Raw genomic sequence first — 56,541 nt, 5'->3', positions numbered from 1 at the left:
CGCACACTGCTGCTCGTGGTGTACCGGGATGTCGTGCCCGAGGCAGAGCGCTCGCTCGAGTTCGCCATTATCGGGATGGGGCGCTACGGGGGCGCGGAACTCGGCTTCGGATCCGACGCGGATGTCTTGTTCGTGCATCGGGCAGGTGGACTCGATCAGGAACGGGCGCAGACTCTCGCCCGGGCGATCGTCGCCGGATTGCGTCAGCACTCTGAGGATCACAAGACACCGCTCGACCTCGATGCCGATCTGCGCCCGGAGGGGCGCAACGGGCCCTTGGTGCGGTCGTTGGACGCGTACCGCGAGTACTACCGGCGCTGGTCGTTGTCGTGGGAGGCCCAAGCGCTGCTGCGCGCACGCGCCGTCGCCGGAAGTCCCGCCCTGCTCGACGACTTCATGGCTCTGGCCGACGGCGTGCGCTATCCGGCGCAGGTGGACGTTGCGGGGCTGCGCGAGATCAGGCGGATCAAGGCGCGGGTCGAATCCGAACGACTGCCGCAGGGGGCGGCTCCTGAGCGGCACCTGAAACTCGGCCCTGGCGGGCTCAGCGACGTGGAGTGGCTCGTGCAGCTGGTGCAGCTGCAGCACGCGCACGATGTGCCGGCGCTGCGGACCACCTCGACGCTGGGGGGCCTTGCCGCTGCCACCGACGCCGGGCTGGTTCCGCCACCCTCGGCGGAGCGGCTGATCGCGGCGTGGCGACTGGCCAGCAGGCTGCGCTCTGCGCATACGCTGCTGTCGGGCCAGACAAGTGATGTCTTACCGGCCGATCGCCGAGCCCTTGATGGGATCGGGCGGCTGCTGGAGTATCCGCCGCATTCGGCCACAGCCGTGGAAGAAGCGTGGATGCGGGCCTCACGCCGCGCGCGGCGCGTTTTCGAGCAGCTCTTCTACGGCTGATCCGGGTGCGATCGGATGCGGCATCCTGGTGCCCGCCGCGGCACGCCGCACAGAGGGCGCGGCGTGCAGTCACTGGTGTTCGGGGCCTGCCGCCTCCAACGCGTGGATGAGTGACTGGGCGTCGTAGGGGCCGACGTGTCGACGGCCGTTGACGAACAGCGTCGGCACCGAGATGATCCCCATGGCCTCGGCATCCAGTACGTCGTCCTGTACCCGGCCGGTGACATCCGGTGACGTCAGATCTGCCTCGAACCTGTCGACATCCATCCCCAGCTCGGTGGCGATGCGGACGATATCGGACGGACGCTGATTCTCCTGATCGGCGAACAGCGCCCGCTCGAACTCGAAGAACCGGCCCTGCAGGTCGGCGGCCTCCGATGCCTCGGCGCCGGCGAGCGCGTTCGGGTGATACCGCTGCAGCGGAGCATGTCGCCACACGTATCGGAGTCGGTCACCGAGTTGTTCGTGGACCTGCTGGATCGATCCCGACGCCTTCAGACAGAACTCGCACTGGAAGTCGCCGTATTCGACGATCGTGTAGGGGGCGTCGTCCGGTCCGAAGACGTGGTCCCGCGCCGATGACACCGGGCGTACGAGGATTTGTCCGAACTCGTGCGAGGGATGGATGGCCTCGGCGACACGGAAGATGATCGTCGCGAGGAGGAAGGCGATGAGGGATGCCGCGAGCACACCGACACGCGCGTGGTTCTGCACCTGCGGGTCGGCGATGGCGAGGTCGACGATGAAAAGCGAGATGGTGAAGCCGATGCCGCACAATGCTGCACCGCCGGCGAGGCCGGGAGCGGTCAGCCCCGGTCCGAACTCGCCGACGCGCACGAGGCGCAGCAGTGCGGTCGAGCCGAACACCCCGATGAACTTGCCCAGCACCAGGCCGACGATGATGCCCCAGGTGACGGGGGAGCGGAGGGCGGCGAGAAGGATGTCGCCGGTGACGACGACGCCCGCATTCGCCAGGGCGAACAGCGGCAGGATCACGTAGGCGACATAGGGCGAGGAGGCAGACTGCAGCCGTTCGTTGATCGAGATCGACTCGCGCAGACTGTTCGCGGCCGCTCTCGCATATTCGGTGTTGGGCGACTGCCGGAATGTGCGGGCAAGCTCCAGTGCGTGCTCGACATCGCGGCGATTGGGTCGGTAAACCGGAATGAGAAGCGCTATGGCCACGCCGGCAAGGGTCGGGTGGACCCCCGATGCGAGGAACGCGAGCCAGACGATGACGGCGAGTGTGCCGTAGACCGGCCCCCGGCCGCCGCGCAGGAAGCGCGTGAAATACACGCCCACCAGTCCGATCGCGGCGATGATCAGTGGGAGCGGGGTGAAGTTCTCGGTGTATACGAGCGCGATGATGCTGAGTGCGCCGATGTCGTCGACCACAGCCAATGCCAGCAGGAACACCCGTAAGCGGCCCGGGACGCGCGGTCCGATGAGAGCGAGGGCTCCGACGAGGAAGGCGGTGTCGGTGGAGATGACCAGTCCCCACGCGCTCGTGTAACCGGTGCCGTGGACGATGAGCACGAACAGCACCGCCGGTATCGCGAGACCGGCGACCGCCGCGACGACCGGAACCACAGCTCGGGCCCAACTGGTCAGCTCGCCGATGGCGAATTCGCGTCGCACCTCGAGCCCCACGGTGAAGAAGAAGATCGCCATGAGTGCATCGTTGACCAGTGCGTGCACGGTGAAATCGAGCTGCAGATCAGCGACGCCGACGACCAGGTGCATCCCCCAGAAGTCTTGGTATGACGTGGTGGCCGCGTTCGCCCAGATGATGGCCGCTGCGGTGGCCGACAGAAGGGCCCCGGCGCCGATGCGGGCCTGACCCACCGCCCGCACCTTCTCAGCGATCGACCGGTGCCGGCCCGCGTCCTGCGCGACGGTTTCGGGGTCGGGTGATGTCTGGATCACGGTCAGGTCGCTCATGGAGGCATTCTCCTGTGCCGTCGCGCCGCGCGAAAGAGCCCCCGAGCGTGGGCTCGGAGGGCTCTTGGGCGGTACGACGATCAGACCCCGAAGTAGAGCTCGTACTCGAAGGGGTGCGGACGCTGCGCGAGCGGCTTGATCTCGTTCTCGATCTTGTATTCGATCCAGGTCTCGATGAGCTCCTCGGTGAACACGCCGCCCTCGAGCAGGAAGGCGTGGTCGGCGGCCAGAGCGTCGAGCGAGTCCTGCAGCGAGTTCGGCACCTGAGGAATGCCCTTGGCCTCCTCCGGGGGCAGCTCGTAGAGGTCCTTGTCGATGGGCTCGTGCGGCTCGATGCGGTTCTTGATGCCGTCCAGGCCGGCCATCAGCTGCGCCGCGAACGCGAGGTACGGGTTGCCCGAGGCATCCGGCGCGCGGAACTCGATGCGCTTGGCCTTCGGGTTCGAGCCGGTGATCGGAATGCGGATCGCCGCCGACCGGTTGCCGGCCGAGTACACCAGGTTCACGGGAGCCTCGAAGCCCTTGACCAGCCGGTGGTAGCTGTTCAGCGTGGGGTTGGTGAACGCCAGGACCGAAGCCGCGTGCTTCAGGAGACCGCCGATGTACCAGCGTGCGATGTCGCTGAGCCCGCCGTAGCCCTTCTCGTCGTAGAAGAGCGGCTCGCCGCCCAGCCACAGCGACTGGTGGGTGTGCATGCCCGATCCGTTGTCACCGTACAGTGGCTTGGGCATGAAGGTGGCGACCTTGCCCCATTCCTCAGCCGTGTTCTTGACGATGTACTTGAACTTGAGGATGTCGTCGGCCGCGTGCACCATCGTGTCGAAGCGGTAGTTGATCTCCTGCTGCCCGCCGGTGCCGACCTCGTGGTGGGCACGCTCGAGGATCAGGCCCGACTCGATGAGGTTCAGACTGATGTCGTCGCGCAGATCGGCCGTCTTGTCCACCGGCGAGACGGGAAAGTAGCCGCCCTTGAAGGGCGTCTTGTTGCCCAGGTTGCCGCCCTCTTCGACCCGGCCGGTGTTCCAGGCACCCTCTTCGGAGTCGACGGCATAGAAGCTCGACTGCGACGTCACTTCGTAGCGCACATCGTCGAAGATGTAGAACTCCGCCTCGGGTGCGAAGAACGCGGTGTCGGCGATGCCCGTGGAGGCGAGGTACTTCTCCGCCTTCTTGGCGACCTGACGCGGGTCCTTGCCGTAGATCTCGCCGGTGCGCGGGTTGTAGATGTCGAACAGCATGATCAGCGTCTTGGCCTCGCGGAACGGGTCGACGTACGCAGTGGTGACGTCGGGGATCAGCTGCATGTCCGACTCGTGGATGTTCGCGAAGCCCCGAATCGACGAGCCGTCGAAGAGCTGACCGAGGGTGAAGAACTCCTCGTCGACGGTCGATGCGGGGATGTTGAAGTGCTGCTGCACACCAGGAAGGTCCGTGAAGCGGATGTCGAGGAATTTCACGTCCTCGTCCTTGATGAACGCCAGCACCTCGGAGGGATCGTTGAACATGTGTTCTCCAGTTCGGGTGCGGATGATCGCCCTGCGGGCGCCACTGAAACTACCCGGAAGCCGTTGCCCGGGAGTGTCTGTGATGTTTCCGGCATGTTACACGGGTACCCCGTTTAGGCTGGGTGGGTGCCCGACGCGACCTTGCCCTCCCACCCCGGCGAACGACTTGGACTGCCGGCGACCGGGCCGGGCAGCATCGGGCGCTTCGGACGGCGACTGGGCGCTCTGGCGATCGATCTCGCCTGTGCCGCGCTGATCGGCTACGCCTTCTTCCACCACGTCGATGCGGTGACCGGGATGCCGGTGGCCGACCCGCTGGCGACGAACATCGTGTTCGCCCTCGTGCAGATTGTGTTCATCCCCACCATCGGCGGCAGTCCTGGCCACCGGCTGGTCGGGCTGCGGCTGGTGCGTGTGCAAGGCGGCTGGGTCGGCCTGTGGCGACCCATCGTGCGCACGGCCCTGCTGTTCCTGATCGTTCCTGCGCTGATCTGGGATGCCGATCAGCGCGGGTTGCATGACAAGGCGGCCGGAACCGCCCTCGTGCGCACCTAGGGCGTCAGCGCGGGCGCGGGGCGCGCGCCTTCATCGGGTCGATGCCCTTGGGGATCGGCAACGACGCCAGCGACTGCGAGACCGAGTCGATGCGCTTGATGACGGCGGCCTGGGTAGTGCGGTTGATGGCTTTGGGCAGCTTCTTGATCGTCTTGGCCAGATCGGCGATGGCGACGTCGCCTTCGCCGTGCCCCACGTAGAACACGTTCACCGGAACACCGCTGGCGACGCGCTTGGCCTTGGAGCGCTCTTCATTGACAAGTCGTGTCAGACGGCCCCGCGCGCCCTCGCCGACGACCACGACGCCGCCGCGGCCGACGGCGCGGTAGACGGCATCCTGTGTTTTCGGGTTCACACCCACCGGCGTGTCACTCGCGGTCCAGCTGCGTCCGAGTGAGGTAGACAGCACGTGCCCGGCAGCGCCGGGGCGTCCGTCGATCTTTTCGTACATCGCCTTGGTCGACAGTCGGGTCAGGACCATCAGCCCGGCGAGCACGCCCAGCAGCAGACCGGTGACGCCCCAGAGGATGATGCTCCACAACACGCCGGGTGTGAGGAGGATGCCGATCAGGATGCCGACGCAGATGCCGACGATGAGAATGCCGATCTCGGCCCAGAGCAGCCAGGGGAAGACCTCTTTCGTGAAGACGAAGAGGGACTTGAGCTGTGCGAAGAAGTTCGGCTTCTTCTCGGGCTGGGAACTGCGTGCGGCCATGACACCAAGCCTACCTTTCTCTCGCGACTCCTCCCCAGTCGGGCACCTGCCGGCAGTTGTGCACAGATCGTGGGGGATGGCCACACGCGCATGCGCCCTCCGGAGACACTGGGGAGATGAGCATGACGAATGCGCTTCCGGCCGGACCCCGAGGGATTCGCCGCCTGCAGGTGCCTGATGCGCCCTGGAACGGCGTGCTCGCACACACCGCCGAGGGAGCGCGATGCATGTTGGTCGAGCCGGGCGAACTCGGCGACGATGTGGTCTGGCGGCACTCCCGGTCGGGTCATCTCGCGGTCGCGGAAGACCTCGTGCGCACGCCGGAGGGGCATCTCGTGCAGCTCCCGGTCTGCACGCAGCGGCTGGGGGCCTTCACGGCTCGGCGCCGGGCGGGAGAGATCCCACTGTCGCCGGGAGAGGCGATCACCCTCGCCGTCAGCCTGCTGCGTGGCACAGCAGAGCTCGTGGCCGCCGATGCGAGCACCGCCCGCGGGCAGTGGTGGCTGGCAGAAGACGGGCGTCCGGTTCTGGTCGGCGGGGGAGAGCAGTCAGCAGCGGATGCGGCGGCCGAGCTGATCGCCGATGTGCGCGCCGATCTCAGCGGCGCCGTGGGCGTGGGGTTGGACCACGCTGCTGAGGTGCTCGCAGATCCGCGTCGATTGCAGCGGGAGGCGGTGGTGGTCGAGGCCGAGCTCTTCACCGCTGCCGAGGCCGAACCGCTGGCGACCTCGGTGTTCGCCCCCGTGCGCGCCCGGCAGGCTGCCATCGCCGATGGTGCCGCCACCGACGCGGGAACGCAGCGAGCCCGGCCGTGGGACGCGCTTCTCGCCCGCGTGGACGGCACCGTTCCCGAGATCGCCTCGAATCTGGTCACGGCGCTCTGGCGGCGGCTGCGCGTCGACCGGCCGCGGCCGCAACGGCGCACGAGACCGGTGATCGCCGCCCTGGCGGTCGCGGCCGTGGTGTTGGGCGTCGGCATACTCTGGCCGCAGGCCGGCGAAGAACCCGCCACGGCCCAGCCGCGGCATCCCTCGCCGTCGGCCACGGTGAAAGCCTCGCCGACACCCACGGCGCAGGCGACCGCCGCACCGCTCGCGCAGGTGGCCGTGCGCCTGCTCGATCGCCGTGCGGCATGCGCAGATGCGCGCTGTCGGGCAGCGACTCAGGAAGACGCGGATGCGGTGTTCACCGGCGATGTCTCCGCCGAGGGGAAGCGCCATGTGACACTGCTGGACGATTTCGGCGGCGCCGCCGTGCTGCGGGTGGATACCGTCGGCCAGCCCGAGCGTCTGGCCGTGATGGTGCTGAAGAACGGCGAATGGCTGCTCCGCGACATCACAGAGGTCGCGGAGCAGCCAGAAGGATGAGGCCGGTCAGATGCCGAGATTCGCCTCGAAGTCGCCGCTCTCGAGGCGGGCCTTGACCGCCCCCAGGAAGCGGGCGGCATCGGCGCCGTCGACGATGCGGTGATCGTACGACAGCGCAAGGTACACATACGAGCGGATCGCGATGGCGTCCTTACCGTCGATCGAGACGACGCCGGGGCGCTTGACCACCGTGCCTGTTCCCAGGATCGCCGACTGAGGCAGGAACACGACGGGCGTGTCGAACAGCGCACCGCGCGAGCCGGTGTTGGTGATCGTGAAGGTGCCGCCGGCGAGCTCGTCGGGCTTGAGCTTGTTCTCCCGCGTGCGAACCGCGAGATCGGCGATCTCGTGGGCGATGCCCGCGATGTTCTTGCTGCCCGCGTCGCGCAGAACCGGTGTCAGCAGGCCGCGTTCGGTGTCGACCGCGATCGACAGGTTCTCGGTCGCCGGATAGACGATCTGATCACCGTCGACGGTCGCGTTGACGATCGGGAACGCCTGGAGTGCCTCGGCGGCGGCCAGCGTGAAGAACGGCAGGAACGACAGCTTGTCGCCGGTCTTGGCCTGGAAGTCGCCCTTGACCCGGTCGCGCAGGGTGGCCAGACGGGTGACATCCACCTCGACCACCGTGGTCAGCTGAGCCGTCTGCTGCATCGAGGCGACCGCGCGCTCGGCGAGCACCTTGCGCAGGCGCGACATCGGCTGAGTCGTGCCGCGCAGCGGCGAGACCTCGAGCGGCGCCGGCGCGACGGGAGCGGCAGAAGCGGGCTGCTGGGGCGCCTTGGCGGCCTCTGCGGCCTTCAAGACGTCTTCCTTGCGGATGCGTCCGCCGACCCCGGTGCCGGTGACGGTGGCAAGATCGACGCCCTGCTGCTGTGCGAGGCGGCGCACCAGTGGCGTCACATACGTGAACTCCTCGTCGCCGGCCGCCGGCGCGGCCGGCTGTGCCGGCGTAGCCGGGGGAACGGTGGCAGGGCCGGCAGGTTCGGGCTGCGCGGGTGCCGCAGCGCGCTCGGGAGCCGGCGCGGGCTCAGCAGGTGCCGGAACGGGCTCAGCGGGCGCCGGCGCGGGCTCAGCAGGCGCCGGGGCGCTCTCTGCGGTCGGTGCGGGTTCTGCGGCCGGCGCCGGTGCTGCGGCGGCGCCGGAGCCGATCCGGCCGAGCACCGAACCCACGTCGACGGTCTCGTCCTCCTGGACGAGGATCTCCTGCAGGGTGCCGGCGAACGGCGACGGGATTTCGGTGTCGACCTTGTCGGTGGAGATCTCCAGCAGCGGCTCATCGACCGCGACGTCGTCGCCGACGCTCTTGAGCCAGCGGGTCACGGTGCCCTCGGTGACGCTCTCGCCGAGTTCGGGCAGCACGACGTCTTTGCCGTCACCGTCCGGCGCAGAGCTTGCCGGCGCAGCCTGCTGCGCGGGCGCAGCGGGGGCCTCTTCTGGCGGCGTCGCCGGCGCGGGCTGCTCGGATGTCTCTGCCGGGGCGGGCTCTGCCGGGGCGGGCTCAGCCTCGGCGGCGGCCGCCTCCGGCTGCGCGGCGGTGCCCGAGCCATCTCCGATGTGCGCCAGCACTGCGCCCACCTCGACGGTCTCATCCTCTTGCACGAGGATCTCCTCGAGAACGCCGCTGACGGGCGAGGGAATCTCGGTATCCACCTTGTCTGTGGAGATCTCGAGCAGGCCCTCGTCCTCCTGGACGGTGTCCCCGACGTTCTTGAGCCAGCGGGTGACCGTTCCCTCGGTGACGCTCTCGCCGAGCGCGGGGAGGACCACGGAAGTGCTCATGGGTGTGTCTCCTTCAGAAGCCGATGTCATCTCTAGCTTAGTGATGCGCGTCGCAGGTCACTGTTCACAGCGCGTGCAGCGGTTTGCCCGCCAGCGCCAGGAACGCCTCGCCGAGCGCTTCGCTCTGGGTCGGGTGCGCATGGACCAGGGGCGCGATGTCTTCGGGATGGGCCTCCCATCCCACGGCGAGCTGGCCCTCGGTGATCAACTCGCCGACGCGGTCACCGAGCAGATGCACACCCAGGACCGGACCGTTGGTGGCGCGCACGACCTTGACGAGTCCTGACGTGCCGATAATCTCGCTCTTTCCGTTGCCGGCGAGATTGAACTCGTACGAGTGCACGGCGTCCGCGCCGTGGGCAGTCACAGCCTGCGCCTCGGTGAGACCGACCGACGCGACCTCCGGGCTGCTGTAGGTGACCTTGGGAATCTGCGTCTCGGGCACGGCCACGGGCGAGAGCCCGGCGATCTGCTCGGCCACGAAGATCCCCTGCGCAAATCCGCGGTGCGCGAGCTGCAGTCCGGGCACGATGTCGCCGACCGCCCACACATGCGCGGCGTGCGTGCGCAGCCGGTCATCGACCTGCACGAAGCCGCGCTCGAGGAGCACGCCGGCCTCTTCGAGACCGAGCCCGGCCGTGCTCGGCCCACGACCGACCGCGACGAGAAGGTAGTCGGCGTCGTAGGAGGTCCCGTCTTCCAGCACGACGGACACGCCGTCGTCGGTCTGCGACGCCGAAGCGAATCGCACGCCCAGCGAGAACCCGATTCCGCGCTTGCGGAAAGCACGTTCCAGCCCCTTGCTGAGCGCGACATCCTCATTGGGAACGAGGTGGTCGAGGGCCTCGACGATGGTCACCTCGACGCCGAATGACCGCCACACGCTCGCGAACTCGACACCGATGACGCCGCCGCCCAGCACGATGACACGAGCGGGGATGTGCTCCAGCGCGAGAGCCTGCTCGCTGGTGATGATCCGACCGCCGATCTCGAGCCCCGGCAAACTGCGACTGTATGACCCGGTCGCCAGGATCACATCGGTGCCGCGCAGCACGTCGTCACCGACCTGCACGCCGCGATCGGGCAGCAGATGCCCTTGGCCGTCGACGACCGTGATGCCGCGGGCCTTCACGAGCCCCTGCAGCCCCTTGTACTTCTTTGCGACGATCCCCTCGCGGTACGCACGCAGGGCGTCTGGGTCGATGCCGTCGACATGTGCGCGCACGCCGATGGATGCCGCATCCCGGGCCGCGTCGGCCACCTCGGCCGCATGCAGCAGTGCCTTGGTCGGAATGCACCCGCGGTGCAGGCAGGTGCCGCCGAGCTTGTCTTTCTCGACGAGGGCGACGTTCTTGCCCAGCTCAGCGGCACGCAGCGCGGCGGCGTATCCGCCGCTTCCGCCGCCGAGCACGACGACGTCGAAGCTTCGCTCGCTCATCGCTGCACCCCCTCGAGGAACGCAAGCAAGGCCCGCACCGTGGCGCCGGTGGCCCCCTTGTCGGTGAAGCCGTACCCGCTGCCGCCGTTCTCTCCGGAACCGGCGATGTCCAGATGCACCCACGGGATGCGCTCGGATGTGTCGTCGTCAGAGGTGCGCCCCACGAACCGCTGCAGGAACAGCCCGGCGAAAAGCGAGCCGCCCGCGCGATCACCGATCTTGGCGTTCTGCAGATCGGCGATGGGGGATTCCAGCTCCTTCTCCATGTGCGGGGGAAGGGGAAGCCGCCAGGCGAGCTCGTCGGCCCGGTCAGAGGCGGCCAGGTATTCCTCGACGGCCGCATCGGAGCCCATGACCCCGGTGTGTCGTGTTCCCAGTGCCACGATGATGGCGCCGGTGAGTGTGGCCACGTCGACGAGCACATCGGGATGCTCGCGACTGGCCGCGGCCAGACCATCGGCGAGCACCAACCGGCCCTCGGCGTCGGTGTTGAGCACTTCGACGCTGGTGCCGTCGCAGATGCGCACCACATCGCCGGGCCGGATCGCCGACCCCGACGGCATGTTGTCGGCGATGCACATCCACGCCGTGACCCGCACGGGCAGCTCCCGCGCGGCGGCTGCGCGGATGACGGCGAGAACGGTGGCGGCACCGGTCATGTCGAACTTCATGCCCACCATCGATGCCGGCGGTTTCAGCGACAGCCCGCCGGTGTCGAAGGTGATGCCCTTACCCACCAGGGCGATGTGACGTGTCGCCTGGGCGGGGGAGTAGTCCAGGCGCACCAGGCGCGGCGGGCGCTGGGAGCCCTGTCCGACTCCGAGGATGCCGCCGAAACCACCGTCGGCCAGCGCCGCCTCGTCGTACACCTGCACGTCGATCGGCAGTGACGCGGTGGCCTCGAGCGCGCGGTCCACCAGGTCTTGCGGACCGAGCCACTGGGCCGGCGTGGCGGCGAGATCCTTCACGAGCGCCACGGCAGCGGCTGTGGCATCCACGTCACGGATGTCGGTCTCGGTGAGCTCGGCGCCGTGCACGGTCACCTCGGCAGCGGGGCGCTTTCGATCCGAGGCCGACTTGTAGTCGTCGAACCAGTAGCCGCCCAATGCGGCACCCTCGAGCGCCGCACGCTGGAGGCTGCGTGCAGCGCCGGGCACGGCGACGGCCACGGAATCGAATCCCGTGAGTGTGCGCACCGCGGCTCCCACCGCATCGCGGACGTCGGCATCTGACGGCGTCGCCCCCGTGCCCACGACGGCCAGACGATGTGTCTCGGTACTCGGAACCCGTACTATCTCGCCGGCCGAGCCGGCGAAGGCGACCTGCTCCAACGCGTCGGCCAGGCCCGGCCACGGCGTCAGCTCAGGTGAAGCGTCCAGGGGAGGGAGGGCGAGGATGAGCAATTCGGCTTCGGACTCGACCGGAGGCGTCGTGCGCGCGGCCAGCTTCGGAAACGGCATGCCGTCCATCCTACGAGTGCCGTGTTCGCTGTGAGCGGGATGCGCACCCCGCGCGGAATGCTCCTTCTAGAGTGGAACCATGCCCTCATCCGCACCGCTGTATGAGCGTGTGGCAGCCGCGCCGCCCGTGCCGCCCGGTCTGCCGCTGGTCATCGCGCTCACCGGGTTCACGGATGCCGGTGCCGCCGTCGCGCAGTTGATCGCACACATTCGCGACGAGTTGGATCCATTGCCGCTGGTGCTTTTCGACAATGATGTGCTGCTGGACTACCGCGCTCGTCGGCCTCTCGTGACCTTCGACGGCGAGCGGATCACCGACTACCGTCCTGCCAAGCTCGAACTCTCGCTCGTACGCGACACGCTCGGGCAGCGATTCCTTCTGCTGTCGGGATACGAGCCCGATTTCGTCTGGGAGGAGTTCGCCCGCATCATCGTGCGAATGGCGGCCGAATATGAGGCGTCTTCGGTGACGTGGCTGCATGCGATACCGATGCCGGTGCCGCACACCCGACCCATCGGCACGACCGTCAGCGGCACCCGCACCACGCTGACCGCGGCGCATTCGGTGTGGCGACCCCACACGCAGGTTCCGGGAACGATCGGCCACCTGCTGGAGTACCGCTTCGCCGAGGCCGACATTCCGGTGGCAGGCTTCATCCTGCTCGTTCCCCATTATCTGGGCGACACCGAGTACCCCGCGGCGACGCTTGCTGCTCTCGACAGCATCAGCGCCGCCACCGGGCTGGTTTTCGACGGCGACGAGTTGCGGGCTGCGAACCGTGACTATCTGAAGCGGGTGTCGGAGCAGATCAGCGAGAACGAGGAGCTCGGGCGCATGCTGAAGGGCCTCGAGGAGCGCTACGACTCCTACATGGCAGGCTCCACGCAGGCGACGCCGATGGTGCACACCGGTGATCTTCCCAGCGCCGACGAACTGGCCGCAGAGCTCGAGAGGTTCTTGGCCAGTCGACCCGGCGACGACGACAAACGCGGCGGAACACTCGGCTGACGGAATACTGGCCGCCCACGTGGCGTTTTCTTCAGTGACCGAAATCAGCGTACGTCCGGCATTCTGCGCCGGATGTGCGACAATGGAACACCGACCCGTTGTCAACCACCGCCGACCTGGAGTCGTGCGGGGACTTGACAAGGGTCTTACTAGTGTCCGAGAACGACTGGACCCGCGTGACGGCGGGGGTTCGGTGAAAGGCGAGACGTGACCGCAGGCACGAAGACCACCACCCGCGCACGGGCGAAGGACACCGACGTCGACGAGACCGTCGACGAGGCGGTTCCGGCGACCGGCAAGAGCACCGCGAAGACGGCTCCGGCGAAAAAGGCCTCCGCCAAGAAGCCTGCCGCGAAGAAGACGGCGAAGAAGACGTCGGGCACCGCGACATCGGGCGACGAGTTCGACGAGGAAGAGGTGGAGCCGGCGTCATCCGCTGACCAGGCGGCGCCCGCCTCGAAGGCCGCCGCGTCGAAGAAGAGCGATGCGGTCGATGACGACGAAGACGACGAAGACGAGTCCGGCGCCGCGAAGAAGGCCGAGTTCACCGAGCCGCTGCCCTCGGGTGCCATCGTCATCTCGTCGAAGGACGAAGAAGACGTCCCCGTCTATTCGACGCAGATCACCGGTGCGACCGCCGACCCGGTCAAGGACTACCTGAAGCAGATCGGCAAGGTTCCGCTGCTGAACGCGGCCGAAGAGGTCGAGCTGGCGATGCGCATCGAGGCAGGTCTGTTCGCCGAAGAGAAGCTCTCGCACATGTCAGCGGCCGAGAAGTCGGCGCAGCTGGGGCTTGACCTGCAGTGGGTCGCCCGCGACGGGCAGCGCGCCAAGAGCCACCTGCTGGGTGCGAACCTGCGCCTGGTGGTGTCGCTGGCCAAGCGCTACACCGGTCGTGGCATGCAGTTCCTCGACCTCATCCAGGAGGGCAACCTCGGTCTTATCCGCGCGGTCGAGAAGTTCGACTACACCAAGGGCTTCAAGTTCTCCACGTATGCGACCTGGTGGATCCGGCAGGCGATCACCCGTGCCATGGCAGACCAGGCGCGCACCATCCGCATCCCCGTGCACATGGTCGAGGTCATCAACAAGCTGGCCCGCGTGCAGCGGCAGATGTTGCAGGATCTCGGTCGTGAGCCCACCCCCGAAGAGCTCTCCCGCGAACTCGACATGACCCCCGAGAAGGTCGTCGAGGTGCAGAAGTACGGCCGCGAGCCCATCTCGCTGCACACACCGCTGGGCGAAGACGGCGACAGCGAGTTCGGCGACCTCATCGAAGACACCGAGGCAGTGGTCCCGGCCGACGCGGTGGGTTTCACGATGCTGCAGCGCCAGCTCGAGTCGCTGCTCGACTCGCTGAGCGAGCGTGAGGCGGGCGTCATCCGCATGCGCTTCGGCCTCGGCGACGGCCAGCCCAAGACACTCGACCAGATCGGCGACACGTTCGGTGTGACCCGCGAGCGGATTCGTCAGATCGAGTCGAAGACGATGGCCAAGCTGCGGCATCCGTCCCGCTCGCAGTCCCTGCGGGACTACCTCGAATGAGCGCGGAGGCGAACCAGGGCAAGGCCCTCACCGTCTCGCTGGATGGCACCGAGTTCGCCCGCATCCCGATCCGAACCCGGGTGGTCCTGCCCGGCGATGACCTGGATGCCTTCATCCGCGAGTACGCCGCCGAGCAGGTGCGTGCCGGCGACATCCTCTTCGTCACCGAGAAGATCGTGGCCATCACGCAAGGGCGCTCTTTCCCGGTGAAAGACATCACCGCGCGCAGACTCGCCGTGTTCTTGTCGGGTCATGTGGTCAAGACGCCGTACGGAATCGGCCTGGGCATTCCCGAGACGATGGAGATGGCGTTGCGCGAGTGCGGGACGCCGCGCATCCTGTTCGCCGCCGCGGTGGCCGCGGTCACCAAGACGTTCGGGCGCAAGGGCGACTTCTACCGCATCGCCGGCGACAAGGCGCGCGCGATCGACGGGCCGACCAAGCACACCATCCCGCCTTACAACGAGGCGGTTGTGCTGGCCCCCGAGCGTCCGCGCGAGGTGGCCGCGCACCTGCGGCAGCTGTTGGGCGGGGTGTGCGATGTGGCTGTGGTCGACATCAACGACCTGGGTGGCAACATCCTCGGGTCCACCCTCGACCATGCCGGTGAGCAGCGCCTGGTGGCCATCCTCAAAGACAACCCGCTCGGGCAGGGTCACGAGTCCACGCCGCTGGGGATCGTCAGGCCCGCCTGAGCCTCACAGGTCGAGGCCGGTCGCCGCGCGGTAGCGGGGCAGCAGCCCGGTGCGCACCCCCGAGACGGTCGGCTTCATCTGGAACACGCTGGAGTTGTGGTTCGCCTCGATGACGGCGGGGCCTGCGGGCGTGATGGCAACGTCCCACCCCAGGTAGGGGATCTGCGGCAGCCGCCGCGAGAGTCGCTCGACCATTGCCACTGCGTCGCGGTACATCGGCACCGCGAAACCGGCGATCTGTACGCCGGTGATCGGGTGCCGCTCGAAGACGTGGCTCTGTTTGTCGACCGCGGCGTAAAGGGCGACGCCGTGATCGTCGAGCATCGTGAACATGCCGCCGCCGGCGAAGTTGTCGATGACCCCGCCGTTGCCGATGCGCAGCACGCCGGCGATGACGTGGAAGGTGCCCGCCGCATCGAGATAAGTGACCAGGCGCAGCGTGTTGACGCTGTCAGGGTAGAGGGCGGCCAGATCGGGATGCTGCACCAGCACCTCTTCGAGGAGGGTCTGATCGCGCTCGATCTGGCCGGCACGCCATGCGGCGACTTCGGTGATGCCGGCCGTGTCGATGCGATCGATGCCGGCGCCGCCGAAGCCCTGGTCGGGCTTGGCGATCACGTGCTCGTGCCGCGCGAGAAAGTCTTCGACCTCGGGCAGGGCGGCGGTGCGCAGATCGATCCATTCGCGACGGATGTCGTCGGCGAAGTCGCGGTAGAACCGAGGCTTGTCTTCGACGAGGTCGCGGGCATCGGGACTGTTGCGCAGTTTCGTGATGCGGTACGACTTGGGATGCGTCATCCAGGTCTTGCGCTCGCGACGGTTCAGCAGACGGATGTCCCAGACCGCATAGTCGCGAAAGCCCATGTCATAGCGGAACGCACACCACATCATGTCGGCAATGATCACCGGGGTCGGCGCCTTCGACACGCGCCGCACCTGCTCGGTGAACTCCCTCAGATTCGCGGGGCTGAGACGTCGGGCACGGCCGGCCAGATAGCGCAGCCGGACGGCGAGTTGACCCATGCGCACGAACGTATCACGGTGGGCCGAGGCCGCCGTGATCAGGGGGCGCGCAGGCGGTCGCGGCTATGCTGGAACACGATGAAGATCGACCTTGATGCCCGCGTGAAGTATCTGATGCGCCGGGCCCGCCGCTTCTCTCCGTCCCGCGTCACGGGCTTTGCCCGCCAGATCGCCCGGGAGCAGGGAAAGTGGATGCCGGCGGTGGCAATCGACATGCTTTTCAGCGCCGCGTTCCACGACACCGCGTTCATCGACTACTACGAGGCCGACTTCGCCGCGCTGACGCGCAAAGAGCGCAAGACGTTCATGACCTCGCTCGTGCAGCACCACATCGCCGTCAAGCTCAATGACCGCGGGGCGGCCGAGGTCTTCAACGACAAGCGGCGCTTTCACCGCCGGTTCGCCGACTTCACCGGTCGGGAGTGGCTCGATCTCGGCCAGGCAGGCCCCGACGAGCTCGCCCAGTTCGCCACGCGGCATCCTGTGCTCATCGCCAAAGAGCCGATCAGCCGCGAGGGCCACGGCGTCTTTCGATACGACGCCGCCGATGTGAGCGACTGGCCGGCGTTTCACACCGAACTGGTGGCGAAGGGCCAAGTGCTCGTCGAAGAGGCCATCGTGCAGCATCCCTCCCTCGCGGCATATTGCGCAGGAACCGTCAACACGACGCGCCTGGTGTCGTACTTCGACGGCACCGATGTGCACATCCTCTCGCGGGTGCAGAAGTTCGGGCGCGGCGCCGTCAGCGACCAGTTCACCTGGGGCGGGTTCTTCACGATGCTCGACAAAGACGGCCACTCCGTCGGGCGAGGGCATTCGGGCAAGAACAACACCTTCTACGCCGTGCACCCCGATTCCGGGCTCTCGATCGTGGAGTTCCAGGTGCCGCTGTGGAACGAGGTCGTCGCGCTCATCGACCGCGCCGCACGCGTCGTGCCCGAGGTGCCGTATGTCGGCTGGGATGTGGCCGTGACACCGCAGGGCCCCGTGCTCATCGAGGGCAACTGGGTGCCGGGCCTGTACGAGACCCGGGTCACCGCCACCGGCATCCGCACCGGTTCGCGCCCGGAGCACGAAGCCGTCATGACCTGGTGACGGCGTGCCCGACCCGCAGCCCGTACGGGCGCTGATCTCAGTAGAAGCGCTCACGCGTAACGCCCGAAGCGCCGCAGGTGTCGCAGACGTGCGCCGCGATGCGTTCGGCCACGGCCTCGCCCTGTGCGCACCGGTGCTGACCGCGAGCGGTCTCGGCCTGCTGGGTGACGGTGACTCCTCGGAGGGCGAGGTCGTCGACCCGATTCAGCTGTGGGGATTGCCTGGTGGCAGCGGGGTGCCGGTGATGTCGTTGCACGGCAGTGTGCTCAGCACCAAGATCTTGCGCGCGGGTGAAGGGGTCTCATACGGCTACACATTCCGCGCCGCCGTCGACACTCGGGTGGCGCTTGTCTCGGGCGGGTACGCGCAGGGGATCGTCCGTGAGGTGGGCAACCGCGTGCAGGTCGGCGTCGCCGGGACCACCGCGCCCATCGTGGGCCGCGTGGCGATGGATGCCTGCGTCATCGACATCGGCGACCTTGAGGTCGCGTGCGGTGACGAGGTGGTCTTCTTCGGTGATCCTGCCGCAGGAGAGCCGGGACTGGCCGCCTGGACCGAGGCGACCGGGCTGACCGGCGCCGAGATTGTCAGCCTGGCAGGGGCCCGTTCCCGGCGTCGGGGGGTGCGATGAGCGCCCGCGTCGAGGTCGATCTCGAGAAGTTTGCGGCGAATCTGCGCCGAATCCGCGAGACGGTCGCCCCCGCGTCGCACATGCTGGTCGTCAAAGACGATGCCTACGGCCACGGTCTGCCCGCACTCGTGTCGCGCGCGGTCGCCGAACACGTGGAGTGGTTCGGCGCCTTCGACGTGTCCACCGCCCTCGAGGTGCGTGTGCACGGCGGCGAGGGTCCCCGCGTTCTCGCCTGGACCGTCTACGACGACTCCGACATCGATGCAGCGATGGATGCCTCGCTCGAGCTCGGCATCGGCGACAGCGCTCTGCTGGCCCGTGTCATCGCGCGCGCACGTGCGCGTGGCCTGAGCGCGCGCGTGCACCTGAAGATCGACACCGGGCTGCACCGCAACGGATTTCGCGTCGAGGAATGGACGCAGGCTGTCGCGCAGGCACGGGATGCCGCCGCGGCCGGCCTGCTGCGGATCGTCGGGGTGTGGAGCCACATCGCCGAGGCGTCGGAGTCCGAAGACGACGCGGCGCGCGCGGCGTTCCTCGACGCGGCTGCGGCCTTGCCCGAGGCGCCGGTGATGCGCCACCTTGCGGCCAGCGCAGCGGCGTTCGCACGACCGGAATTCCGCTTCGATCTGGTACGGATCGGCGCGTACGCCTATGGCATCCGCCCCGAGGGCGGCCCGCCCGACGCCGAGCTGGGCATCCGCCCCATCGCCACCCTGTTCGGCACTGTCGTGCAGATCGACGGCGAGCAGGCGGTCCTGGATGTGGGAAGCCTCGACGGTCTTGATTCACGCCTGGCCGGCCGGCTCGAGGTCGGCACACCCGAGGGACCGCGGGCGCTGCTGGCCGTGACCGCGACCGCCGCACGGGTGGCGGGCTGGCCGGGTGCCCGGGTGGGCGACGATGTCGCACTGTTCGGCGGGCGGGCGCCGTCCTCTGCCACCGACGCCGCCGAGCTCGTGGGCACTATCGGCGAGCAACTTGTGCTCCGGATCTCGCCCCGGCTACCGCGGCGGTATTGCTAACGGCTCAGACGGTGGCGGTCAGCCGTGCCGTCTCGTCGTGCCACGACGTGGCCACGCTGCGTAGCTTCTCTTCATACTTGCGGCCGTGGTGCGCGCAGAAGAGCAGTTCGCTGCCATTGACGACAGCGGCGATGTACGCCTGAGCGCCGCACGCATCGCAGCGGTCGGCGGCGGTCAGACGGTACTCGGCGAGTTCCTGCTCCTCCGGAGTGGTGAGAGTGTTCATCGTCTGCCTCCTCGAGTGTGTGCGATGGTCCGTTCCCCACATACAACCACGCGCCTGCCGAGAGGATGCCCGGAACGCCGTGCATTTCGCTCACCGCGTAGCAACCCCGACGCGGGCCGTGTGTCGGCGGTCGGGTGGGGATGGGGCTGGATATCCTTGAGGATTGTGACCGCTGAGTACTCTGCCCATCATCTTCAGGTGCTCGAGGGCCTGGAGGCGGTTCGCAAGCGTCCGGGCATGTACATCGGGTCCACGGATTCCCGCGGCCTGATGCATTGCCTGTGGGAGATCATCGACAACTCCGTCGACGAGGCGCTGGGCGGATACGGGTCGCGCATCGACATCCTGCTGCGCGATGACGGCAGCGTTGAAGTGCAGGACCGCGCCCGCGGCATCCCGGTGGACATCGAGCCACGCACCGGACTGTCGGGGGTCGAGGTCGTGTTCACCAAGCTGCACGCCGGTGGCAAGTTCGGAAGCGGCTCTTACACGGCCTCGGGCGGCCTGCACGGCGTGGGCGCATCGGTCGTGAACGCGCTTTCGGAGCGGCTCGATGTGGAGGTCGACCGCGACGGCAAGACCTGGGCCATGTCGTTCCACCGCGGAGAGCCGGGAGAGTTCGCCGGAGACGGACCCGACGCGCCGTTCACGCCGTTCGCCACGGCGAGCAAGCTGCGTGTGGCCGGAAAGGTCGCCAAGGGCGTCACGGGCACCCGCATCCGCTACTGGGCGGATCGGCAGATCTTCACGAAGGACGCCCGCTTCGGGCTCACCGAGCTCGAGCAGCGCGTGCGGCAGACGGCGTTCCTGGTCCCCGGCCTCGAGCTGGTCATCCGCGACGAGCGCGCGGAGGAACCGGTGGAGTCCTCGTACCACTACGAGGGTGGCATCTCGGAGTTCGCGGAGTTCCTCGCCCTCGACGCGCCGGTGACCGATACCTGGCGACTGACCGGTACGGGCACCTTCACCGAGACGGTGCCGGTGCTGCAGCCTTCGGGGGCACTCGTTCCCACCGAGCTCGAGCGCGAGTGCGCGGTCGATGTCGCGCTGCGCTGGGGCACCGGATACGACACCGTGTTCCGTTCGTTCGTGAACATCATCGCCACGCCCAAGGGCGGCACGCATCAGCAGGGATTCGAGCAGGGCCTGGTCAAGGCGGTGCGCACCCAGGTCGAGCAGAACGCGCGGCGCCTGAAGGTCGGCAACGACAAGCTGGAGAAGGACGACATTCTCGCCGGGCTCACCGCGGTGCTCACCGTGCGACTGCCCGAGCCGCAGTTCGAGGGGCAGACCAAAGAGGTGCTGGGCACCCCGGCAGTGCGCCAGATAGTGTCCAACGTGGTCAACAAGCAGCTGCATGCGCGGCTGACCTCGACCAAGCGCGACGACAAGTCCCAGGCCTCCCAGGTGCTGGACAAGGTGGTCGCCGAGATGAAGGCGCGCATCTCGGCGCGCGCCCACAAAGAGACGCAGCGGCGCAAGAACGCCCTGGAGTCGTCGTCGCTGCCGGTCAAGCTCGTGGACTGCCGTTCGAACGACGTCACGGAGTCGGAGCTGTTCATCGTTGAGGGCGACTCGGCGCTGGGCACCGCCAAGCTCGCGCGCGACAGCGAGCACCAGGCGCTGCTGCCCATCCGCGGCAAGATCCTCAACGTGCAGAAGGCGTCGATCAGCGACATGCTCTCCAACGCCGAGTGCGCAGCGATCATCCAATCGGTCGGAGCCGGCTCGGGCCGCACCTTCGATCTGAGCGGCGCGCGCTACGGCAAGGTCATCATGATGAGCGACGCCGATGTCGACGGCGCGCACATTCGCACACTGCTGCTGACCCTCTTCTTCCGCTACATGCGACCGCTCATCGAAGACGGCCGGGTGTTCGCGGCCGTCCCCCCGCTGCACCGGGTCGTGGTGATCAATCCCGGATCCAAGCCCAATGAGACGATCTACACCTACTCCGAACAGGAACTGCATGCGCTGCTGGCGAAGCTGACCAAATCGGGCAAGCGGTGGCAGGAGCCGGTGCAGCGCTACAAGGGTCTGGGCGAAATGGACGCCGAGCAGTTGGCGACCACGACCATGGACCGCTCAGCGCGCACGCTGCGTCGCGTGCGGATCGAAGACGCCGAGGGTGCGGCGCGGGTGTTCGAGATGCTCATGGGCAGTGACGTGGCGCCACGCCGTGAGTTCATCGTCGAATCCAGCGACGACCTGGCCCGCGAGCGCATCGACGCGTAGCGCCCGGGCGCGGCTCGGTGCCCGAGGGCCTCAGCGCACGGCCGTACCCAGGGCGCCGATCACGCCGTCCAGCGGCACGCCGGAGGCGTCGCGCTTGGCACGATCCTGCGGCAGCTGGCGCACCGCGCCATCGGTGCCCACCGCCCGCGGGTCAACACCCACCCAGGCGAGGGTGAGGGCGTCTTCGCCCTTGAGAAAGCGCTGAGCGCGCACACCGCCGGTGCCTCGCCCCTTGGCGGGGAACTCTGAGAACGACGAGACCTTTCCCGTTCCAGCATCCGCCCCCGCCAGGACCTGGGTGGACCCGGCGATGGTGACCACGACCGCGTCGACGGCATCAGCCGGCAGCACGTCGAAGGAGAGGGCACGTTCTCCCGCTGAAACCCGCATGCCCGCCATTCCGCCTGCCGAACGGCCCTGGGCGCGCACGGCAGACGCGGCGAAATGCAGCAGCTGGGCATCGGAGGTGACGAAGACGAGCTCGGCGTCGTCGGCTGCAGGGGCCGCGCCCACGACGGCATCGCCGGGCTTGAGTGCGATGATCTCGACCTCGGGCTTGTTCGACAGCTCGGTGGCGGCAACGCGCTTGACGACGCCCTGGGCGGTGCCCAGCGCTATCACCGGCTCGGCGGTCAGCGGAACCAGGGCCACCACGTGTTCCCCCTTGGCAAGCGCCAGATACTGGTCGACACGGGTGCCCGCGCCCAGCTGCACGGAGTTGCCGGGCACCGAAGGAAGATCGACCGGTGTGAGGCGCACCAGTCGTCCGGTGTTGGTGACGGCGCCGAGGTCACCCCGCGAGGTCGTGTCGACGCGGGAGCGGATGGCGTCGTGCTTCGACCGGCGGGCAGGCGTGAGGATGCCGCCATCCGGGGCGTCGGGATTCAGATCGGCACGCACCATCCGACCGGTGGCCGAGAGGAACACGCGGCAGGGGGTGTCGGCGATCTCGAGTGCGGGCGCGGCGCGGCCACTGCGCGGCTGCACCGGGCCGCCGTTGAGCAGCAGGGTGCGTCGGGGCGTGCCATAGGCGTCGGCTGCGGCATCCAGCTCGCGGGCCACCTGCTGTCGCAGCAGCACCTCGGATCCGAGCAGCTCGACGAGCGCGGCGATCTCGGTCTTCAGCTGGTCGCGTTCGGCTTCCAGCTCGATGCGTGAGAACTTGGTGAGCCGTCGCAGCCGCAGCTCGAGGATGTACTCGGCCTGCGGCTCGGAGAGATCGAACACCGCGCGCAGACGGGTGCGTGCCTGCTCGCTGTCATCTGAGGCCCGGATCACCTGGATGACCTCGTCGATGTCGAGGATCGCTATCAGCAGGCCCTCGACCAGGTGCAGCCGCTCGCGCCGCCGTGCCAGGCGGTACTCGCTGCGGCGTGTGACGACCTTCAGCCGATGATCGAGGTAGACCTGCAGCAGCTCGCGCAGACCGAGGGTCTGCGGCTGTCCGTCGACCAGGGCGACGTTGTTCATCGAGAACGAGTCCTCGAGCGGAGTCAGCCGGTACAGGTGCTCGAGAACGGCGTGCGGATCGAAGCCGGTCTTGACCGTGATGACCAGGCGCAGGCCGTTCTTGCGGTCGGTGAGGTCGGCGACGTCTGAGATGCCGGTGAGCTTCTTGGCCTGCACGGCGTCTTTGATCTTCTCGATCACCCGCTCGGGGCCGACGAGATAGGGGAGCTCGGTGACGACCAGGCCGGTCTTTCGCGGCCCGAGCTGCTCAACCGACACCTTGGCCCGGGTGCGGAACGCGCCGCGTCCGGTGCGGTAGGCGTCCTTGATACCGTCGACGCCGGTGATGATGCCCCCGCCGGGCAGATCGGGGCCGGGAACGAACTCCATCAGCTCATCGACGGTGGCCTCGGGATGCTCGAGCAGATGGGTGGCGGCGGCGACGACCTCGATCAGATTGTGCGGGGCCATGTTCGTGGCCATGCCGACCGCGATGCCCGACGCCCCGTTGACGAGCAGGTTCGGGAACGCCGCCGGCAGCACGGCGGGCTGCTGGAATTGTCCGTCGTAGTTCGGGATGAAGTCGACGACGTCTTCGTCAAGACTCTCGGTCATGGCCAGAGCCGGGGGAGCCAGGCGTGCCTCGGTGTAGCGGGCCGCCGCGGGGCCGTCGTCGAGCGAGCCGAAGTTGCCGTGCCCGTCGACCAGCGGCACGCGCAGCGTGAACGGCTGAGCAAGGCGCACGAGGGCGTCGTAGATGGCCGAGTCGCCGTGTGGGTGGAGCTTTCCCATCACCTCGCCGACGACGCGCGCGCTCTTGACGTGCCCGCGGTCGGGGCGCAGGCCCATCTCGGCCATCTGGAACAGGATGCGCCGCTGCACCGGCTTGAGCCCGTCGCGGGCGTCGGGCAGTGCGCGGGAGTAGATGACCGAATACGCGTACTCGAGGTACGACCCTTGCATCTCAGCCGAGACGTCGACGTCTTCGATGCGCTCGTGGCTCGGGCTCGATGGCGTAGGGGTCTTGGCAGGCATACGGCTCCGGTTCGGATGGCGGGCGGGGGCGGTGTGCGAGACTGGCCCCGATGACACTCAGCCTACCGGCGGCCACGCCCGGAGCCCGCAGCCTCACCGGTGTCGTGCCGCAGCTGGTGGCCGCACTGTCGGGGGCATCTGACTGGTTCGCGCCGGCACGCAGCGCCATCGTCTTCACCGTCGACGGACTGGGCGCCCACAACCTCGCCGCTCGGCTGGGACACGCCCGGTTCTTGGCCGCCCACCGCACGAAGAAGGATGTCGCCCGCACGGTGTTCCCCTCGACGACGGCCGCGGCGCTGACCAGCCTGCTCACCGGCGCCGATCCGGGCGAGCACGGAATCGTGGGCTACCGGACCCGTGTGCCCGGCACCGATGCGGTGGTCAACCAGCTCAAGGGCTGGGACGACGGGTCGATCGATCCCGACACCTGGCAGCGCGCCGAGCCGCTGATGTCGCGGGAAGCCGCACGAGGACGCCCCTGCTTCGTGGTCACCCGTCCCGAGTTCGGGGCATCCGGATTCACGCGCGCGACCACGCGCGGAGCCCGGATGCACACGGCGGCCGGCGTCGGCGAGCGTGCTCAGCTGGCGGCGGATCTCGCGGCGCGGCATCCTGGATCCCTCGTCTACGTGTACACCCCCGATCTCGACGGCGCCGGACACAAGCACGGCTGGCAGTCCGAGCAGTGGTCGACGGCTCTCGAAGACGTCGACGCGGCCGTGCGCGAGCTCTCGCGCTCGTTGCCGAATGGGGTCGGTGCGGTGGTCACCGCCGATCACGGCATGGTGGACGTACCGCGACACCGGCACGTGCTGCTGGGCGAGGCAGACCCGTTGCTGGACGGGGTGCGGCTGATCGGCGGCGAGCCGCGGATGCTGCACCTGTACGCCGAAGACGGCTTCGCCGCACGCGTGCACACGGCGTGGTCCGCGGCCGAGAGCACGCGCTCCTGGGTTCTCTCGCGCGATGAGGCGATCGAGGCCGGACTTTTCGGCAGGGTGGATGCCGCAGTGCGCCCGCGCATCGGCGACGTCGTGGTGGCCGCGCGCGGCGCCGTCGTGTACTACGACGACCGTCCGGCCGACAAGGCAGGGCAGAAGATGATCGGCCAGCATGGATCGCTCAGTCCCGAAGAGACCACCGTGCCGCTGATCCGTCTGGGCGCGTTCGCCTGAGTCAGCTGTCTTCGGTGCGGGCGCCGAAGACTATCTCATCCCATGACGGCATGGCCGGGCGGCCCTTGCGGCGCACCTCGCCCGACGAGGCGGCCTCGCGCTCGGAGCCGTCTGATGCCGGCTCCGCCTCCGGCGCGGCGCTGCCGTCGTAGCCGGGTTCGAGGGCGTCGAACAGCGCGACGGGGTGTGCAGCCGAGGTCGGCTGCTCATCCTGCGGCTCGGGTAACGGTGCCCGCTGCCCTCGCCTGCGTCGCAGCGCCTCGAGCAGGTCGGCGGTCTCGCTCGAGGTCTGCGACTGCTCGGGCGCGCGTTTGATGGCGGCGTTCTGCACGGCGGCGGGTGCGGCGGCCTGGGCCGCCTCCTCTGCCTCGGCACGCATGCGCCGCGGACCGAACTGCTCGGCGTCGAACCGTGAGTCGTCCTTGGGTGCGGGCGTGTCGAGTGCGCGCAGGCGGGGGATCAGGCCGTCGGGAAGAGAGCCCTGGCGGGACAGCTGGGTCGCATCGGCGTTCAACGGCGAGAGGGTGCCGCGGCGCGGCTCAAAGCTCCAGCGTGCGTCATGATCGACATCGGCCGAAGTGAACTCCAGCTTGATGATCCAGGTGTGATCGTCTTTCCAGCTCGTCCACCGTTCGCCGGTGGCGCCCGCCTCGGCGAGCTTGGCCCGCACGGCGCCGCCGAACGTCTGCGACGCCTCGTCGAGATCGCCGGCGACCAGGACGGGAACGGCCAGCGCCTGCCCCACCACGTGCTCGCGTTCGGCGAGCACGGGTCCCTCATATCGCGCGACGTCGTCGACGGTGATGCCGAGTGCCTCGGCGACCTCGGCGGCGGTCATGCCGGAGCGGATGCGCGACTGGATGTCGCGAGGACTCGGGCGGGGACCGCGGGGCTCGGCATCCTGCTGTCGATGCGACCGCTTGAGCTCGCTGCGCAGCACCTCGTTGACGGGGAGCGTGAAGCGAGTGCCGGACTCGGTCGCCAAGACGAGGGCGTCGTCTTCCGATCCGATGACCCTGAGCTGTTCCATGCGAACGCGCCTTTCCTTCGCTGTTGTGCCATGGTCGCATGCACGCACCCGTGCGGCCGGGAATATCGCGGGCGTGCCGCGGGTTTCATCGCTGGATCGGAGCGCCCGAACACGATCCTGCGACATCCATTTGCGAAATCGCTCGACGTCGTGCAAACTATCGCCGCCCCTTCGGGCAGCGGCACACAATGGGAAAGTAGAGACTTCAGCCAATGGCCACCGATTACGACGCCCCGCGCAAGAACGAGGACGAGAGCGAATCGATCGAGGCTCTCAAGGAGCGCGTGCCGGACAAGATGGCCGGATCGGGTGAGTCCGAGGACTCGGACAACCCGTCCGGCTTCGAGCTTCCGGGCGCGGATCTTTCGGACCTCGAACTCGATGTCGTCGTGCTTCCCCCTCAGGAAGACGAGTTCACCTGTGTGAGCTGCTTCCTGGTCAAGCACCGGTCGCAGCTCGATCACGAAGACGCCGCAGGTCCCATCTGCATCGAGTGCGCGGCCTGACCAGCTAGACGGTCGCGGACGCCGCCCGCTGTGCCCGCCGAATCGCGGCGGCCAGTCGGTCCGGCGTCCGCGACGAGATCACCCACACCGGGGTCGGATCCTGCGGGTCGGTGACCGGCACCTGGATGAGCCCGTCGATGCCGCCGCGGATGAGATGCCATGCGTCGCGCTGCAGACCCGGTCCGCGCAGCTGGCGGGCGTCCTCACCCGCGAAGGGCTCGGCTTCACCCAGCGCGGCGACGGGGATGTGCGCACGCCCCGCACGCAGTTCTGCGCCGCGCACCTCGACCCGGGGAGCGGCGGCGATCAACAGGGCTATCACCAGGACGGCGACGACCACTCCGGCCGCGAGGGCGACGGTCTTGTCGAAGGGCACGAACACCATTGCCGCCATCGGAGCGACCACGGCCGCGCTGACGAAGGCCCACAGCGACGGGGTGAGGCGCTCCCGATACGCAGAGTGCGCCGTACTCGTGGCATCCGTTGATGTCATCTGCATTACCCTCGTTGAGTGACCGAAACCGTGGACGTCCCCATTATCGCCCCCGAGCTTCCGGCCTACGCGCACCCCGGCGACGCCGGCGCCGATCTCGTGTCGGCCGAGGCACTGCGGCTCGAGCCCGGCCAGCGTGCGCTGGTGGGCACCGGCGTGCGCATCGCGCTGCCCGACGGCTACGTCGCGTTCGTGGTCCCGCGCAGCGGACTGGCGACCAAGCACGGCATCACCATCGTGAATGCCCCGGGCACCGTCGACGCCGGATACCGCGGTGAGCTGAAGGTGACGCTGCTGAACACCGACGCGCGCGAGGCGTACGAGATCGCCGTCGGCGATCGCATCGCGCAGCTGGTCATCATGCCGGTGAGCCGGGCCCGCTTCATTCCCGTCGACGCGCTCGATGAGAGCGCCCGCGGCGAAGGCGGATTCGGTTCCACCGGCTACACGAACGAGACGAGGAGAACCTCATGACCGACCAGACCGAGCCCGACGGTCCGCGCAAGTCCGCCCCGGCGGACCGCGCGGAATCCGGTCCGTTCGACGACTCCGAAGCCAATCCGGTCCGTCCCTACATCGACCTCGGCGGCATCAAGATCCTGCCGCGTGAGGGCCTGAATCTGCGCCTCGAGGTCGAGGAGCAGACCCAGCGCATCGTGGCTGTGGGGCTCGACTACGTGGGTTCGACGCTGCAGGTGCAGCCGTTCGCCGCCCCACGCTCGAGCGGTCTGTGGGACGAGACCCGTGAGCAGATCCGCCAGCAGGTGCGCCAGCAGGGCGGCCGCGTCGAAGAGCGCGAGGGTCCGCTGGGTGCCGAGCTTCTGGCTGAGGTGCCGGTGACCGACCCCGATGGCCAGCCCGCACGCCGTCTGGCCCGCTTCGTCGGGGTCGACGGACCGCGCTGGTTCCTGCGCGGCGTGATCGGGGGAGCGGCCACCGGCGACGTCGAGGCGGCCGAACGGGTCGAAGATCTCTTCCGATCGATCGTCGTGGTGCGCGGCGGCTCGCCGATGCCCCCGCGTGATCTCATCCCGCTGAAGATGCCCTCGACGCCGGGAGCGGCGTGAGCGACGACGAACCGCGCAAGGATGCCGCCGGCCCGGCGGCATCCGACATCCTCGGTGCTGCGCTGGGCGGGGCCGCTCGACGCGCCGGGCTCGATCCCGGGCAGTCGGCGAGCACCGGGCACATCGTGTGGCACGCGATGGGGGGCTGGCGCGGCATCCTCGAATCCGTCCTGCCCACCCTGGTTTTCGTTCTCGTCTGGACGATCACCGTCGACCCGCAGACGCATCAGGGCGACCTCTGGCTGGCCGTCGGGCTCTCGGTGGGGCTCGCTGTCGTGTTCACTGCGGTGCGCCTGATCATGCGCTCTCCGGCCTCGGCCGCGATCGGCGGGCTCGTCGCCACGGGTGCCGCCGCCGCGCTGGCGCTGTGGACGGGGCGGGCCGCCGACAACTTCATCCTGGGCCTGGTCACCAACGGCGCGTACGGCACCGCCCTGCTGATCTCGGCACTTGTGGGCTGGCCGTTGATCGGGCTTGCCGTCGGCTGGCTCATGAACGACGGCACCGCATGGCGTGCCGATCGTCGCAAACGTCGCGTGTTCTTCTGGCTGACGATCGCCTGGGCTGCGCTGTTCGCGGCGCGTCTGGCCGTCGAGCTTCCGCTGTTTCTGACCGACCAGGTGACGGCGCTGGGCACGCTCAAGCTGATCATGGGCCTGCCGCTGTTCGCGCCCATGGTGGCGGTGACCTGGCTCGCCGTACGTGGGCTGTATCCGAAGGCCGGAGCCGATGTGTCGGAGCCTTCGTCGCCAAGCGGCCAGTGATATATTTATCTTGATATCAAGATAAATTGCGTCCCGCCGCAGGTTAGGTGACCCTGACTGGTCATGACCTTCGCGGCGGGGAAAGATGGGACCGCGGACGTTCGTCCGTGCTTCCGCCGCCGACGAAGGAGACGAGACGTGTCCACGGTTGACAGCTTCGGTGCAAAGAGCACCCTGACGGTCGGCAGCACCGACTATGAGATCTTCCGGCTTGACGCCGTCGAGGGGTACGACAGACTGCCGTTCAGCCTCAAGGTGCTGCTGGAGAACCTTCTGCGCACCGAAGACGGCAAGAACGTCACGAAGGAGCAGATTCAGGCTCTGGGCTCGTGGGACGCCAACGCCGAGCCCGACACCGAGATCCAGTTCACGCCGGCCCGCGTGGTCATGCAGGACTTCACCGGTGTGCCCTGCATCGTCGACCTCGCCACGATGCGCGAGGCGATGGCGGATCTCGGGGGAGACCCGACCAAGATCAACCCGCTCTCGCCCGCCGAGCTGGTCATCGACCACTCCGTGATCGCCGACCTGTTCGGCACGCCCGACGCGTTCGAGCGCAACGTCGAGATCGAGTACCAGCGCAATGGTGAGCGCTACCAGTTCCTGCGCTGGGGCCAGACGGCGTTCGACGACTTCAAGGTCGTACCCCCGGGGACGGGCATCGTGCACCAGGTGAACATCGAGTACCTCGCGCGCGTCACCTTCACCCGCGAGGTCGACGGCGTGCTGCGGGCCTACCCCGACACGCTGGTGGGCACCGACTCGCACACCACCATGGTCAACGGCCTGGGCGTGCTGGGCTGGGGCGTGGGCGGCATCGAGGCCGAGGCGGCAATGCTCGGTCAGCCGGTGTCGATGCTCATTCCGCGCGTGGTCGGCTTCAAGCTGTCGGGTGAGATCCCCGCCGGCGTGACGGCGACCGATGTGGTGCTCACCATCACCGACATGCTGCGCAAACACGGCGTGGTCGGCAAGTTCGTCGAGTTCTACGGTGCGGGCGTGGCCTCGGTGCCGCTGGCCAACCGCGCCACGATCGGCAACATGAGCCCCGAGTTCGGCTCGACCGCTGCGATCTTCCCGATCGACGACGTCACGCTCGACTACCTGCGCCTGACCGGGCGCAGCGCCGACCAGGTGGCCCTTGTCGAGGCCTACGCGAAGGAGCAGCACCTCTGGCACGACGCCTCGCGTGAGCCCGCGTTCAGCGAGTACCTCGAGCTCGACCTGGGCACCGTCGTGCCTTCGATCGCCGGCCCGAAGCGCCCGCAGGATCGCATTCTGCTCAGCGAGTCGAAGGCGAAGTTCGAGCAGGATCTGGTCAATTACGCCGACGCCGAGCACGACCTCGTCGATCTCGAGGTCTCGGAGTCGTTCCCGGCCTCGGATCCGCCCGAGAACTCGCCGGCGGATGCGCACAGCATCCACCACCACACGCACCGCTCGCACGCGCCGCGCACCGCGTCCAAGCCGACCGACGTCACACTGGCCGACGGCGAGAAGTTCGTCATCGACCACGGCGCTGTCACCATTGCGGCCATCACCTCGTGCACCAACACCTCCAACCCGTCGGTCATGCTCGCGGCCGGCCTGCTCGCCCGCAACGCGGTGAACAAGGGCCTGAAGGTCAAGCCGTGGGTGAAGACCACGCTGGCCCCCGGGTCGAAGGTCGTCACCGAGTACTACGAGAAGTCGGGACTGACCACCGATCTCGAGCAGCTCGGCTTCTACACGGTCGGATACGGCTGCACCACCTGCATCGGCAACTCGGGACCGCTCATCGAAGAGGTCTCGGCCGCCATCAACGAGAGTGACCTGGCCGTGACCGCGGTGCTCTCGGGCAACCGCAACTTCGAGGGACGCATCAACCCCGACGTGAAGATGAACTACCTCGCCTCGCCGCCGCTGGTGATCGCCTACGCGCTGGCCGGGTCGATGAACTTCGACTTCGACAACGACGCGCTGGGAACCGACGGCGACGGCAACGAGGTGTTCTTGAAGGACATCTGGCCGGATGCCGCCGAGGTGCAGTCGACGATCGATTCGTCGATCTCGACCGACATGTTCGACCGTGAGTACTCCTCGGTGTTCGACGGCGACGAGCGGTGGCGTTCGCTGCCGACCCCGACCGGTGCGGTGTTCGAGTGGAACGACGAGTCGACCTATGTGCGCAAGCCCCCGTACTTCGAGGGGATGACCGCCCAGCCCGAGCCGGTCGCCGACATCAGCGGCGCCCGAGTGCTCGCCAAGCTCGGCGACTCGGTGACCACCGACCACATCTCGCCGGCCGGTGCCATCAAGGCCGACAGCCCGGCGGGTCGCTATCTGGCCGGGCACGGCATCGACCGTAAGGACTTCAACTCCTACGGTTCGCGTCGCGGCAACCACGAGGTCATGATCCGCGGTACGTTCGCGAACATCCGGTTGCGCAACCAGCTGCTCGACGGTGTCGAGGGCGGCTACACCCGCGACTTCACCCAGCCGGGCGGGCCGCAGTCGTTCATCTACGACGCGTCGATCAACTACCAGAACGCCGGCACCCCGCTGGTGGTTCTGGCCGGCAAGGAGTACGGCTCGGGCTCGTCGCGTGACTGGGCGGCCAAGGGAACGACCCTGCTGGGCGTGCAGGCGGTCATCGCCGAGAGCTTCGAGCGCATCCACCGCTCGAACCTCATCGGCATGGGAGTCATTCCGCTGCAGTTCCCCGCGGGTGAGACGGCCGACTCGCTGGGTCTGGACGGCACCGAGGAGTTCGCCATCACGGGCATCGAGAAGCTCAACGACGGGTCGACTCCCAAGACTGTGCACGTGGTCGCGACGCCGACCGGTGATTCGGCCGAGGGCAAGGCGCCGGTCTCCTTCGACGCGGTGGTGCGGATCGACACGCCCGGTGAAGCCGACTACTACCGCAACGGCGGCATTCTGCAGTACGTGCTGCGCTCACTCGTCTGAGCCTTCACGCCAGCGGCGGGCGCGCGGTCTAGACTTGACCGCGCGTTCGCCGCTCGGCGTTCGGGAAGGAGTCCGATGGCGATTCTGCCGATGATCTCGGGCCCCCGTGACCTCGATGCGCTCAGCGCGGCGCAGCTGATACAGCTGGCCGCCGAGATCCGGTCGTTCCTCATCGAGAACGTCGCGCGCACCGGCGGCCATCTGGGCCCCAATCTCGGTGTCGTCGAGCTGACGATCGCCTTGCACCGCGTCTTCGATTCCCCGAACGATCCCATCGTGTTCGACACCGGGCACCAGTCGTATGTGCACAAGCTGCTGACCGGGCGTCAGGATTTCTCGCACCTGCGGCAGCGCGACGGGCTCGCCGGGTACCCGCAGCGGGCCGAGAGCCCACACGACGTCGTGGAGTCCTCGCACGCGTCGAGTTCGCTGAGCTGGGCAGACGGCATCTCCCGTGCCTTCGCCCGCACCGGACGCCGTGACCGCCACGTGGTTGCCGTGGTCGGAGACGGCGCGCTCACGGGCGGCATGACGTGGGAGGCGCTGAACAACATCTCCGACGACAACGAGCGCAATCTCGTGATCGTCGTCAATGACAACGGACGCTCGTATGCGCCGACCATCGGCGGCATGGCGCGGTATCTGAACCGCATTCGCACCGCGCAGACGTACCGGCAGCTCGACGAGCGGTCTGAGGACCTGTTCCGTCGTTTCGGGCGCGTGGGGCGGGCGATACACCGCGGTCTGCGTGGCGGCACGCGCGGCTTCCTGTCCCGGTTCACCGGAAACGAGGCGCTCTACTCCAACCTCGACATCAAATACCTCGGGCCCGTGGACGGGCACGACATCCCGACCCTGATCGAGACGCTGCGACTGGCCAAACGCTACGGCGCCCCCGTCATCGTCCACACGATCACCGAGAAAGGGCGCGGCTACGAGCCGGCTGTGCACGATGAGGCCGACCAGTTCCACGCGGTCGGGCGCATCGACCCGCGCACGGGCCGTGCGCTGGGCGGTGCGGAGGCAGCGTCATGGACGGATGCCTTCGCCGAAGAACTCGCCCAGATCGGCGCAGAACGCCCCGAGGTCATGGCGGTGACCGCCGCGATGCTGCGCCCGACGGGCCTGTTGCCGTTCGCGCAGCGCTTTCCCGACCGCGTGCACGACGTCGGCATCGCCGAACAGCATGCGGTGGCCTCGGCGGCGGGGCTGGCCTACGGCGGCCTTCACCCGGTGGTGGCGCTGTACGCGACCTTCATCGGTCGCGCCTTCGATCAGGTGCTGATGGATGTCGGGCTGCACCGCGCCGGGGTCACCTTCGTGCTCGACCGGGCCGGCGTGACCGGCCCCGACGGCCCCAGCCACCATGGCATCTGGGACCTGGCCACCCTGCAGCTCGTCCCACACATCCGCATCGCCGCGCCGCGGGACGCTGCCCGGTTGCGTGAGGAGCTGCGGGAGGCGGTGGCGGTGGACGACGCGCCCACGGTCATCCGCTACCCCAAGGGCGCGGCTGCTGACGACCTGCCGGCCCTTGAGCGACTCGATGACGGCGTCGACGTGCTCGTGCGCGGCGAGGCGCCCGATGTGCTCTTGATCGGCATCGGGCCGATGGCCCATGTGGCGGTGGATGTCGCCGCCCGCCTGCGCGCGCAGGGCATCGGGGCGACGGTCGTCGATCCCCGCTGGGTGGTGCCGGTGCCCGCGTCGGTCGTCGAGCTTGCGGCGTCCCATCGCCTGGTCATCACGATCGAGGACGGCATCCGTGTCGGCGGCATCGGCACGCGTGTGCGCCAGGTGCTGCGTGAGGCGGGCATCGACACCGCCGTCGACGAGTTGGGTCTGCCCGACGAGTTCATCCCGCACGCGTCGCGCGACGAGATTCTGCGCGACGCGGGCCTGACCCCGTCGAAGATCGCCCAAGACGTCGTGGCGCAGGTGCTCGGCACGCGGATCCCCTCAGCCCGGCCCGCGCTGTCGGATGCCGCGGATGACGAATGGGCGGACACGCGCGAGCGCAACGCCTGACGGGGCTCCGGTCTGACGCGGCCGCGGCATCTCAGCGCTCCGATAGCGTGGAGGCATGGAGTCTCGCTCGCCGGTGTGGGGTGTCGTCGTCGGCGCCGTGGGGATCGTGCTGGCAGCCTGGATCGCGTTCGGACGCGCCCTGTTCGGCGTCGCCGGATCGCTGACGCCGGTCTATGCACTCACGCTCGGGATCGTCGTGGTGGTGCTGCATCTGTTCATCGCGCAGGGCTTCATCCGCACGGCCCAGCGCGGTTTCGGCCACCGGACGGCGACCTACGGGACCTTGTTCGCGTCGTGGGGATGCGCTATCGCGCTGGGGCTGCTGATCCCCGACATCACGGCAGACGGGCTGCAGACGATCCTCACCGGCACGGGCGAGCCCGGGCGCGGGATCGCCATCGGGTTCGCGAACCCGATCGGGATCATCATGATCGTCTTCGCGGCCATCGCGCTGGTCCTCGCGCGCGGCGACGCTCTCGGCCGCGCCGATGCGCCGCCTGAGGAGGAAGACGGCTTCTGATCCGAGTCCGCAGCCGGGCTGCGGAGTGTCAGCCACTCGCAGCCCGGCAGCGGGGATGGTCAGCTGCTCACGCCGCGGATCACCGGGTGGTGGAACGTGTCGCCGGTCGCGCGCTGCGCGGCGCCCTCACGGTCGAGGTAGACCGATGCGCCGCCGTCGATGAACGGCCAGCCGGCACCGAGGATCAGGCACAGGTCGATGTCTTCGACCTCGGGCACCACACCTTCGTCGAGCATCAGCCGGATTTCCTGAGCGAGGCCGTCTTGCACCCGCTGCAGGATCGTGGCGGCATCGGCCGGGGTCGAGCCGACAGCGCCCTTGAGCAGCTTCTCTGCCTGCTTCGTCCAGCCCGTGACACGACCGCCCTTGTCCTTCTCGACGACAGCGGGCAGCTCGGCCAGCGCGTGGAAGTTCTCGTTCGCGTAGAACCGGTCGGGGAACGCGTGCGCCATCGTGTCCTGCACGTGCGCGGCGACCTTCCATCCCACCAGGTCGATGAGCTGGAACGGCCCCATGGGCAGTCCGAGGGGCGCGAACGCCTTCTCGACAGCGGTGACCGGGGTGCCTTCGTAGACCGCGCGCGCGGCCTCGCCCATCACCTTGGCCAGCAGTCGGTTGACGACGAAACCGGGTGCGTCGGCGGTGAGCACGGCGTTCTTGCCGAGACCCTTGGCGACCACGAACGCCGTCGACAGTGCGGCATCCGTGGTCTGCGGCGTCTTCACGATCTCGATCAGCGGCATGACAGCGACCGGGTTGAAGAAGTGGAAGCCGACCAGCCGCTCGGGGTGAGCGAGCTTCGCACCGATCTCTTCGACCGACAGCGACGAGGTGTTGGTGGCCAAGATGGCGTCTTCGGCGATGATCTGCTCGATCTCGCCGAACACCTGCTGCTTGACGGAGGTCTCTTCGAACACGGCCTCGATGACGAAGTCACAGTCGGCGTATTCGCTCTTGTCGGTCGTGCCGTGCACCAGGCCCCGCAGCTTGTTGGCGGTGTCGGAGTCCACCCGCCCCTTCGCCTCGAGCTTGCCGATCTCGTCACGGATGTAGGCCAGACCCTTGTCGACGCGCGCCTGATCGAGGTCGGTGATGAGCACCGGAACCTGCAGTTTGCGCACGAACAACAGCGCGAACTGGCTGGCCATGAGCCCGGCGCCGATGACACCGACCTTCGTGACCGCGCGTGCCAGTTCCTTGTCCGGAGCGCCCACCGGACGCTTGGCGCGCTTCTGCACGAGGTCGAAGGCATACATGGATGCCGCGAACTGGTCGCCGGTCACCAGATCGGCGAGGGCTTCGTCCTCACGGGCGAACCCGTCGGCGATCGAACCGGAACGGGCGGCCTCGAGCAGTTCCAGGGCCGCGTAGGGGGAACGCGGTTCGGTGCCGATCTTGGACTCCAGCATCCCGCGCGCCATCTTTATCGCGACGGGCCACTTCACTGTCCGCTCGATCTTGCCCGGCTGGTTCTTGCGCTCGACCTTCACAGAGCCGGCCAGCACGCCGTCGGCCCAGCGCAGTGAGTCTTCGAGGAAGTTCGCCGGGGCGAAGATCGCATCGAACATGCCGTACTCGAACGCCTGCTTCGGCTTGAGGGTGCGGTTCTGCTTGAGCGGGTTCGAGATGACGACCTCGAGCGCGTTCTCGATGCCGATGAGGTTCGGCAGCAGCGTGGAGCCGCCCCACCCGGGGATGATGCCCAGGAACACTTCGGGCAGCGCTATCGCCGCGGCCGAGGCATCCACCGTCCGATACGTCGAGTTCAGTGCGATCTCCACGCCGCCGCCCAGGGCCAGGCCGTTGACGAACGCGAACGAGGGGACGCCGAGCTCGCCGAGCATGCCCAGCACCTGGTGCCCACGCTGGGCTATCAGCTTTGCGCTCTCGCGCGAGTCGACCTTCGAGATGTCGCTGAGGTCGGCGCCGGCGGCGAGGATGTACTGCTTGCCGGTGATGCCCACCGCCTGGATCTCGCCGGCGGCGGCGCGGTCTTTGAGACCGGTGAGGGTCGCGTGCAGCTCTTTGAGCGTGGCCGGTCCCAGCGTGTTCGGGCGACGGTGGTCGCGCCCGTTGTCGAGAGTGATGAGAGCGAGCACCTTGCCGGAGGGAAGGCGCACGTCACGGACGGGGGAGTGGGTGACGACTTCGCCGGCGCTGAAGGCGTCCAGCGGCGTGAAGTCGACGTCGGCGTACTGTGCGGAGATGGTCTTGGTCATGTCCGGCTGGCTCACTTCTTCTTCTTGCCGTCGTAGTTCGGGTTCTCCCAGATGACCGAGCCGCCCTGGCCCAGCCCGACGCACATCGCGGTCAGGCCGTAGCGCACATCGGGGCGCTCGGCGAACTGGGCGGCCAGCTGGATCATCAGGCGCACACCGGTGGCCGCCAGCGGGTGGCCGACCGCGATGGCGCCGCCCCACTGGTTCACGCGCGGATCGTCGTCGGCGATGCCGAAGTGGTCCAGCAGCGAGATGACCTGGATCGCGAACGCCTCGTTCAGCTCGAACAGGCCGATGTCGGCGATGTCCAGGCCGGCCTTGCGCAGCGCCTTCTCGGTCGACGGAATCGGACCGATGCCCATGATCTCGGGCTGCACGCCCGCGAACGCGAACGACACGAGCTTCATCTTGGGCGCCAGCCCCAGCTCCTTCACCGCGTCGCCGCCGGCCAGCAGCGACATCGTCGCACCGTCGGTCAGCGGAGAGGAGGTGCCGGCGGTCACCCGACCGTGCGGGCGGAACGGGGTCTTCAGCGACGCGAGGCCCTCCATGGTGGTCTCGGGGCGGCGTCCTTCATCCTCGGTGGCGAGCCCCCACGCGCCATCGGCGCCGGTGATGGCCACCGGCACGAGGTCGGGTTGCAGTTTGCCGGCCTCATAGGCGGCCTGTGCCTTCTGTTGGCTGAGCATGCCGTAGCGATCGGCGCGCTGCTTTGTCAGATGCGGGAACCGGTCGTGGATGCGCTCGGCGGTCACGCCCATGTTCAGCGCGTTCGGGTCGACCATGCGCTCGGCGACGAAGCGCGGGTTGGGGTCGGCGTTGGCGCCGATGGGGTGATGCCCCATGTGCTCCACGCCGCCGGCGAGGGCGACCTCGTACATGCCGGAGGCGATGGATGCCGACATCATGGCGACGCTGGTCATCGCGCCCGCGCACATTCGGTCGATGGCGAAGCCGGGAACCGTCTGCGGCAGGCCCGCGAGGATTCCGACGCTGCGGCCCAGGGTCAGGCCCTGGTCGCCGGTCTGGCTCGTCGCGGCGATAGCGATGTCATCGATGCGGTCACCGGGGACCTGCCCGTTGCGCTCCATGAGTCCGATGGTCGCCTTCACGGCGAGGTCATCGGCACGGGTGTTCCAGTACATGCCCTTTTCGCCGGCGCGCCCGAACGGGGTGCGCATTCCATCGACGAAGAAGACGTCCGAAAGCTCGGCCACTCTGCCTCCAAAGGTTGGGTATGCGTCCACCCTAGGCAGTCGTCGTCGATCGGCCCGAACCGGGTGTGCGCAACCTACGAAGCCGCCGGGGAGGGCTCCTCATCGACTTGCACAGAGGCGACAAAGGCATCGGCGATGATCTGTGCCGTCTGTGCAATCTGCCAGGGGCGCGCACCCAGGCGTTCGAGAGCCGTCCCGATCCCTTCGGCCGTCGCCGATGCGGGCGGCTCCCACGCCACGCGGCGCAGGGATTCGGGGGTCAGCAGGTTCTCGGTGGGCATCTGCAGCTGCTCGGCACGCTCGGCCACTGCGGGGCGAGCGATCTTGATGCGGCGATCGGCATCGGGATTGCGGTCCTTCCATGCCCGTACCGGCGGCAGACCTTCGCCGGGAACACGTTCGAGGGGAAGATCGGATGCCGCGCGCCCGCGTTCGATCGCGTTCCACCAGCGGTCGAGCTGGCTACGGCTGGCCCGTCCGGTGAACTCCTTGAGCGCTGCCAATTCGCCCTTCGAATGCGGGTCGGCCCGCACGGCAGCCACGAGCGAGCGATCAGGCACGAGTCGGCCGGGGGAGACATCCTGTTCCCGGGCGTACTCCTCCCGGGCCGTCCACAGCTCGCGTGCGATGGCGAAGGCCCGACGTCCGCGGACAGAATGCAGGCCGCCGAGGCGGCGCCAAGGCTCCTCGCGCGGCGGCTTCGGGGGCCGTGCGAGCTCGGCGGCGAACTCCTGCAGCGCGAAGTCGGTCTTGTGCGCGTCGGCCAGTTCGGCTTCGAGCGCGTCTCGCGCGTCGATGAGGTACTCGACATCGAGTGCGGCGTATTCGAGCCAGGGCTGGGGGAGCGGACGGGTCGACCAGTCGGCGGCCGAGTGTTCCTTCGCCAGGGTGATCCCCAGCGTGTCTTCGACGACGGCACCCAGTCCCACGTGCGCATGGCCCAGCAGACGCGCGGCCAGCTCGGTGTCGAAGATCTTCGGCGGCATCAGCTGCAGTTCGCGCAGCGACGGAAGGTCCTGGCTCGCCGCATGCAGAACCCATTCCTCGTGACCGATCGCCGCCTGCAACGGCGCGAAGTCACCGATGGCGGGTGGATCGAAGAGGAAGACGCCGGCATCGCGCCGGAACACCTGCACCAGATACGCGCGCTGAGAGTAGCGATAGCCCGATGCCCGCTCGACGTCGACACCGACAGGGCCGGTGCCGGCGGCGAGGGCATCCGACGCCTTGCGCAGCGATGTCGCATCGGAGAGCACCTCGTAATCAGTCACGCATCATCCTCCGCGCCGTGAAGACCTCGATGCCCTCCGACCCCGGCGGAAGCCCGGCGAGCATGCACACGAGTTCGGCCCATGCCAGAACATGTCCGGCCATCGGGCCGCTGGGCGACCACGACGCGCGCAATTCGATCTGCGACCCGTCGCCCTCGGCGGCCAGCGAGCCGAATCCGCGTGAGAGCGTCTTGGTCGCCGTGCCGGCCTCGGCGTGGTACGTCGCCCCGCGTGAGGCGAGTGCGTCGACCAGCCACGACCAGGCCACGTCGGCCAGCAGCGGGTCGCTGCCGATCTCGGGCTCCAGGGGAGCCTGTGCGAAACTCACGATACGCCATGCTCCGCCCCACGCGTCGGGCTCGTCGGGGTCGTGCAGCAGCACGAACCGTCCGGTACCGTATCGCGACTGCCCCTCCTCGTCGTCGTCGGGGCGCACATCGCCGGACAGCGCGAGGGCATAGGGCGCCAGACCATTGGGCGCCGGAATCTCGCGAACCACGAGATCACCGCGAAAGGTCAGCGCCCGCACCTCGGCGGTCACCTGCTCGAACGGTGTGGAAGGTCGGGGATCAGCCACGCGGACAGACTAGAGTGAACCCTCGATGAACCACTCCAGGCGCGCCGTGCCGAACGGCCCGACGATGGCTGTCCGCTTCGGCGTCCGCGCCGCGATCGCGGGCTTGACCGTGGCGCTGGCAGCGGTGGCGGCGATCTGGGGCCTCGTCTCGCTGCGCGTCGTACGCCGCATCGTCACCCCACCGCCGCGCCGGCCCGCCGATACCAAGATCATCGGTGTCGATCTGGCGGCTCAGACCATCACACTCGAGCGCACCGCCGACACTGAGCTTCCCGGTCGCTACGGGCTGTTCACCTCAGGCTCCGAGTCGTACGTGAAACTGGGCACCGTGCTCAGCGCCGATGCGGCCACCGTCAAACGCAAGCTTCTCACCGAGATCGGGCCCGACAGCAGCCTGGCCGCCGACGCCGCTTTCAGCGGCTGGTATTACGACGCCCCCGAGCAGCTGCATCTGCCGTTCACCACCGAGCTGATCGGCTCGGCAGTGGGGCCGTGCCCGGCCTGGCTCTTCCCCGCCGAACCGCAGGCGACGACCTGGGTCATCCAAGTGCACGGACGCGGCACCACCCGCGCGGAGTGCCTGCGTGCGGTTCCGCTGTTGCACGGGCTCGGATTTCCGGTGCTGGTGGTCTCTTACCGCAACGACGGGGATGCGCCGCGCAGCGGCGGCGGCACCTACATGCTGGGCACGACCGAATGGCGCGACGTGGATGCCGCGATGGCGTTCGCCCTGCGGCGTGGCGCCGAACGCATCCTGCTCATGGGGTGGTCGATGGGCGGCGCCATAGCGTTGCAGACCGAGTTGAACTCGCCTCGTCGCGACGCGATCTGCGGGCTCGTGCTCGAATCACCCGTCATCGACTGGCGTTCGGTGCTCGGCTACCAGGCCGGCCAGCTGCGTCTGCCGCAGCCGGTGACCGAACTGGCACTGGGTGCGCTGCAGTCCGGATGGGCGCGGTCGCTCACCCACGCGGAGGCCATCCCGTTGGATGCGCTGGATGTCGTGCGACGAGCCGGCGAGCTGCGGCATCCCATCCTCATCCTGCACAGCGATGACGACGGCTTCGTTCCCTCCGACGCATCGCACGCGCTGGCCAAAACCCGCCCGGACCTCGTCGAGCTGCAGGCGTTCCAGGTGGCCCGGCACACGAAACTGTGGAACTACGACCCGGAACGGTGGTCCGGAGCCATCCGGGAATGGCTGACCCGCCACGAACTGGTCGCGGCGGGTCAGCCCTGATCTGTAGACGGTCAGATCGCGGTCAGTGCGCGCACCTGACGCTGCGTGCGCACCAGCATTCCCGTCATGCCGGCGATGCGCAGTGGTGAGACGGCCCGGGTGATCCCCAGGCTCTGGGGATAATCGCTCGGGATGGCCAGCACATCGTCTGCGGGCAGACCGTTGATCCCCTGCACGAGGATGCTGGCGAATCCGCGCGTTGTCGGCGCCTCTTCAGGCGCGGTGGCGTGCAGCACGACGGTCTTCTCGTCGGTCACCTCGGCCGCGATGAACACCGGCGACTGGCACTCGGCCACCCGCTCGTACTGGTCGGGGTTCGCGGCGAAGTCGTCGGGCACCGGTGGCAGCTCGCGGGAGAACTCCAGCAGAAGTTGCAGCCGGTCGGCTTCATCGAGCTCGAGGAACTCGTCCCGGATCTCGGCGAGAGTGTCCGGCGTTCGCAATAAGGTCATCCCCGCCATTGTCTCACCCGGTCAGCGTGTGGCGGGCACCGTGCCGGGCTCGGCACCGGCGACGATGGGCACCCGCACCGACGAGCCCCACTCGGTCCACGAGCCGTCGTAGTTGCGCACGTCCTGGAAGCCCAAGAGGTGCTGCAGGACGAACCAGGTGTGGCTGGAGCGCTCACCGATGCGGCAGTAGGCGATGACTTCGTCGCCCTCGTTCAGGCCGACCTCTTCGCGGTAGATGGCGTCGAGTTCAGCGCGCGACTTGAAGGTGCCGTCGTCGGCGACCGCGCGCTTCCACGGCACGCTCTTGGCGGTCGGGATGTGGCCGCCGCGCAGCGAGCTCTCCTGCGGGTACTCGGGCATGTGCGTGCGCTCGCCCGTGTACTCCTCGGGGGAGCGCACATCGATGAGCGGCTTGCCGAAGTGCTCGAGCACATCTTCGCGGAAGGCGCGCAGCTCGCTGTCGTCGCGCTCGATGACGGGGTATTCGGTCTGGGCGCGCTGCGGCACCTCGGTGGTGATCTCGCGTCCCTGGGCGATCCACAGGTCGCGTCCGCCGTCGAGCAGACGCACGTCTTCGTGGCCGAACAGCGAGAAGACCCAGAGGGCGTAGGCGGCCCACCAGTTGTTCTTGTCGCCGTAGATGACGATGGTGTCGTCGCGAGAGATTCCCTTGCGGCTGAGCAGCTTGGCGAATCCTTCGCCGTCGAGGTAGTCGCGCACCACCTCGTCGTTCAGCTCGGTGTGCCAGTCGACCTTCACCGCGCCGGGGATGTGGCCCGTCTCATACAGCAGCACGTCTTCGTCGGACTCCACGACGACCAGGCCCGGCTCGCCCAGGTGCTCTTGCAGCCAGTCCGGCGTGACCAGGCGCGAAGGATTGGCGTACTCGGTGAACTTCTCAGATGACGTGTCGATGTCGACGGCCATGGTGGCTCCTCAGATGAAGGCGATCGGGTGTGACGGCGTAGTGTGGATGCCGTCGATTTCGACATTAGCCGTCCGTCCGGACGCCGCATCCTTTCGTTCACACTCCGTCATGTTCGGTTGTAATCCGACACGAGCGGCGTCTGGGAGACCTCCATGACCACCGTGCAGCTGACCGACCGCGCACCTCAGATGACCGGTGCCGAGATGGTGGCCGAGCTCGTGCCGCCGCCGCAGTTCGAGAACGCCACGTTCGACACCTACCGCCCCGACGCCGCCCATCCGTCGCAGCAGGAGGCGAAGGAACTGCTGGCCGCGTTCAGCGGCCCCAGCGCACCGGTTCAGAAGGCGGGGCTGTTCCGTCGCGCGAAGAAGATCCCGGCCGCCAAGCCCGGCGTCTACCTCGACGGCGGATTCGGCGTCGGCAAGACCCATCTGCTGGCCGCCGTCTACCACGCCATGCCGGCACGCCGTAAGTACTTCGGGTCGTTCATCGAGTACACCGCGCTGGTGGGGGCCCTGGGATATCAGAACACCGTCGAGCTGTTCCGGGGCTCGCAGCTGTTGTGCATCGACGAGTTCGAGCTCGACGACCCGGGCGACACCATGGTGATGACGCGGCTGCTGGGCGAACTTGTCGGCTCGGGAACCAAGCTGGCTGCGACATCCAACACCCCACCCAACGCGCTGGGTGAAGGCCGATTCGCCGCACAGGACTTTCTGCGCGAGATCCAGGCGATGTCCGACAGCTTTCAGACCGTGCGCATCGACGGCACCGACTATCGTCAGCGCGCCGTCGACGGCACCGCGCCGGTGCTGGACGCCGCCGGGTATGAGAAGGCGGTGGGGGATGCCGCGGCCGCCGGTGTCGCGTCGGACGACGACTTCACCGCCCTGGTGGCGCATCTGGCCAAGGTGCACCCCTCGCGGTACATCCGGCTCATCAACGGCTTGGCGGTGATCGGATTGCGCGACGTCGTGCAGCTGGATGACCAATCGGCCGCGTTGCGTTTCGTTGCGTTCGTGGACCGCGCCTACGACGCGCAGATTCCCATCCGCGCCACCGGCCATGCCCTCAACGATGTCTTCAGTGACGAGATGCTCGCCGGCGGCTATCGCAAGAAGTACCTGCGCGCGGTCTCGCGACTTATCGCACTCACCACATCCTGACGGCGCCGAAACCTGTTGTTCACACGAGCGGGCATCCCGTAACACGGGGGAAACGTCGCACCGCTTCGGTGGTAACGCGACGCGCGCAGACTGACCGCCATGGACAGCGGAAACCTTGCGTGGTACCTCACAGCGACAGCCCTCGTGCTCGTGATGACACCCGGCGTCGCCTTCTTCTACGGCGGACTCGTACGGGCCAAGAGCGTTGTGAGCATGATGATGCTCAGCTTCGGCGCGATGGGTCTGGTCGGCGTTCTGTGGATCTGTTACGGATTCAACCTGCAGAACGTGTCGACCGGGTGGATCGGCGTGGCCGGCAACCCCTTCACGAACTTCGCCCTGGCGGATTCGATCTCAGCCCCCGACGCGAACGATCAGCTCGCCGGCGTCGCATACGGCGCGACGTTCGCGATCATCACGGTCGCACTGATCTCGGGCGCCATCGCCGATCGCGCCAAGTTCGGCGCCTGGATGCTGTTCGCCGCGCTGTTCGCGACGGTGGACTACTTCCTGGTGGCGGGATGGGTCTGGGGCGCTGACGGCTGGATCTACAACCTCGGCACCACGCTGGGGCTGTCGGCGAACGTCATCGACTACGCCGGCGGCACGGCCGTGCACATCAACGCTGGGGCCGCCGCGCTGGCGCTCTCGCTCGTGCTGGGCAAGCGCGTCGGGTTCGGCCGATCGATCCACCGCCCGCACAACGTGCCGCTCGTACTGATCGGTGCGGCACTGCTGTGGTTCGGCTGGTTCGGCTTCAACGGGGGCGCCGCGGCGCTGGGCGCCGGTATCGCCGACCCGAGCTCGCCCGCGGGCCTGATCATCATCAACACGCTCGGTGCGACGGCGGCGGCCATCCTCGGCTGGCTGGTGGCCGAGAAGGCCAAGACCGGCAAGGTGACCTCGGTGGGTGCGGCATCCGGTGCCGTGGCAGGTCTTGTCGCGATCACCCCGAGTTGCGCGAACCTCGCCCCGGGGTGGGCGATCGTGCTGGGCCTGGTCGCCGGTGCGGTGTGTGCCCTCGCCGTTGAGCTGAAGTGGCGTCTGGGCTTCGACGACTCGCTCGATGTGGTGGGCGTGCACCTTGTCGGAGGCCTGATCGGAACCCTGTACCTCGGATTCTTCGCCACCGGGACGGGCCTGTTCGTGGGCGGCAACGCCGACCAGCTCCTCGTGCAGGCGATCGCCGCGGTGTCGGTGCTCGTGTACTCGTTCGCGGTCGCATGGGTGATCGGCTGGGTGATCCAGAAGACGATGGGATTCCGCATCCGCAGCGAAGACGAACTGGCCGGCGTCGACACCGTGGTGCACGGCGAGAGCGGCTACGAGTTCCCCGAGGAAGGGGTGTCGACCGGGCCGGTGGCCGTTCAGGTGCCGGTGGCCGCCGAGCCGGAACCCGAGAAGATCCTCAGCTGAGGTGGATCGATAGGGTGGCCGGGTGAGCTCTGACCCCGGCATCCTGTCCCGCCTCCTCGGCATGCTGCGCACTTCCGCGCGTACTGCAGATCGGCGCCGCCCGACCCCGCATGGGTCAGGCGGCGCCGATCTTTTTGAGCCTTCGCCGGGCAGCGGTGGCGAGGCGGCGACTGTGGAGATCGCTCCACCGGCGCCCGATGCGCTGCGGATCACCTACGCGCCGCAGACCGACGGCGACCCCGACGCCGGCGAGGTCGTCTGGACGTGGGTGCCGTATCAAGAGCGCGACGGGCGGGGCAAGGATCGCCCCGTGCTGGTGATCGCACGCCGCGACGCCGACCACGTCTATGCCGTGAAACTGACGAGCCAGTCGCACGACGGCGACCGCGACTTTCTGTCGATCGGCGCGGGTGCGTGGGACTCGAAGGGGCGGCCATCGTGGGTGGACGTCGACCAGATGTATCTCGTGCATCGTGACGGGATGCGCCGCGAGGCCGCCGCGCTCGACGCCGAGCGCTTTGCCCGGGTGGCGGCTTTGCTGCACAAGCGCTACGGGTGGGCGCTGGGCTGAGGACATGTGCCCGCACGACCGCGCACGTGTCACAACGGATGCCGATGTTTCGTCGTCTTGGTATGGACAAGCATCGGATCATCGTTCTGGGCGGCGGCTACACCGGCATCGTGGTGGCCGGACAACTCGCGCGGCGAATGCGGCCGGCTGTCGCATCCGTGACTCTCGTCACCGGGGACGCCACTCGCGACGAGCGAATGCGTTGGCACCAGCTGGCGGCGGGGCAGCGTTACCCGTTGTTGTCGATCGCCGACGCACTGAAAGGCTCGGGGGCGCAGCTCGAGGTCGCCCGTGTCGAACGGATCGATCCGCAGCGGCATATCGTCGTTGTCAGCGGAGGACGAACCCTCTCGTACGACACACTCGTCGTGGCGCTGGGCAGTGTCATCGATTTCGGGACCGTCCCGGGCGCGCGTGAGTTTGCGCAGGGCTTGACGGATGTCGGATCCATCGAAGCGGCGGCACGCCGGCTGGCCAGCCTGCCCGACGGCGCGCGTGTCGTCATCGTCGGCGGTGGGCTGACCGGCATCGAGCTTGCGACCGAGGTGGCGGAGTCGCATCCGCAGCTCCGGATCGCGATCGTGAGCTCACGCGCTCCCGGCGACTGGCTGAGCGAGCCGGGGCGTCGTCACCTCGATCGCGCATTCGACAGGCTCGCCGTCGAGCGCGTGCGGGGACGCGTCGCCGAGGTGGGCCCTGACGCTGTCCGGCTCGCCGACGGGCAGGAGCTGTCTTCGGCGTTCACTTTCTGGGCGGCCGGTTTTCGCGCGAACCCACTCGTGGCCGCATCGGGTGTGAAGGTCGATGAACTCGGCCGCGCGTACGTCGACGCCGGTTTCCGTTCGGTCTCGCACCCCGATGTCTGGGTGGTGGGAGACGCTGCGCGCGTGCCGGGTCCGGACGGCGCACCGCTGAAGATGGGATGCCGGACGGGAGCGTTCATGGCGATGGCGGCGCCGGCCAAAGTGGCCGCGCACCTGGCCGGGGTCGGCGCCACACCGTTCGTGGGGCGGTACTTCGCTGAGTGCATCAGTCTGGGGCGCCGTGATGCCCTCTTGCAGTGGTTGACCCCGCAGGGAACGCCGACCGATCGGATCATCGTCGGCCGGCCGGCGCGGCTCATCAAGGAGTACGTGCACCGCGGAAACTTGTTCGTCGCGCGTCATCCGGGCCCGTACACCCCGGTACGCCGTGCGTCCGTGCAAGCCCCGGCGGACGGTCGGCGCGAGATGATCGAGGCATGACGGAGATTTCGGAGTCGATGCGCCGCGTCGCCTTCGGTGCGGCCTACCGGATGCTCGGGACCGTCGCCGACGCGGAGGATGTCGCTCAGTCGGCCATCGAGCGGATGCTGCGGTTGCCTCCTGCGGAGCGGCCACGGAATGTCGAGGCGTGGCTGACCACAGTGGCGACGCGGTTGGCGATCGATCAGCTGCGTTCGGCGCGGGCCCGGCGGGAGGAGTATGTCGGCGAGTGGTTCCCGGAACCTCTCGACGGCAGCAGCCTCGGAGCAGAACCTGACATCTCGGGTCACGCGGAACTCGCCGAAGAGCTCTCCTTCGCGTTCCTCGTGCTGCTTGAGACCCTGACGCCCAGCGAACGTGCTGCGTTCCTGCTGCACGACGTGCTGGATTACTCCTATGACGGCGGCGGTGCTCGATCGCCCCTCGCCCGCAGCGGCGCGCAAGCTGGTCTCGCGCGCCCGCGCTCGGGTCTCGGGGCGCGTGCCCCGCTATTCGGCGTCGACGAAGAAGCAACACGAACTCGTCATGCGATTCATCGCCGCCGTCGAGTCCGGTGCCATCGAGCAGTTCGTCGCGATGCTCTCGACCGATGTCACTGTGACCTCTGACAGTGGCGGAAAGCTACCACCCGGCTTCGCCGTCTCGCGGCCGGTGCACGGCAGCGAAGCGGTGTCCAAACTGCTGGCTTCCTATGTACGACGGGCGGTATTCCCCCTCCGCGTGGATGCTCGAGAGGTCAATGGCGGTCCCGGAGTCGTGATCGTGGTGGACCTGCCGGTGGGCGGTGGTGTGCTCGGCGTCATGTCGCTCGATATCAGGGAAGGAAAAATCGCCGCGCTGCACGGTGTGTTCAACCCGGAGAAGCTGCGGCATCTGACGCCGACGCTTGGACCGCTGGCCGATCTCGAAGCGGTCCGTGAGGCAGAGCGGGCTGGACGGCGACGGAACACGCCGCAGCGGAATGCTTCGTGACGCGACAAAAGTCGGTGCGACAGGCTGATCTTTTGGTGGGCGATGCCGGACTCGAACCGACGACCTCTTCCGTGTGAAGGAAGCGCGCTACCAGCTGCGCCAATCGCCCCTATCGCCGTGTTGGCGACCTAACGATCGTAGCGGATGTTTCCGCCCACATCGAACCGCGGGAGGTGGACACGCGCGGGTGACGCTCAGGTTTTGCGCATGAGTTGGAATCGGCTAAAGTCGTATCAGCGCCGGAGAGATCCGGAGCGAAATGCGGATGTAGCGCAGTTGGTAGCGCATCACCTTGCCAAGGTGAGGGTCGCGAGTTCGAGTCTCGTCATCCGCTCGAGTGCGGGAATCTTCTTCGGAAGATCACGCCGTGGGGTTCGAACCACGCGGTGGCGTGGCCGAGAGGCTAGGCACCGGCCTGCAAAGCCGTTTACACGGGTTCGAATCCCGTCGCCACCTCCACTCCCGGCCCCGGTCGGACAAAGTGAAAAGCCTTAACAGGCGCGATTGGCGCAGCGGTAGCGCGCTTCCCTGACACGGAAGAGGTCACTGGTTCGATCCCAGTATCGCGCACACCGAAAACCCGCGGAATACCGCGGGTTTTCTGCTTTCCGGAATCAGATTTTGTCGTAATTTTGTCGTAGCCAATTCGGATCAGGTCGTTGCAGGGCGTGTTCTGACGGCGCCGCGCATAGACCGACCATGACCACTGTTGCCCGGGAAACGACCAGGCGCCCACTCAGAATCCGCTCCGCCGGAGCACGTGCCATCGCCGCCGAGCCGGCAGAGCGCCAGCTGCTGTCGGTGGCCGAGGCTGCCCAACAGATCGGCGTCGCAGAAAAGACGATCCGCCGGTACATCGACCAGAACCGACTCCGGGCGCACCGGTTCGGGCCGAAGCTGCTGCGCATCGAGTTGGACGATCTGCTGAGCCTGGCGACCCCGGCCTACCCCGGTTCGGACTGAGCGCAGTACGGATACCAATACGCGTCGGCCCGAGCGCGCCGAGCTCGATTCGGTGGACCCGTGAGTGTCCTGTGAGTCACCCACTGCCGGAGTGAGCGCGTGAGACCGGTGGCAGGGGACCGGATGATTCTGTGTAATGCCGCCGTGTGGGACCCGGCTCCCTTACCCGGCGCGTGCCGGGTGCCAGCACAGCACACCGAGCCCATTCACCATTCCTGTCCCGACCACTGCCAGCACGGAGGGGCGTCGAACTCGAACAGGCCTCGTTGGATGTGGCTACCGAAGTGGCGCCGACGCCTCTTCCGTAGTCGCGGACTCGTCCCAGGTCGCAGGCGCAGGTCCGGGACGCGAGGAGGTTTGTCAAGGGGCGCGGCCGGACAACTGTGCCGCGGAGGCAGCTACATCGCCGTTGCCGTTCCGTCGCTGAGGCGTCGTTATAATTCCATAACGAAACTAGCTTCGATACTCAAGCGGTCCGAGCGCGCTCCATCCTTATACACAGCTTCGAAACTCGTGGTTTTCGGGCTGTGCCTGCCAGGATATCGGGCTCCCTGCCAGGCCCTGCCAGGGTAGCCCTGGCAGGGTTTTGATCCCTCAAAGCCATCGACCACCTCGCCGAGAAGCTCGCCAAGTCCCCGTGGCCACTGGGCATGGGCCCGCGCGGCTACGAGATCGAAGCGAGGTTCGGTGGGAACCTGCCCTACGCGTTCCCCACGGTCGACAAATGGGACCCCTCGACCGGTGTGGTCACCAGCATCAAGACCTTCAACCTCAAAGACGGCACCTACCTGAACCCCCGCAAGCTCAAGTGGAAGCTGCAAGAGTACATTCGTAAAGTTGCGGGCTTCAACGGTGCGCAGCGGGGCGGTTTTCGGATCGTGGAAGATGACATTACACAGCGGGTGCTGGAAGTGGGAATCCCACACGGACCAACGGCCGAGCAGGCCGCTGTATTCGAAGCCGCGACGGCGTATGCGCGCGAGCACGGAGTGGAGTTGATTGTGAGGACCGTTCGGTGACGCGTCATGAGGTGGGGATTGATAAGCAGCGCGATGGCCGCTATTTCGTCCAAGCGTTCTCGAAGACCGCGAACGGATTCCTCATCGTGGATGGGCTTCCTGAGGTACTCGACGCTCACGCAGTGGAGCTGGCCATCGGCGAGGCGGCCCTGCGGGCGCTGCACCTGTCCTGCAGCAGGGTCCTGCCTGCACGGGATCTACGCGCCGACCCTCCAGACCGGGAGTTCCTTGCCTGGCTGGGCGTCGCTTCTTATGCGAAGTACATGAAGGGCGTGAAAGAGGTCAGCCTTCGCTCCGAGTTTGACGAGACGCCGGAGACCATTCAGGTGATACCCAACCGCAACGGCGGACGCGACGGCTTCACCGACATCAAAGAGCACGCCGTGACTATCACGTACGAGAACCCCACCCAGCTCGGCCAGGCCGTCCTGGACGCCTTCCAGGACGCCACGGCCTGACAGCTTCACCGGCTCCCGAACGCACACGCATAGGGGTGACAGACGCCACTCACCCTTCAGGAGCCATGGAATGCCACAGCCCGCCGCCCGGTCCGCGCTTGAGGACCGCTACTTCACGCGGATGGCCGCAGCCCTGGGGGACAAGGCACGCCTGGCCGACTGGCTCGTTTCCGGCACGGTCGCCGACATCGGTGTGGGCGGGGGAGAGCTGTCCGCACTGTTCGCCGCCACCGAGGGCGTGACCGGTGTGTACGCGATCGACGACGCCCCCGACGCGCTCAGACGCCTGGACCAGCTGCCGGGTGTGACCCCGGTGGCAGGCTCGGTCGAGCAGCTGTCCGCCCTCGCGCCCCTGGACAACGTCGTGTTCTGCAGCGTGCTGCATGAGGTGTACTCGTACGGGGGCGGCCAGCAGGCTGTCACGGACGCCCTGGATGCGGCTGCGGCGGCCCTGCGCCCCGATGATTGCGCGGTGGAAGAAGCAAGCCTCCCTCTACAAGATCGAGCATGAGATCCAGTGAACTAAGTCTTCGTCTACGGCAACGCTGACCTCGGCACCGATGCCTTCTGCGTCATGAAGCACGAGGCGAAACTCCAGGGGAACGACAACGGCAACGTGAGTTACGCCTCGAGTATGGTCGCCGAGTCTCTCGCCGGCGGCACGCCATGGGCGAACATCAGCCAGATCGATGCGATCACCGAAGCGACAGAGATTGGCGGCCACGTTCTCACCGAAGCCGAGTGGATGACTATCGCCGTGGAACTCATCCAAGGGTATTGACAATCTATACGCCAGCTACGCAGATGCGGGCGCTCGCGCCTTTCGGCGGGGCGGCGCCTGGAGCACCGTGTCGTCCGCGGGTGTGCTCGCGCTCGCTCTGAGCAACAGCGCCTCGGCCACGGGTACGAACTGCGGATTCCGCGTCGCCCACTGATTGCAACCCTTATCCCTGATCTCCGACTACCCCGCTCATGAGCGGCGCAACCAAAACCGGCCGTTTGGTGGTCAGACAGCGACAAACGTGTTCCGCGGAATCATGCGGGGGAACTGGTTCGATCCCAGTATCGCGCACACCGAAAACCCGCGGAATACCGCGGGTTTTCTGCTTTCCGGAATCAGATTTTGTCGTGCCCAACTTGACCGTTGTCACCCGCGCAACGACCAAGCGACCACTCGGAATGCGCTCCACGGTGGTACCTCTCTGGGCGACAAGGCTCTCGACCGTATGCTCCGGCGCATGCGAGTGTGCCCGCGCCCTACTCGCGGGATGCCGGCCCGGTCCACAGCCTTGTGCGCGGTGGGCCCTCAGGATGCGTCGCGGGCGATCAGCTCGTCGACGGTCGCACCGCACCCGGGGCAGCGGCCACCGGCGTGGATGACCTCGAGGCATGCACCGCAGAAATGCTCAGGCTCGGGATGGGCGGCGGCAGGTCCGGTCAGCCGATCGGCGGCGTCGAGTGCGATGCCGCACCAGGATGTGACGAACGGGGCGCATCGCTGGCATTCGCGTTATGTGCCGTCGATGGATCGCATGAGAGAGTTCTCAGAACGCACGAATCCTCAGGGGGCTTTGACCTGGTCCGCCTAACGTGACGTCAATGGCAGTTGCATCGTCAAGATTCTCCGCCCTCGATGGGTTGCGCGGCGTCGCCGCACTTGTCGTGGTGGTTCACCACTGCCTGCTCGTCTCACCGCTCATGGCGGCGGGCTACTACGGGGGCGATGTCGGCGACAACCCCGTGCGCCTCGCGCTGATGTATACGCCGCTGCACCTTGTGTGGGGTGGCGCCGAAGCTGTCGTGGTGTTCTTCGTGTTGTCGGGGTTTGTGCTCTCGCGCGCTATCCGGTCGCGCTCGTTCGACTGGTTCTCGTACTTTCCGTCACGCGTGCTGCGCCTCTATGTGCCGGTGGTCGGCGCTATCGTGTTCGGCTTCGTCGTCCTGATGATGCCGCACGTGAACGCGACCAGCAGCCCGTGGCTGCAGCGCGACAGCTCGGACTACGATCTGGGCACGGTGCTGCAGGATCTGACCCTGGTCGGCGGCACGAGCGGCGTCGTCTCGCCTTTGTGGACGCTGCGCTGGGAGGTCATCTTCTCGCTGTTGCTGCCGGTGGCGGCGTATGCGGTGCGCGTGATTCCGGCCTGGCTGCTCGGTGTGCTGTGCGTCGGTCTGTCGACACTGGGCGCCGCGCAGGATGTCGCGGCGATGCAGTACCTGCCGATCTTCGGTGTGGGGGTGGCGCTCGAGGGCGAGTGGGATCGCATCTCGCGGACAGTGGACAGGATGACGCGCCGCGCCGGCGGCTTCGTCTGGACAGGCATCCTCGTGCTCGCCGTGACCATGCTGAGCATGCACTGGCTTCTGCTGGCGCCGCTCGGACATGCGGCTGCGGTCGCGCTCTCGCAAGGGCCCATCGTGGTGGGCGCGGCACTCCTGGTGATCATGGCGACGCATTTTGGGCCGCTGCAGCGGCTGCTCACGTGGCGGCCGATCGCGTGGTTGGGTGGGATCTCGTTCAGCCTCTATCTCATTCATGAGCCATTGGTGCTCATGATGGCCGGTGCCTCCCACGCGGCACGGTGGACCGTGCTGACCGCGGTTCCGCTGGCGCTGATCGTGGCCTGGGTCTTCTGGCTGGTCGTTGAGCGCCCCGCACACCATCTGTCGCGCACCGTGCGCGCGCGGGCCACCTGGAAGGCGGCGGCGCCCGCACAGGCTGCGTCCGACTCGGCGGCAGAAGAAGCTGCTCGCAGCGAGCAGGACCGCACGCCGATCCATGCGTGACCGCAGACGGCTGCGGCAGTAGGCTCTGGCCATGGCCCACCTCGTGCTCACCGTGGTCGGCGACGATCGCGCTGGTCTTGTGCAAAAGCTCGCCGACGTCGTCGCGGCGCACGACGGCAACTGGGAACGCAGCGAGCTGGCCGAACTCGCCGGAGCCTTCGCCGGGATTGTGCTGGTCGAGGTTCCCGAAGACCGCCGAGAGGCACTCGTCGCCGGTCTTCAGGCGCTCGACGGCCTGCTGCACATCACGCCCTACGCCGGGGCGGCGCCGGTCGCACCCGCGGCGGGGGAGCAGGTGACCTTCACCGTGCTGGGCAATGATCGACCGGGGATCGTACGCGACATCACACAGGTGCTGGTCGGGGGTGGGCTGACCATCGATCGTTTCACCAGTCGCACGGTGGCAGCGCCCATGTCGGGCGGCGAGCTGTTCGAGGCGACCGTGAGCGCCCGAGCCCGCGCGGGCGATGCCGTCACAGATGCGGTGGCCGAGCTGGAGCAACTCGCCGGCGAGATCCAAGTCGACCTCACGCTGGGCGGCACGATGGGCGCCGATAGACTCGAGGGGTGACCACTCCCTCCGACGGCTTCGCTCTGTTCCCCGACCGCTCCGTCGTCGCCATGCGTGTCAATGGCGACCTGAAGGACCTCGCCACGCAGGTCACCGACGCCGAGGTGGTCGAGCCGGTCACCATCGACAGTCCCGACGGGCTGAACATCCTGCGCCACTCGGCCGCCCACGTGCTCGCGCAGGCGGTGCAGCGGATCAAGCCGCAGACGAACCTCGGCATCGGGCCGCCGATCACCGACGGCTTCTACTACGACTTCGGCACCTCTGAACCGTTCACCCCCGAAGACCTCAAGGCCATCGACAAAGAGATGGCGCGCATCATCCGCGAGGGACAGCGCTTCGTGCGCCGCGTCGTCACCGACGACGATGCCCGTGCCGAGCTCGCGCACGAGCCGTTCAAGCTCGAGCTGATCGGCCTGAAGGGCGGCGGTGCCGAGAAGACCGAGGGGGCCAGCGTCGAGGTCGGTGCGGGTGAGCTGACGATCTATGACAACGTCAACCGCGACGGCGAGACGGTGTGGAAGGATCTCTGCCGCGGACCGCACCTACCCAACACCCGCCTGATCGGCAACGGGTGGGCACTGCAGCGCATCGCCGGTGCATACTGGCGCGGCAGTGAGAAGAATCCGCAGTTGCAGCGCATCTACGGCACCGCGTGGCCGACCAAAGACGAATTGCGCGCGTACCAGCAGCGTCTCGAAGAGGCTGCCAAGCGCGACCACCGTCGGCTCGGCAGGGAATTGGACCTCTTCTCGTTCCCCGACGAGATCGGCTCGGGCCTGTCGGTGTGGCATCCCAAGGGCGGCGTGATCCGGCAGGAGATGGAGCAGCATGCGCTGGGCCGACACCGCGAGGCCGGCTACACCTACGTGTACACACCGCACATCACCAAGAAGGACCTCTTCCTCGAGTCGAACCACCTCGTCACCTACAAAGAGGGCATGTTCCCGCCCATCCGGCTCGACGAAGAGCGCGACGAGAACGGTGAGATCACGAAGGCGGGCATCGACTACTACCTGAAGCCGATGAACTGCCCGATGCACATCCTGATCTACCGGGAGCGTGCGCGCAGCTACCGCGATCTGCCGATGCGGCTGTACGAGAACGGCACCGTCTACCGCTACGAGCTCTCCGGCGCCCTTCACGGCCTCACCCGCGTGCGCGGGTTCACTCAAGACGACTCGCACCTGTTCGTCACGCCCGACCAGCTCGAGGCCGAGGCCACGAATGTGCTGGCCTTCGTGCTGTCGATGCTGCGCGACTTCGGACTGACCGAGTTCGAACTCGAGCTGTCGATGCGCGACGACGAGAAGTCGAAGTGGATCGGCGACGAAGAGCACTGGGCGACGGCCACCGACGCCCTGCGGCGGGTGGCTCAGGCATCCGGATTGAAACTGACCGAGGTTGCCGGCGAGGCTGCCTTCTACGGTCCCAAGATCGATCTGAAGACGAAGGATGCGCTCGGGCGCACCTGGCAGCTGGCCACCGTACAGCTCGACTTTAACCTGCCTGAGCGGTTCGGCCTGGAGTACACCGGCCCCGACGGCGAGAAGCACCGCCCGGTGATGATCCACCGTGCGCTGTTCGGCTCGATCGAGCGGTTCTTCGCGATTCTGCTCGAGCACTATGCCGGGGCCTTCCCGGTGTGGCTCTCACCGGTGCAGGTGGTCGGCATTCCCGTCGCCGATGAGTACGCCGACTACCTCGGCGAGGTGATAGCGCGTCTGAAAGCCGACGGTGTGCGCGCCGAACTCGACCACGGTGATGACCGCATGCAGAAGAAGATCCGCACGCACACGACGCAGAAGATCCCGTTCCAGCTCATCGCCGGAGAGCAGGATCGTGCCGCGGGGGCCGTTTCCTTCCGCTTCCGCGACGGATCACAGCGCAACGGCGTGCCGGTGGATGAGGCCGTGCGCGTGATCCGCGAGGCCATCGACGCGAAGGCGCTGGTGAACACCGCCGAGGACGTGGCATGACGCACGCGGATGCCGCGGGCCCCGACATCCCGGGTCTCGTCGCCGCCAGCGACCTGCCGGGCGTGCCCGACGAATTCCAGAGGCTGTGGACGCCGCACCGCATGGCGTACATCCAGGCCGGTGCCGACGCGATGCGGGCGGCGTGCCCTTTCTGTGCCGCGCCGGAGAAGTCCGACGAAGACGGCCTCATCGTGCACCGCGGACGCACCGTGTATGCGCTGCTGAACCTCTTTCCGTACAACTCGGGGCATCTGTTGGTGTGCCCGTACCGCCACGTCGCCACCTACGACCAGGCCACCGACGACGAGGTCGCCGAGATCGGCGCGATCACGCAGCACGCGATGCAGGTGCTGCGCGGCGTCTCGCAGTGCGACGGGTTCAACATCGGCATGAATCAGGGGCGCGTCGCCGGGGCGGGTGTCGACGAGCATCTGCACCAGCACATCGTGCCGCGGTGGGAGACCGACGCCAACTTCTTCCCGATCATCGCCCGCACCAAGGCGCTGCCGCAGCTGCTCGGTGAGGTGCGCCAGGCCATCGCCGACGCCTGGTAAGAGTCCTCGCGGGCGAGCCCGCGTCGCGCGGGTCCGCTTCGCGCGAGTCTGCTTTCCGCGAGCCTGCGTCGCGGAGATCGGTGCGTTCGGCTCACAGGATGGAATTGGGATCCCGGGCGTGTCGACCGGCGTGTCGGGCCGACATGGCCCGACCTTCCTGCGAGCTGAACGTGCCCGACCTTGCGGCGGGCCGACACGGCCCGACCTTCCTGCGAGCTGAACGTGCTGCAGGGGGAATAACCCTCAGCGCACCTGCGTGACCTCGAACTGCATGCGCGGATGGGCGTACGACTCCTGCGCCTCGACGAGCTGCAGCTCGCGCTCGCCCGATTGATGGGTGCGCTCGAGCAGGTCGTACACGCTCGAGGTCGAGCGCGCGAGCGCCTCGGACGCGCTGCCGGTTGCACGATAGTGGGCGGTGAACAGGGCCGCCGTGACATCACCCGAGCCGTTGGCCTTCAGCGGCAGCATGGGCGTCTGCACGATCCACGCTCCAGCGTCGTCGACGGCGAGCATCTCGATGGTGTCGGCGGGCCGGTCGGGGCGTTGCACGCTGGTGACCAGCACGGTGCGCGGGCCCAGGGCGCGCGCGGCGTCGACCGAGGCGAGGGTCGACTCCAGCGTGTGCGGCTCGGTTGCGGTCAGGTAACCGAGCTCGAACTGATTCGGCGTGATGATGTCTGCCGCCGGCACCACACGGTCGCGGAGCAGCTGCGGAATCGCGGGAGCCACGAAGCACCCCGACGTGGCGTTGCCCATCACCGGGTCGCA

Annotated in this window: 52 protein-coding genes and 4 tRNA genes (2 of these 56 cut by a window edge); 37 read left to right on the top strand and 19 right to left on the bottom strand. The window is 67.8% G+C overall.

All coding sequences use genetic code 11. The annotated features are described in order from the left end of the window. Nucleotides 1-900, top strand: partial view of a bifunctional [glutamine synthetase] adenylyltransferase/[glutamine synthetase]-adenylyl-L-tyrosine phosphorylase gene (locus tag ET475_RS15965; RefSeq protein ID WP_129392540.1) — the end only. It extends 2,079 nt beyond the left edge of the window; the window shows 900 of its 2,979 coding nt (coding positions 2,080-2,979); its start codon lies off the left edge, out of view; it ends in the stop codon at nt 898-900. A 69-nt stretch (nt 901-969) separates the two neighbouring features. On the opposite strand, the gene nhaA is transcribed toward ET475_RS15965, so the two are convergent. Both nhaA and glnA read right to left on the bottom strand, forming a co-directional pair. Continuing rightward, complete coding sequence (gene nhaA, locus ET475_RS15960; protein ID WP_129392537.1) at nt 970-2,841, bottom strand: Na+/H+ antiporter NhaA; 1,872 nt, start codon at nt 2,839-2,841, stop codon at nt 970-972. Nucleotides 2,842-2,921: 80 nt separating this feature from the next. Then, on the bottom strand, nt 2,922-4,346 hold the full coding sequence (glnA, locus tag ET475_RS15955; protein ID WP_129392534.1) for a type I glutamate--ammonia ligase: 1,425 nt from the start codon (nt 4,344-4,346) through the stop codon (nt 2,922-2,924). A 126-nt stretch (nt 4,347-4,472) separates the two neighbouring features. Between glnA and ET475_RS15950 the strand changes: the two genes are divergently transcribed. Further along, nucleotides 4,473-4,901 (top strand): RDD family protein, encoded by a 429-nt coding sequence (locus ET475_RS15950; protein ID WP_242497670.1) that lies wholly within the window; start codon nt 4,473-4,475, stop codon nt 4,899-4,901. Nucleotides 4,902-4,905: 4 nt separating this feature from the next. Here ET475_RS15950 and ET475_RS15945 read toward each other — a convergent pair whose 3' ends face one another. Next, nucleotides 4,906-5,616 carry a DUF4191 family protein gene (locus tag ET475_RS15945; protein WP_129392531.1) on the bottom strand — a complete coding sequence of 237 codons (711 nt, stop codon included), beginning with the start codon at nt 5,614-5,616 and terminating at the stop codon, nt 4,906-4,908. A 116-nt stretch (nt 5,617-5,732) separates the two neighbouring features. On the opposite strand from ET475_RS15945, the gene ET475_RS15940 reads away from it, so the two are divergent. Beyond that, nucleotides 5,733-6,983: a hypothetical protein gene (locus ET475_RS15940; protein WP_129392528.1), complete on the top strand. Its 1,251-nt coding sequence runs from the start codon at nt 5,733-5,735 to the stop codon at nt 6,981-6,983. Nucleotides 6,984-6,989: 6 nt separating this feature from the next. On the opposite strand, the gene sucB is transcribed toward ET475_RS15940, so the two are convergent. The 3 genes from sucB to ET475_RS15925 form a co-directional block, all read right to left on the bottom strand. Next, nucleotides 6,990-8,765, bottom strand: coding sequence for a 2-oxoglutarate dehydrogenase, E2 component, dihydrolipoamide succinyltransferase (gene sucB / locus ET475_RS15935; RefSeq protein ID WP_129392525.1), 1,776 nt, complete (start codon nt 8,763-8,765; stop codon nt 6,990-6,992). Nucleotides 8,766-8,829: 64 nt separating this feature from the next. Further along, nucleotides 8,830-10,203 carry a dihydrolipoyl dehydrogenase gene (gene lpdA, locus ET475_RS15930; protein WP_129392522.1) on the bottom strand — a complete coding sequence of 458 codons (1,374 nt, stop codon included), beginning with the start codon at nt 10,201-10,203 and terminating at the stop codon, nt 8,830-8,832. Then, nucleotides 10,200-11,663: a leucyl aminopeptidase gene (locus tag ET475_RS15925; protein ID WP_129392519.1), complete on the bottom strand. Its 1,464-nt coding sequence runs from the start codon at nt 11,661-11,663 to the stop codon at nt 10,200-10,202. The genes lpdA and ET475_RS15925 overlap by 4 nt, the downstream gene beginning before the upstream one ends. Before the next feature lie 79 nt (nt 11,664-11,742). On the opposite strand from ET475_RS15925, the gene ET475_RS15920 reads away from it, so the two are divergent. The 3 genes from ET475_RS15920 to ET475_RS15910 all read left to right on the top strand — a co-directional run bounded on the left by ET475_RS15920 (nt 11,743) and on the right by ET475_RS15910 (nt 14,912). Next, nucleotides 11,743-12,672, top strand: coding sequence for a proteasome assembly chaperone family protein (locus tag ET475_RS15920; protein WP_129392516.1), 930 nt, complete (start codon nt 11,743-11,745; stop codon nt 12,670-12,672). Nucleotides 12,673-12,879: 207 nt separating this feature from the next. Then, nucleotides 12,880-14,217 (top strand): RNA polymerase sigma factor, encoded by a 1,338-nt coding sequence (locus ET475_RS15915; RefSeq protein WP_129392513.1) that lies wholly within the window; start codon nt 12,880-12,882, stop codon nt 14,215-14,217. Next, nucleotides 14,214-14,912: a coenzyme F420-0:L-glutamate ligase gene (locus tag ET475_RS15910; protein ID WP_129392510.1), complete on the top strand. Its 699-nt coding sequence runs from the start codon at nt 14,214-14,216 to the stop codon at nt 14,910-14,912. Before ET475_RS15915 ends, ET475_RS15910 begins: the two co-directional genes overlap by 4 nt. 3 nt (nt 14,913-14,915) lie before the next feature. On the opposite strand, the gene ET475_RS15905 is transcribed toward ET475_RS15910, so the two are convergent. Beyond that, the gene (locus tag ET475_RS15905) at nt 14,916-15,935 is read right to left on the bottom strand and encodes a sugar-transfer associated ATP-grasp domain-containing protein (protein ID WP_129392506.1); all 1,020 of its coding nucleotides are present in this window, start codon (nt 15,933-15,935) and stop codon (nt 14,916-14,918) included. Between the two features lie 78 nt (nt 15,936-16,013). Between ET475_RS15905 and ET475_RS15900 the strand changes: the two genes are divergently transcribed. Genes ET475_RS15900 through ET475_RS15890 form a run of 3 tightly spaced genes read left to right on the top strand, consistent with a single transcriptional unit; the run spans nt 16,014 to nt 18,686 of the window. Continuing rightward, nucleotides 16,014-17,030 carry a sugar-transfer associated ATP-grasp domain-containing protein gene (locus tag ET475_RS15900; RefSeq protein WP_129392502.1) on the top strand — a complete coding sequence of 339 codons (1,017 nt, stop codon included), beginning with the start codon at nt 16,014-16,016 and terminating at the stop codon, nt 17,028-17,030. A gap of 4 nt (nt 17,031-17,034) precedes the next feature. Continuing rightward, on the top strand, nt 17,035-17,661 hold the full coding sequence (locus tag ET475_RS15895) for an alanine racemase C-terminal domain-containing protein (RefSeq protein ID WP_129392499.1): 627 nt from the start codon (nt 17,035-17,037) through the stop codon (nt 17,659-17,661). Next, nucleotides 17,658-18,686 (top strand): alanine racemase, encoded by a 1,029-nt coding sequence (locus ET475_RS15890; RefSeq protein ID WP_129392496.1) that lies wholly within the window; start codon nt 17,658-17,660, stop codon nt 18,684-18,686. The genes ET475_RS15895 and ET475_RS15890 overlap by 4 nt, the downstream gene beginning before the upstream one ends. Nucleotides 18,687-18,690: 4 nt before the next feature. Here ET475_RS15890 and ET475_RS15885 read toward each other — a convergent pair whose 3' ends face one another. Beyond that, nucleotides 18,691-18,912 (bottom strand): DUF7455 domain-containing protein, encoded by a 222-nt coding sequence (locus tag ET475_RS15885; protein WP_129392493.1) that lies wholly within the window; start codon nt 18,910-18,912, stop codon nt 18,691-18,693. Nucleotides 18,913-19,077: 165 nt separating this feature from the next. Here ET475_RS15885 and ET475_RS15880 point away from each other — a divergent pair, with 165 nt between their 5' ends. Next, entirely contained in the window at nt 19,078-21,147 is a 2,070-nt protein-coding gene (locus tag ET475_RS15880) for a DNA gyrase/topoisomerase IV subunit B (RefSeq protein ID WP_422879921.1), read from the top strand. Between the two features lie 30 nt (nt 21,148-21,177). Here ET475_RS15880 and ET475_RS15875 read toward each other — a convergent pair whose 3' ends face one another. Beyond that, nucleotides 21,178-23,631, bottom strand: a complete 2,454-nt coding sequence (locus ET475_RS15875; protein ID WP_129392490.1) for a DNA gyrase/topoisomerase IV subunit A — start codon at nt 23,629-23,631, stop codon at nt 21,178-21,180. A gap of 50 nt (nt 23,632-23,681) precedes the next feature. On the opposite strand from ET475_RS15875, the gene ET475_RS15870 reads away from it, so the two are divergent. Continuing rightward, nucleotides 23,682-24,809: an alkaline phosphatase family protein gene (locus ET475_RS15870; protein WP_129392487.1), complete on the top strand. Its 1,128-nt coding sequence runs from the start codon at nt 23,682-23,684 to the stop codon at nt 24,807-24,809. A gap of 1 nt (nt 24,810) precedes the next feature. On the opposite strand, the gene sepH is transcribed toward ET475_RS15870, so the two are convergent. Next, entirely contained in the window at nt 24,811-25,839 is a 1,029-nt protein-coding gene (sepH, locus tag ET475_RS15865) for a septation protein SepH (protein ID WP_129392484.1), read from the bottom strand. A 212-nt stretch (nt 25,840-26,051) separates the two neighbouring features. On the opposite strand from sepH, the gene ET475_RS15860 reads away from it, so the two are divergent. After that, nucleotides 26,052-26,345 carry a DUF4193 domain-containing protein gene (locus ET475_RS15860; protein WP_129392481.1) on the top strand — a complete coding sequence of 98 codons (294 nt, stop codon included), beginning with the start codon at nt 26,052-26,054 and terminating at the stop codon, nt 26,343-26,345. Between the two features lie 4 nt (nt 26,346-26,349). Here the strand turns inward: ET475_RS15860 and ET475_RS15855 are convergent, their stop codons facing one another. Further along, a complete protein-coding gene (locus tag ET475_RS15855; protein WP_129392478.1) occupies nt 26,350-26,838 on the bottom strand; it encodes a DUF3093 domain-containing protein in 489 nt (162 codons plus the stop codon). 18 nt (nt 26,839-26,856) lie between these two features. Here ET475_RS15855 and dut point away from each other — a divergent pair, with 18 nt between their 5' ends. From dut to ET475_RS15825, 6 genes are all read left to right on the top strand, one after another. Beyond that, nucleotides 26,857-27,312, top strand: a complete 456-nt coding sequence (gene dut, locus ET475_RS15850) for a dUTP diphosphatase (protein ID WP_165310961.1) — start codon at nt 26,857-26,859, stop codon at nt 27,310-27,312. After that, a complete protein-coding gene (locus ET475_RS15845; protein ID WP_129392475.1) occupies nt 27,309-27,905 on the top strand; it encodes a DUF3710 domain-containing protein in 597 nt (198 codons plus the stop codon). The genes dut and ET475_RS15845 overlap by 4 nt, the downstream gene beginning before the upstream one ends. Next, nucleotides 27,902-28,669, top strand: a complete 768-nt coding sequence (locus tag ET475_RS15840) for a DUF3159 domain-containing protein (RefSeq protein WP_129392472.1) — start codon at nt 27,902-27,904, stop codon at nt 28,667-28,669. The genes ET475_RS15845 and ET475_RS15840 overlap by 4 nt, the downstream gene beginning before the upstream one ends. Nucleotides 28,670-28,807: 138 nt before the next feature. Next, nucleotides 28,808-31,618: an aconitate hydratase AcnA gene (gene acnA / locus ET475_RS15835; RefSeq protein ID WP_129392468.1), complete on the top strand. Its 2,811-nt coding sequence runs from the start codon at nt 28,808-28,810 to the stop codon at nt 31,616-31,618. A gap of 75 nt (nt 31,619-31,693) precedes the next feature. Beyond that, nucleotides 31,694-33,646: a 1-deoxy-D-xylulose-5-phosphate synthase gene (dxs, locus tag ET475_RS15830; RefSeq protein ID WP_129392465.1), complete on the top strand. Its 1,953-nt coding sequence runs from the start codon at nt 31,694-31,696 to the stop codon at nt 33,644-33,646. Nucleotides 33,647-33,701: 55 nt separating this feature from the next. Continuing rightward, nucleotides 33,702-34,166 carry a hypothetical protein gene (locus ET475_RS15825; RefSeq protein WP_207205369.1) on the top strand — a complete coding sequence of 155 codons (465 nt, stop codon included), beginning with the start codon at nt 33,702-33,704 and terminating at the stop codon, nt 34,164-34,166. 59 nt (nt 34,167-34,225) lie between these two features. Here the strand turns inward: ET475_RS15825 and ET475_RS15820 are convergent, their stop codons facing one another. From ET475_RS15820 to ET475_RS15805, 4 genes are all read right to left on the bottom strand, one after another. Continuing rightward, nucleotides 34,226-36,385: a 3-hydroxyacyl-CoA dehydrogenase NAD-binding domain-containing protein gene (locus ET475_RS15820; protein ID WP_129394064.1), complete on the bottom strand. Its 2,160-nt coding sequence runs from the start codon at nt 36,383-36,385 to the stop codon at nt 34,226-34,228. A gap of 11 nt (nt 36,386-36,396) precedes the next feature. After that, entirely contained in the window at nt 36,397-37,602 is a 1,206-nt protein-coding gene (locus ET475_RS15815; protein ID WP_129392463.1) for a thiolase family protein, read from the bottom strand. Between the two features lie 74 nt (nt 37,603-37,676). Further along, nucleotides 37,677-38,873 carry an HRDC domain-containing protein gene (locus tag ET475_RS15810; protein ID WP_129392461.1) on the bottom strand — a complete coding sequence of 399 codons (1,197 nt, stop codon included), beginning with the start codon at nt 38,871-38,873 and terminating at the stop codon, nt 37,677-37,679. Then, on the bottom strand, nt 38,866-39,450 hold the full coding sequence (locus ET475_RS15805) for a DUF3000 domain-containing protein (protein WP_129392459.1): 585 nt from the start codon (nt 39,448-39,450) through the stop codon (nt 38,866-38,868). The genes ET475_RS15810 and ET475_RS15805 overlap by 8 nt, the downstream gene beginning before the upstream one ends. Before the next feature lie 25 nt (nt 39,451-39,475). Here ET475_RS15805 and ET475_RS15800 point away from each other — a divergent pair, with 25 nt between their 5' ends. Continuing rightward, nucleotides 39,476-40,690 (top strand): alpha/beta hydrolase, encoded by a 1,215-nt coding sequence (locus tag ET475_RS15800; RefSeq protein WP_129392457.1) that lies wholly within the window; start codon nt 39,476-39,478, stop codon nt 40,688-40,690. A gap of 11 nt (nt 40,691-40,701) precedes the next feature. On the opposite strand, the gene ET475_RS15795 is transcribed toward ET475_RS15800, so the two are convergent. Together ET475_RS15795 and ET475_RS15790 are read right to left on the bottom strand one after the other, a co-directional pair. Beyond that, nucleotides 40,702-41,142 (bottom strand): SufE family protein, encoded by a 441-nt coding sequence (locus ET475_RS15795; protein ID WP_129392455.1) that lies wholly within the window; start codon nt 41,140-41,142, stop codon nt 40,702-40,704. Nucleotides 41,143-41,163: 21 nt separating this feature from the next. Next, on the bottom strand, nt 41,164-42,069 hold the full coding sequence (locus tag ET475_RS15790; protein ID WP_129392453.1) for a sulfurtransferase: 906 nt from the start codon (nt 42,067-42,069) through the stop codon (nt 41,164-41,166). Between the two features lie 153 nt (nt 42,070-42,222). Between ET475_RS15790 and zapE the strand changes: the two genes are divergently transcribed. The 6 genes from zapE (at nt 42,223) to ET475_RS15760 (ending at nt 47,439) form a co-directional block, all read left to right on the top strand. Continuing rightward, complete coding sequence (gene zapE, locus ET475_RS15785) at nt 42,223-43,236, top strand: cell division protein ZapE (protein WP_129392451.1); 1,014 nt, start codon at nt 42,223-42,225, stop codon at nt 43,234-43,236. Between the two features lie 99 nt (nt 43,237-43,335). Further along, nucleotides 43,336-44,652 (top strand): ammonium transporter, encoded by a 1,317-nt coding sequence (locus ET475_RS15780; protein WP_129392448.1) that lies wholly within the window; start codon nt 43,336-43,338, stop codon nt 44,650-44,652. 22 nt (nt 44,653-44,674) lie between these two features. Then, nucleotides 44,675-45,223: a type II toxin-antitoxin system PemK/MazF family toxin gene (locus tag ET475_RS15775; RefSeq protein WP_242497669.1), complete on the top strand. Its 549-nt coding sequence runs from the start codon at nt 44,675-44,677 to the stop codon at nt 45,221-45,223. Between the two features lie 62 nt (nt 45,224-45,285). Beyond that, nucleotides 45,286-46,467 carry an NAD(P)/FAD-dependent oxidoreductase gene (locus ET475_RS15770; protein WP_129392445.1) on the top strand — a complete coding sequence of 394 codons (1,182 nt, stop codon included), beginning with the start codon at nt 45,286-45,288 and terminating at the stop codon, nt 46,465-46,467. Continuing rightward, nucleotides 46,464-47,075 carry a sigma factor gene (locus ET475_RS15765; RefSeq protein WP_129392441.1) on the top strand — a complete coding sequence of 204 codons (612 nt, stop codon included), beginning with the start codon at nt 46,464-46,466 and terminating at the stop codon, nt 47,073-47,075. Before ET475_RS15770 ends, ET475_RS15765 begins: the two co-directional genes overlap by 4 nt. Further along, nucleotides 46,993-47,439, top strand: a complete 447-nt coding sequence (locus ET475_RS15760; RefSeq protein WP_129392438.1) for a sigma-70 family RNA polymerase sigma factor family protein — start codon at nt 46,993-46,995, stop codon at nt 47,437-47,439. Before ET475_RS15765 ends, ET475_RS15760 begins: the two co-directional genes overlap by 83 nt. A gap of 33 nt (nt 47,440-47,472) precedes the next feature. On the opposite strand, the gene ET475_RS15755 is transcribed toward ET475_RS15760, so the two are convergent. Then, nucleotides 47,473-47,548 (bottom strand) — tRNA-Val (locus tag ET475_RS15755). 152 nt (nt 47,549-47,700) lie between these two features. Here ET475_RS15755 and ET475_RS15750 point away from each other — a divergent pair. The 12 genes from ET475_RS15750 (at nt 47,701) to ET475_RS15695 (ending at nt 55,770) form a co-directional block, all read left to right on the top strand. Further along, nucleotides 47,701-47,773 (top strand) — tRNA-Gly (locus tag ET475_RS15750). 51 nt (nt 47,774-47,824) lie between these two features. Then, nucleotides 47,825-47,898: transfer RNA gene (locus tag ET475_RS15745), tRNA-Cys, on the top strand. Between the two features lie 39 nt (nt 47,899-47,937). Then, nucleotides 47,938-48,009 (top strand) — tRNA-Val (locus ET475_RS15740). Nucleotides 48,010-48,138: 129 nt separating this feature from the next. Next, nucleotides 48,139-48,402, top strand: a complete 264-nt coding sequence (locus ET475_RS15735) for a helix-turn-helix domain-containing protein (protein WP_129392435.1) — start codon at nt 48,139-48,141, stop codon at nt 48,400-48,402. A gap of 650 nt (nt 48,403-49,052) precedes the next feature. Next, nucleotides 49,053-49,421 carry an endonuclease toxin domain-containing protein gene (locus tag ET475_RS15730; protein WP_129392432.1) on the top strand — a complete coding sequence of 123 codons (369 nt, stop codon included), beginning with the start codon at nt 49,053-49,055 and terminating at the stop codon, nt 49,419-49,421. After that, the gene (locus ET475_RS15725) at nt 49,418-49,879 is read left to right on the top strand and encodes a hypothetical protein (protein ID WP_129392430.1); all 462 of its coding nucleotides are present in this window, start codon (nt 49,418-49,420) and stop codon (nt 49,877-49,879) included. The genes ET475_RS15730 and ET475_RS15725 overlap by 4 nt, the downstream gene beginning before the upstream one ends. Before the next feature lie 70 nt (nt 49,880-49,949). Continuing rightward, on the top strand, nt 49,950-50,390 hold the full coding sequence (locus ET475_RS15720) for a hypothetical protein (protein WP_129392427.1): 441 nt from the start codon (nt 49,950-49,952) through the stop codon (nt 50,388-50,390). Nucleotides 50,391-50,453: 63 nt separating this feature from the next. Further along, nucleotides 50,454-50,660, top strand: coding sequence for a hypothetical protein (locus ET475_RS15715; RefSeq protein WP_129392424.1), 207 nt, complete (start codon nt 50,454-50,456; stop codon nt 50,658-50,660). A gap of 818 nt (nt 50,661-51,478) precedes the next feature. Next, nucleotides 51,479-52,666 (top strand): acyltransferase family protein, encoded by a 1,188-nt coding sequence (locus tag ET475_RS15710; RefSeq protein WP_129392421.1) that lies wholly within the window; start codon nt 51,479-51,481, stop codon nt 52,664-52,666. 31 nt (nt 52,667-52,697) lie between these two features. Next, nucleotides 52,698-53,237, top strand: coding sequence for a glycine cleavage system transcriptional repressor (locus ET475_RS15705; RefSeq protein WP_129392418.1), 540 nt, complete (start codon nt 52,698-52,700; stop codon nt 53,235-53,237). Nucleotides 53,238-53,287: 50 nt separating this feature from the next. Beyond that, nucleotides 53,288-55,216, top strand: a complete 1,929-nt coding sequence (gene thrS / locus ET475_RS15700; RefSeq protein WP_129394060.1) for a threonine--tRNA ligase — start codon at nt 53,288-53,290, stop codon at nt 55,214-55,216. After that, nucleotides 55,213-55,770: an HIT family protein gene (locus ET475_RS15695; RefSeq protein WP_129392415.1), complete on the top strand. Its 558-nt coding sequence runs from the start codon at nt 55,213-55,215 to the stop codon at nt 55,768-55,770. Before thrS ends, ET475_RS15695 begins: the two co-directional genes overlap by 4 nt. Before the next feature lie 243 nt (nt 55,771-56,013). Here ET475_RS15695 and pdxY read toward each other — a convergent pair whose 3' ends face one another. After that, a protein-coding gene (gene pdxY / locus ET475_RS15690) for a pyridoxal kinase PdxY (protein ID WP_129392412.1) crosses the window boundary here: on the bottom strand, nt 56,014-56,541 show its 3' portion. The gene runs 324 nt beyond the window's last position; only the last 528 of its 852 coding nucleotides appear in the window; the start codon falls outside the window, past its right edge; its stop codon occupies nt 56,014-56,016.

It is taken from the genome of Microbacterium protaetiae, from assembly GCF_004135285.1.
Classification (GTDB): domain Bacteria; phylum Actinomycetota; class Actinomycetes; order Actinomycetales; family Microbacteriaceae; genus Microbacterium; species Microbacterium protaetiae.
This window is presented reverse-complemented; position numbering and strand designations above follow the sequence as displayed.

Bases quoted from the DNA above. Each gene is read 5' to 3' on its own strand.
- ET475_RS15715 (WP_129392424.1), top strand. From the start codon at position 50,454: ATGAAGCACGAGGCGAAACTCCAGGGGAACGACAACGGCAACGTGAGT.
- lpdA (WP_129392522.1), bottom strand. From the start codon at position 10,203: ATGAGCGAGCGAAGCTTCGACGTCGTCGTGCTCGGCGGCGGAAGCGGC.
- ET475_RS15905 (WP_129392506.1), bottom strand. From the start codon at position 15,935: ATGGGTCAACTCGCCGTCCGGCTGCGCTATCTGGCCGGCCGTGCCCGA.
- ET475_RS15870 (WP_129392487.1), top strand. From the start codon at position 23,682: ATGACACTCAGCCTACCGGCGGCCACGCCCGGAGCCCGCAGCCTCACC.
- ET475_RS15885 (WP_129392493.1), bottom strand. From the start codon at position 18,912: ATGAACACTCTCACCACTCCGGAGGAGCAGGAACTCGCCGAGTACCGT.
- ET475_RS15920 (WP_129392516.1), top strand. From the start codon at position 11,743: ATGCCCTCATCCGCACCGCTGTATGAGCGTGTGGCAGCCGCGCCGCCC.
- ET475_RS15695 (WP_129392415.1), top strand. From the start codon at position 55,213: ATGACGCACGCGGATGCCGCGGGCCCCGACATCCCGGGTCTCGTCGCC.
- ET475_RS15720 (WP_129392427.1), top strand. From the start codon at position 49,950: ATGCCACAGCCCGCCGCCCGGTCCGCGCTTGAGGACCGCTACTTCACG.
- ET475_RS15900 (WP_129392502.1), top strand. From the start codon at position 16,014: ATGAAGATCGACCTTGATGCCCGCGTGAAGTATCTGATGCGCCGGGCC.
- ET475_RS15855 (WP_129392478.1), bottom strand. From the start codon at position 26,838: ATGACATCAACGGATGCCACGAGTACGGCGCACTCTGCGTATCGGGAG.
- nhaA (WP_129392537.1), bottom strand. From the start codon at position 2,841: ATGAGCGACCTGACCGTGATCCAGACATCACCCGACCCCGAAACCGTC.
- ET475_RS15800 (WP_129392457.1), top strand. From the start codon at position 39,476: ATGAACCACTCCAGGCGCGCCGTGCCGAACGGCCCGACGATGGCTGTC.
- ET475_RS15705 (WP_129392418.1), top strand. From the start codon at position 52,698: ATGGCCCACCTCGTGCTCACCGTGGTCGGCGACGATCGCGCTGGTCTT.
- glnA (WP_129392534.1), bottom strand. From the start codon at position 4,346: ATGTTCAACGATCCCTCCGAGGTGCTGGCGTTCATCAAGGACGAGGAC.
- ET475_RS15730 (WP_129392432.1), top strand. From the start codon at position 49,053: ATGGGCCCGCGCGGCTACGAGATCGAAGCGAGGTTCGGTGGGAACCTG.
- dxs (WP_129392465.1), top strand. From the start codon at position 31,694: ATGGCGATTCTGCCGATGATCTCGGGCCCCCGTGACCTCGATGCGCTC.
- ET475_RS15945 (WP_129392531.1), bottom strand. From the start codon at position 5,616: ATGGCCGCACGCAGTTCCCAGCCCGAGAAGAAGCCGAACTTCTTCGCA.
- ET475_RS15940 (WP_129392528.1), top strand. From the start codon at position 5,733: ATGAGCATGACGAATGCGCTTCCGGCCGGACCCCGAGGGATTCGCCGC.
- ET475_RS15890 (WP_129392496.1), top strand. From the start codon at position 17,658: ATGAGCGCCCGCGTCGAGGTCGATCTCGAGAAGTTTGCGGCGAATCTG.
- ET475_RS15770 (WP_129392445.1), top strand. From the start codon at position 45,286: ATGGACAAGCATCGGATCATCGTTCTGGGCGGCGGCTACACCGGCATC.
- ET475_RS15790 (WP_129392453.1), bottom strand. From the start codon at position 42,069: ATGGCCGTCGACATCGACACGTCATCTGAGAAGTTCACCGAGTACGCC.
- ET475_RS15765 (WP_129392441.1), top strand. From the start codon at position 46,464: ATGACGGAGATTTCGGAGTCGATGCGCCGCGTCGCCTTCGGTGCGGCC.
- thrS (WP_129394060.1), top strand. From the start codon at position 53,288: ATGCGTGTCAATGGCGACCTGAAGGACCTCGCCACGCAGGTCACCGAC.
- ET475_RS15875 (WP_129392490.1), bottom strand. From the start codon at position 23,631: ATGCCTGCCAAGACCCCTACGCCATCGAGCCCGAGCCACGAGCGCATC.
- sucB (WP_129392525.1), bottom strand. From the start codon at position 8,765: ATGAGCACTTCCGTGGTCCTCCCCGCGCTCGGCGAGAGCGTCACCGAG.
- ET475_RS15735 (WP_129392435.1), top strand. From the start codon at position 48,139: ATGACCACTGTTGCCCGGGAAACGACCAGGCGCCCACTCAGAATCCGC.
- ET475_RS15710 (WP_129392421.1), top strand. From the start codon at position 51,479: ATGGCAGTTGCATCGTCAAGATTCTCCGCCCTCGATGGGTTGCGCGGC.
- ET475_RS15820 (WP_129394064.1), bottom strand. From the start codon at position 36,385: ATGACCAAGACCATCTCCGCACAGTACGCCGACGTCGACTTCACGCCG.
- ET475_RS15795 (WP_129392455.1), bottom strand. From the start codon at position 41,142: ATGACCTTATTGCGAACGCCGGACACTCTCGCCGAGATCCGGGACGAG.
- ET475_RS15925 (WP_129392519.1), bottom strand. From the start codon at position 11,663: ATGCCGTTTCCGAAGCTGGCCGCGCGCACGACGCCTCCGGTCGAGTCC.
- ET475_RS15860 (WP_129392481.1), top strand. From the start codon at position 26,052: ATGGCCACCGATTACGACGCCCCGCGCAAGAACGAGGACGAGAGCGAA.
- ET475_RS15780 (WP_129392448.1), top strand. From the start codon at position 43,336: ATGGACAGCGGAAACCTTGCGTGGTACCTCACAGCGACAGCCCTCGTG.
- zapE (WP_129392451.1), top strand. From the start codon at position 42,223: ATGACCACCGTGCAGCTGACCGACCGCGCACCTCAGATGACCGGTGCC.
- ET475_RS15825 (WP_207205369.1), top strand. From the start codon at position 33,702: ATGGAGTCTCGCTCGCCGGTGTGGGGTGTCGTCGTCGGCGCCGTGGGG.
- ET475_RS15910 (WP_129392510.1), top strand. From the start codon at position 14,214: ATGAGCGCGGAGGCGAACCAGGGCAAGGCCCTCACCGTCTCGCTGGAT.
- ET475_RS15845 (WP_129392475.1), top strand. From the start codon at position 27,309: ATGACCGACCAGACCGAGCCCGACGGTCCGCGCAAGTCCGCCCCGGCG.
- ET475_RS15760 (WP_129392438.1), top strand. From the start codon at position 46,993: ATGCGATTCATCGCCGCCGTCGAGTCCGGTGCCATCGAGCAGTTCGTC.
- sepH (WP_129392484.1), bottom strand. From the start codon at position 25,839: ATGGAACAGCTCAGGGTCATCGGATCGGAAGACGACGCCCTCGTCTTG.